Raw genomic sequence first — 57,671 nt, forward strand, 5'->3', positions numbered from 1 at the left:
CTTATGAGGAAAGGAACTGGTTACAAGATAAAATTGAGAATCAGAATGTGACGCTTAATATACAAGACAAAAAGGAAATACTAAGACACTTAATTGAATCTGAAGTATTTGAGCAATTTTTGCATATAAAATTTCCAGGATATAAACGTTTTTCCATAGAAGGAGGAGAAGCAACAATAGTTGCTATAGAAAAAATTATTAATGATTCGTGTAATTTGGGTATTGAAGAAATAATTTTTGGTATGGCACATCGTGGTCGTTTGAATATATTAACCAAAGTAATAGGGAAAGAATACGCTGCAGTGCTATCTGAATTCCATGGTAATACTATATACGATGACCCAAGTATTTCTGGAGATGTAAAATACCACCTTGGTTATTCTTCTGACAGAATAATCTCACAAGACAAGAAAATACACTTAAGTTTATGTTACAACCCATCACATCTAGAGGCAATAAATCCGGTACTTGCTGGAAGAGTAAGAGCAAGACAAGAAACAAAGCCAGTACTAGGGATATTAATTCATGGTGATGCAGCTTTTACGGGTCAAGGTGTAGTTGCTGAAACCTTATCTCTTAGCAATATTAAAAATTATAGAGTAGAAGGAATAGTACATATCATAATTAATAATCAAATTGGTTTTACTACTCATCCTAGTTATACACGTTCATCATTTTATTGTACTGATATAGCCAAATTTATTGAAGCACCAATATTTCATGTTAATGGTGATGATCCAGAAGCTGTAAACTTTGTTGCAGCTATTGCTATGGAATATAGACAAAAATTCAAGAAAGATGTAGTAATTGATATAGTATGTTACCGTAAGTATGGCCATAATGAAGGAGATGAACCATATTTTACTCAACCGTTAATGTATAAGCTAATATCAGAGCATAAGAGCAGTGGAAAATTATATGAAGAAAAATTAGTTACTAACGGAATAATTAGTAGTGAGAAAGCAAGTGAGTTACGTAATAAATTCAGAATAAAGTTAGATAAAGAATTAAACTCTCAGCAAAAAGTTAATCTATTGAATGAGAGAGCTAGATTAAATGATCTGTATAAAGATTCTGTTGTGACGAAAGATAGGTTAAAGAAACTAGGAATACGTATCAATAGTAATATTCCTGATAATTTTAATGTTAATAATAAAATTAAAAAAATAATTGATAATAGATTAGATAGCGTTAATTCTGAAAGCAACATTGATTGGACAACTGCTGAGAGTTTTGCTTTTGGCTCACTATTAATTGAAGGTATCAAAGTACGTTTATCTGGACAAGATTCTTGTAGGGGAACTTTTTCTCAGCGACACGCTAAATTAATTGATCAAGCCACAGAAGAAGAATTCGTTCCATTAAATAATATAGATACAGGACAAGCGTTTTTTGAAGTAACAGATAGTCCTTTATCTGAATATGCGGTCATGGGGTTTGAGTATGGTTATAGCTTAGATTCCCCATATACGCTGGTACTGTGGGAAGCGCAATTTGGTGATTTTGTAAATGGTGCTCAAATTATCATTGATCAGTTTATTGCATCTGCATGGGCAAAATGGTTATGTTCAAGTGGCTTAGTTTTATTGCTTCCTCATGGATATGAAGGGCAAGGTCCTGAGCATAGCTCAGCACGTATAGAAAGATTTTTACAGTTATGTGTAGAAGATAATATACAAGTAGTCAACTGCTCTACGCCTGCAAACTATTTTCACGTTTTACGTCGACAGATACATAGGGATTTTCGTAAACCTTTAATAATATTTACACCAAAATCTTTATTGCGACATAAAAAAGCAGTTTCTAATTTGCCTGATTTTGAAGGCAAATTCCTTACGATAATTCCGGAATATAGGAAAAGTTTAGTGCCAGATGATAATATGTGTAGAGTGATAATATGTAGTGGCAAAATCTACTATGAGATAATTGAAATGTGTGAATCTAAAAAAATAAACAATATAGCTATTATACGGCTTGAGCAATTTTATCCATTTCCAGCAGATACATTAGCGTATGAACTGAATAAATATAAAATTGCACAAGTAGTATGGTGTCAGGAAGAACCTAAAAATATGGGAGGATGGTGTTTTGTTAGCACATTAATAGAAGAAGTATTATTGGGCCTAAACGTGCAATCCAAAAGGCCTATCTGTATTGCAAGGCCTGCATCTGCATCTACTGCATGTGGTTGCCTTAATATGCATAATAAGCAACAACTGAAAATCTTGACTCAGGTTTGTGATCTGGGCTAGCAATTTCAGATTTAGCTAATTATCTGAATTCAGTACATATAAATTTTGATCTTTTTGATTTATTAGATTAAATGTCGGAATAATTGTTGCTTTTAAGAATATAACAGTTTCTGTGGTTTTAAGATTATTTGTAAGTTTTTGCCGTTTATTCCTCCTGTCTTTTCTATGTTCTATTAATCCACCAATTACCATTACTTCCCCGCTCTTAATTTTTAGTGTAGAATGCATTTCTTTCACTTCTACAATTGGTATGTTGCTATTTAATTTCGTTTTACTACGCTGTGCAATATGTTCTATGCCTGGATCTTGAGTATAACCATTAATTCTCGACAACGTTGGATGTACATCCATAAATATTTCGCCAGTATCAGCATTAATACTTGGATGGATTATTAATATTATACCTACAGGCACACTGTTTGCTTTAGTGACAAGCATCTTGTTATTACTTTTTTCTATATTCAGAGTGAAATAAATATGGTTTTCAGTAAATGAGACTATAGCTTGCTGGTTATTTACAGCATGTAGTCTAGTACTTGAAATTATTGTTGATTTACCAAATTCTTTTAAGCTTTTTACTGGATCACTGATATCTGTACTACTCTGGAGTTTATTTAAATTAATACCCGAAAGGTATTTATCATTTAGAGTGATTTCTACAATCTTTGTTTCTACCATTATTTGTGAATGTGCTGATTTTTTTACTTTACTAATGTATTCTTTAATAGCTTTATGTATATCTTTTCTAGCGTTTAAAATGATCAAGCCAGTTTCTCTATTAGAAGAAAAAAATTCACCATCATTAACTCCATTAACCTCCATTATTGCACTTAAGCCTTTTTCTAATGAATCCCATAAATTACTATTATATTGAGATTTTATAACGTTATTAAAGCCCTCTTTAACGTCATTATTAGAAAGATCGTTATTAATAATAAAATTGCTTTTAGCAGAATGTTTTATGTTAATAAAATCAACATGGTAATTTTGTATATAAGGTAAATCTTGTTCTATTCGAATTACATCGTTACTTATTGAATAACGCAGCTTAGCGCTTTGTGCTATGCTTTGAATTGCTTCATTTATGCTTTTATCTTTTAATTTTAAAATAATATTACCTGATATGTGCGGATCTATATCCAAGCTTATATCAGCAAGCTTTCCTATTTCAATTAGTAGTTCTTTTATAGGTGTCTCTTCATTGACATTGATAGAAATAAGCTGACCATTGTTTGTAATATCAGGAAATTTTATAGGTAATGGTATAACTTCTGGACTATCGTCTTTTACAATTAAGTTATTATCTTGTTTCCTTATATTGACATCATGCTGTTTCACAGTAAGATATGAACAAGAGGTAATGAAGAAAAGCATTAATAATTTCAGAATAATCATAGCTAGAGCTTTTCTCTATAGTTTTCATAAAAATATTAAAAATTTATTTAATTTTATTTTGCAATATAATCTGCTGAGTAACGTGTTTTTATGGTAACTGATATAATAAATGCAATACGTAGTAATCTACTGGTATGTTTTCCAACGGAAACAGTGTATGCTCTTGCTTGTAACGCAATGAATTATAATGCTGTAGAGAAGATATATCATGTAAAAAAGCGTGATCATGATAAACCTTTATCTATCCTTGTAAATAGTATTGATAGAATCATGGAAATAGCAAACGTTCAAGAGCAATACATCGATTTAATAAATCGTTTTTCTCCAGGGCCAGTAACTTATGTTCTGTCATTAAATAATGAAACTGGATTACCAAGTAAATTTTTTAAAAAAAACGTTGGTATTAGAATTCCTGATCATCCAATAGCAATTTCTATTCTAGATAAATTAGATTTTCCCATAGTTGCAACTAGTATAAACATCTCAGGCAAAAAGAGTGCATGTACAATTAATGAAATACCACAAACTATAAAACAGCATCTATCTGTGATAATTGAAGATGATAAACTAGTACATGGCATGGAATCAGCTGTGATTGATTTAACAACTGATCAAGTTAGAATCTTAAGAAAGGGATATGTCTTCCAAAGCTAGCATAAAGCAAATAATAGGCCACGATAAGGCTATAAAGAAATTAATAGATAATATGCAGGTTCAATCCTGGATTATTTGTGGCAAAAAGGGTATAGGGAAAGCTACGTTAACAAAAAACTATCAGTTCCAAGAAGAATTTGACCTATATGTGGCTTCTGGTAATACGATAGGAATAGAACAGATTAGAGAAATGAAAGATTTTCTATATTTAAGCCCTATTCACTCAGAATATAAAGTGGCTATAGTGGATAGTTTGGAAGAAATGAATAACAATTCCAAGAATGCTATATTAAAGATATTAGAAGAGCCACCAAAGAATGCTAAAATATTTATAATTAGCCATAGACCATATGATATACAGGCTACTATTAAGTGCAGATGTTTTCAATTAAACTTATCACCATTAACATATGAAGAAACAAAATATATTGTCTATTCAAAATATCAAATTAATGACCAGGTATTTAATACAATGTTCAATTTATTTTCTGGAGCTCCTGGAATGATAATGAATGCAATAAATAGTAATTTAGATAAGATGGGTAATTTTAACGAAATTATTAATAATAATGACGTTGACTTAGGACTTATATCTCGCATTATTCAAGTTTCTATTTTAAGAGATATTAAAGCAAATCCAGAAAGTACTGAGATCTTAATTGATCAATGGAGCAAAATAAATAAGCTTTTTACTTATGCAAAGCAATTCCATTTAGATAAAAAGCATGTTTTAGCTAATATAATAAATATACTACCTAATCTGTAGCCTTATATAATATAGAAATTAATTCATTCCATTCTCTTTGACTAAGGCCACTTTCTTCTCTACTGATTTTCTCCCCTTGAATTAACTTACGTACTATCCCCAAACCTTTTTTTGATATGCATGCAGAGTCCAAACAATATTCAAAAAAAGCTTTATAAGTCACTGGCACCCATTTTTGCACTAGTTCTAGAATTTTCTCAGCATAAGCTCTGATCTCATATTGTGCATGCTTATCAGCTCTTAATTTTAAAAAGTGAAGAAGATTGTGTAGATCTATCTTCCAGTAGAATTGTGTATAATAATTAAGAGTAAGATTAGCTCTTGCAGTTTCTCTTGCAAGTTCTTGCTCAATTAATTTTTTATAATTTGAATATACTAATTGAGAATCTCTCTTTAAAGAATTTATTATTTCTTCTGCTGTTACATTATCAAAAACTTCTCCGCTACCCTGTTTGTTGGTACTGGATTGTTTTGCAATATGTTCGGGTTGAGGTATATAAAATTCATTATCAAGTATTGAATATCTAGCTGAGTATTCATTTATATTTGCAGTTCTATGTCTTACCCACTGTCTAGCAACAAAAATGGGAAGTTTCACGTGAAACTTAATTTCACACATTTCAAATGGAGTGGTATGAGAATGTCGCATTAAATAATTTATGAGTGCTTCATCTTGATTTATTTGCTGTGTTCCTTTGCCATAAGAAACACGGGCAGCCTGTACTATGCTACTATCTGAACCCATATAATCCATTATTCGAATAAACCCATGATCTAATACCTTGTATTCTTTGTATAGCAGATCATCTATCTCTTTTACTGTAGTACGCTTGGTACTATAGAATTCATCGACCATAAAGTTACGTTAAAAGAGAAATATTAGCACCACACATATTAAGTTTTTCGTGCATTACTTCATACCCTCTATACAAATGAGAGCAATTATTTATTACTGTTGCTCCTTCAGCCACTAACGATGCAAGAACTAAAGCTGCTGCTGATCTTAGATCATTTGCATATAAATTAGAACTGCATAATTTTTTTGTACCAGTAATAATAGCTCTATTCTCTTCTATGCTAATATTAGCCCCTGCTTTTTTTAGTTCATGTACATGTGTAAATCTATTGTTATAAAGATTTTCTTCAATTGTTGACACACCATTAGCAATGCATAGTACTGATGTTAATTGAGGTTGCATATCACTTGGAAAACAAGGATAAGGATTTGTTGAAACATTAACTGGCTCAACATGACAATTTTCCCTAGAAATTATAATACTATTTTTAGATGGTTTTATTTTGGCACCTATAGCTTTTAATTGATCTACTACACATTTCATGTCTGGTAGGCTTACCTCTTCTAATGTTAGCTCTCCATCAGTTATAATAGCTGCCAGTGAATATGTACCTGCTTCTATACGATCTGGAATAATTTTATGGCTGCAACCATTTAATTTTTCTACTCCCGTTATTATTATCTTATTTTCTTGAATAGTAATATTTGCACCCATTTTTATTAAAAATTCTATCAAATTACAGATCTCTGGTTCAATTGCAGGATTGTATATTACCGTTACCCCTTCCGCAAGAATTGCAGCCATTATTATATTTTGTGTAGCTCCTACGCTAACCCTCTCAAATGATATTCCTTTCCCTTGTAGTTTTCCTTCAACTGTAGCAGTAATATTATTTTCATCTACTACAATCTTAGCTCCCATTTCTTCTAATGCTTTAATATGCATATCTATTAGACGTGTTCCTATATTACATCCTCCAGGAAATGAAGTGTTTATTTTACCGAATCTACTAAGCATTGGACCGAGTAACAAGATGGAAGTTCTTACTTTACTTGCGGTTTCGCTTGATATGATGTGGTTGTTTATTTTACTGCAATCAATTTCTAAAGTGTGATTTGCTTTATAATTTCTATTACGTATAAAATTTACCTCTGCACCAAGACTTGTGAGCAGCATAGACATTGAATGTACATCAGTTATGTCTGGAACATTAAATAAAATAACAGGAGAGCTACATAATATACTTGCTGCAATTATAGGTAAAATAGCATTTTTTGCACCATTAATACGGACATTTCCCACTAAAGGCTTATAATTATTCTTTATTATTATTTTATGCATCTTATAAAACTCCAAAACTACGATATAGGATAGATAAAACTGCTCTAATTGACAATAGAACATTTATAGAGAAGTTAATTATTTTTCTTTTGTTTCTCTATTAATTTACAGATAAAAATAGATAATTCATATAAAATAAGCATTGGTATTGCAAGTCCTATCTGGCTTAATACATCTGGCGGAGTTAAAATTGCTGCTATAATAAAAATTATTACTATTGCAATTCTGCGTTTATCAGATAAGCTCTGCGCAGTCAATAACCCTATCCTAACCATTAGTGTAAGTATAACTGGCATCTGGAATGCAGTACCAAATGCAAACATAAATTGGATGACAAGATCTAGATATTCACTTACAGATGGCATAAATTCTATAGGTATGCCCAAAGATTTACCACTATGTTCAAATGTAATAAAGAACTTCCATGCTAATGGAAATATGTAGTAATATGCTGCTGCTGCCCCAGTAACAAATAAAACTGGCGTTGCAATAAGATATGGTAATAAAACTGCTTTCTCATCTTTGTATAAACCAGGTGCTAGAAACATATAAAATTGCCATATGAACACAGGAGTAGCAAACAAGAGAGCGCTCATAATTGCGACTCTTAAATAAACAAAAAATGCTTCTGTCAAATCTGTATATATTAAAGAAAAGTCAGTATCATCTTTTGTTACTTCTATAAGCGGAGAAAGTAAAAAACGATATATATTCTCTTTAAAATAATAACACAAGCCAAAAATAACACAGAAAAACAAGAAGCAAAAGAGTACCCTTTTCCTTAATTCTGCAAAATGCTCATAAAGTGATATCTTACTCTGCTTCATTTGCACATAATAATGCTATATCTAACATTCTAAGTGAGAAAGCCCACTCATTATCGTACCATGCAGCAACCCTATAAATATTATTAGTAACATATGTGGCTGTTAAATCTACTATTGCACTATAAGGATTATGTATAAAATCTATAGATACTAATGGTTGTTCGCATACAGATAACACATCGCAGGTTGCATTTTTAAAGATTTCATTTATTTTTTCAATAGTAAGAAGCTTTTTATCCGTTGTGAATTTAAAATCAACCAGAGAAACATTAGCAACAGGCACTCTGATTGCAGTACCATCCAATTTTCCCTTCAATTCTGGAATAACAGAATCTATGGTTTTTGCTGCTCCAGTAGTAGTTGGAATCATAGATAATCCACAAGCTCTTGCTCTGCGCAAGTCTTTATGATTACCATCAAGAATGTTTTGGTCATTAGTATAAGCATGTATTGTCGTCATAAAACCACTTGTGATTCTTATATTGGAATGTAAAATCTGTACAACAGGAGCAAGGCAGTTTGTAGTGCATGATCCTGCTGATATGATTCTATGTCCTTTACAAAGCATGTTGTTGTTTACTCCATAAACTATGGTCACATCAGCATCTGGCATTGGGTGTGAAACAACTATTTTTTTTGCATTATGTTTTTCTATTTCTGCACGTGTTTTAAATGCACCTGTACATTCTAATACTATATCAACATCCCACTTAATGTTTCCAGGATTACGCTCTCTGTATAAGGAGAATTTTCTGTCATTAATGCATAACCAGTTTTCTATGTCATTAAACTTAATATCATGGTTAAATCTACCATGGACAGAGTCATACTTAATCAAGTGTGCGTGATGGCTAGCTTCAAGTGAACCATTCACAGCTATAACTTCTATTTTATTATTATATTTTTCTACTTCAAAAATGGCACGCAACACATTCCTACCTATTCTTCCCAAACCATTGATTCCTACACGTATTGTCATTATTTCACTTAAAACAGTAATTATAGCAAATATTCTTTCTGTTTCACTTGCTTATTTAAATGATAAAGAATGCTTCTATAGAGATAATCTAACACGATTAAATAGAAAACTAAAAAGTATTCTAACGTTAATGTTAAAACTTTCTCTTTACATTTTATTGCTTTTTGAGTCTTTTGGATGCCTTATCTAGGCAACACCTATACTTCAGGCTATGCATACTAAATCACAATTATATAATATTTCTAATATAGTTTCTTATGAGGCAAGCAATGAGTAGATACACCGCTGATATAAGTATAATAGTTGGCCCTGTGAAAAGATCAAAATTTAATGACAACATAAGCCCCGATATTCCAGAAATCACAGAAAAAAATGTTGCCATAATAACCATCTGCATAGGTGTTCTTGACACAAGTCTTGCTGAAGCAGCAGGTATAAGTAAAAATGCAGATATAAGTAATATTCCTATTAATTGAGCGGAAATTGCTATAAATACAGCAAGAGTAATCAAGAATTCTAATCTCACTAAATTAACATTCACTTTCTCTACTACAGCTAAATCTTGATTAATTGAAATCATCAGCCAGTGACGCCACCTTAATACCAATATTAAAACAACTGCTATAAATGTGAAAAAAATTAATATTATGTTATCACTATCTAGCATTAATATATCACCAAACAATGAAGTAATGATGTGCCTATTATTAAACGGTAGAAAAGACATAAATATTAAACTTAATGAAAGTATAACATTTGTAATAATATTTAATATAGTATCGACCGAATATAGCTTATGAAAATTAATAGAGAGCAGTATCGCAAATGTCAATGCTATAAGCATTATACTTATTGATGGACTTATTTTAAAAATTAAAGAAAGTGCAATACCAAGTAATGCAGAATGAGACAGGCTATCACCTAAATACGAAAGCCTTTGCCATAGCATAAAGGAACCTAAAACACCAGTTACTAAACTGATCATTACTACTGCCAATAAGCTATTAATGAAAAATTCTTGTGTAAATATCTCAAGCATCAGACAATTAACCGTGTGTCGCATACCCACCAATCTGGATGATGCTCTTTAATATTACTTGCCGCAACTTTTGCATCTTCCATGCTGTTAAACATTCCAAAGCATACAGTGCCACTACCAGACATACGTGCTATTAAACACCCTTTTTGTAATTCCAATGTTAATATTATGTCCTTTATTTCAGGAATTAAGCTAATTGCGATTTCTTGAAGATCATTTGTTGCATTTTTAACGATATCTAACAGTTTGTCCTCATTCCACTCAATTGGTTTTGTAAATCCTCCTTGATGTCTAGAATATACTTCTGGCGTGCTCAGAAATTTCTTTTTTGGTTTCACAAGAACTATATTCATTGGTAATGATAATTTTTCTATTGGATGTAATTCTTCTCCTACACCTTGAACAAAGACAGGGTTACTATCTATGCTTGCTGGAATATCAGCACCAATATTTAATGCTATTTCATCTAAAATTGGTCTATCAACATTCCATAATTTCCCTAAAGTACGCACTACCGCTCCAGCATCTGATGAACCACTTCCTAAACCTGCTGCTATTGGTATATTCTTTATAACTTTAACAAATACTTTAGTATGACTTGGAGCATATCTAAGCAACAGTTTAACAGCTCTAATCACAGTATTATATCGACTGTTTATTCTAGATGACGAATTTACAAATTCAACGTTGGAATAATCATGTTTAAATTTCTTATGATCTACTTTTATTTCTAACATATTTGAAAGAGTGGCAAAAACAAACACACTCTCGATTAAGTGATATCCATTCTCCTTTTTACCTACAATATGTAAAAAGAGGTTGACCTTTGCATATGCATTTACACAGAAGCTTTGCATTGTATATTCTTCACTAGAAAATATATATTCATACTATACTTATAGTAATGTTTTGGTCAACTTTTATAGGCTACCAATGAAAAACTATCTTAACTTTTCCATGTGGGTCAATGCATCTGCTGGTACAGGTAAAACAAAAATTTTAATAGATAGGGTGCTTAACCTTTTGCTTCATGGTAAAAAGAATATACTCTGTTTAACATTCACAAATACTGCAGCAACTGAAATGGAAGATCGAATTTTTGAGACATTGAGTAGGTGGGCAACATGTAGAGGATTAGATCTACATGTTGACGATATTACTAAAAAGAATATAGATAAAGCAAGAAGATTATTTTCTGAATTAGAAGATTTAAATCTTACTATACAAACTATACATGCTTTTTGCTATAAATTAATTTCCAATTTTCCTACAGAAGCTGGCATCGCACCAAATTGTACATTGAGTGAATGCAAGGAGTTGCACAATGTGGCATTCAAACATATATTGAATTATGGACCTTTACAGAACAGTATTAACACTGTTGCAGAAGAAATTGATGAAGATGAACTATGCAGCTTACTTTATACCTTATATACAAAAAAGCCAACAGATGATTTACAATATATTAAAAGTAAGTTGAATATTTCAGATAAAATTCCTGATTTACCACTACAAAATATAAAAAGGTTAGCTGATATACTTAGTGAAGGCAGCAAAAGAGACCAGAACTACAGCAAAGTTCTCTACAAGTGGATAGATACAGATAATATAGAGCATCTAACTAAAGTATTTATCAAATCAGGTTCATGTGATAGAAAGGACATATCATCTATTGTGACAAAGGAAATTTTAGAAAAATTTTCTGATTTAGCAGAGCTGGTAGAAAGTTTACAAAATATAGTTATATCTTATATAAGGGAGGTAGATGCTCAGCAAATTTTTAAAGGAACTAGTAGCCTACTAAATATATTTAAAGAATATATTTCTTTTTATAAAAATGAAAAACTGAAAAATGCACTACTTGACTATGATGATGCAATAGATTTAGCAATAAAACTTATTTCAAGTCATGACTGGATTTTATTCAATTTAGATCAAAAAATAGATCACATACTTGTAGATGAAGCACAGGATAACAGTATAAATCAATGGAAAATTATAACGAATTTATGCGATGAATTTTTTGTCAATAGTAATGAACAAAGAACATTATTTGTTGTTGGCGATGTAAAACAATCAATCTACAGATTCCAAGGAGCAAATCCATTACTCTTTACTTATATGGAAAAATATTTTCATGAAAAAACTGAGGGTAGAAATTGGCTTTCAGATCAACTTGAAATATCATTCCGTTCGGTCCCAGAAATTTTAATGTTTATAGATAGATTGTTTAATCATTTCCGTAAGGAAATATCTTTTAGTGATAATGAAATAAAGCATATTCCAAATCGAAAAAATGAAGAAGGATATATTGAGATCTGGCCATTATTGCCAAAATCAAATACACAGCAAACATTCAGTATATATCGTGAAAACGAAGATCAGTATATAACTGACAGATTATTTGCACGCACAATGGTAGATCATATCTATAAGTGGTTAAATGATGGACGTATATTGGTATCTAAAAATCGCCACATAGAACCAAAAGATATAATGATCTTGGTGCGACAACGAAATATATTAGTAGAATATATAATAAGTGAACTTAAAAGGGCAAATCTACCAGTTATAGGCAGGGATCATTTTAGAATAATGGACCATATGGTTTCACAGGATTTAATAGCTCTAGCTGAATTCTTACTATTACCATCAAATGATCTTGCACTTGCAGGTATTTTAAAATCACCATTATTCAATTTTACCGAAGAAGAGCTCTTTAACATAGCATATAACCGAGGAGAATTATCACTTTGGGCAAGCTTACAGCATTATTCTCAAAGTACTTATAATGAATTGAATTATCTGATAAAATTATCTCAAATTGAACTCCCACTTACATTATTTACATATGTGCTTACCCAGTATAAAGAAAAATTTGTTTCACGATTAGGAATTGAGTGCCTTGAAATTATTGATGAATTTATGGGTTTATTGTTACGTTTTTGGTTTTTCTCTTTACAAGCATTTGTACAATGGATAAAGGAAAACAACCCAGAAATTAAAAAGGATATATATCAAAACTGTAATGCTGTGAAAATCACAACAATTCATAAGTCAAAAGGTCTACAGGCCCCTATAGTGTTTTTGATTGACACGAATACAGTACCAAAAAGCAGTGAACATATAATTTTTGATCAGTCAGGAACACCATTTTGGTGCAGAAAGAACAATAATATTTACTGCTCCCAAATTAACAAAGAGAAAAAAATAGAGGACTATAACGAATATTTGCGTCTATTATATGTAGCACTGACACGTGCTGAAGATGAACTATATATTTTAGGTAAGGAACCCATGCAAAAAAATTCTTGGTACGATCTCATTACAACATATGGAGGTCCATATGAAAGAAAACGAAAAGTCTTATTTAAAGATGAATCAGAAGTATTGTGTGTAAATTCAAATTACCCATATTTATACAGGAAACATAGTATGTAAACATCTCCTTATTAATGGTAAGATTTATACCAAAATATTAGAGTTTAAGTGGATATTTACTTGATTTGAAAGGTAATACAGCAGTACTTCTTACTCGAATCTAATGATCCCTTAACATTTCATTTATAGATACTTTAGATCTTGTTTTTTCATCTACTTTTTTAATTATAAGTGCACAATAAGTTGAAATATTGTCTTCAAGATGAATAGATCCTGGTATTACTACGGAATAAGGAGGAACCTCACCATACAATATCTTTTTGTTTTCTCTATCTACAATTTTTGTTGATGCACTAATAAATGTTCCCATACCTAACACAGATCCTTCTCTTATTATGACGCCTTCTGCTATTTCGCTACGTGCTCCGATAAAACAATTATCTTCTATAATAATTGGTGAAGTATGAATAGGTTCAAGCACTCCACCTATGCCTACTCCTCCAGATATGTGGCAATTTTTTCCTATCTGTGCACAGCTCCCAACTGTTGACCAAGTGTCTATCATAGTACCTGAGTCAACATATGCACCAACGTTAACAAAGCTTGGCATTAATATTACATTTGGACCTATATATGCAGATTTACGTACAAAGCATCTAGGCACCACTCTAATTTTTGATTTACGAAACTTTTCTTCATTCCAGTCATCAAATTTATTCGTGATTTTATCAAACCATCTACAACCCATTCTATTTTCTTCTGTTAGAAAATAAAGCAAAATAGCCTGTCTAACCCATTGATGCACTACCCAATTTCCATCTGATGATTTTTCTGCAACTCTAATTTTACCATGATCTAAGAGCTCAATTACTGCTTGTACTACTTTTTTTGCAGCAATTTTAAAATTAAAATCGCTAAATTTATCTCTGTTTTTCCATATATTTTCTATATCATGTTGCATTTATTTTTGATATTGATGTTAATTTATAAGTCTATATAATTCTATTCTATCCATTTATTACACAAAATATGATAGAAATACAATGTCAAAATTGTACTAAAGTTTATTCAGTACCGGCAGATCAAATTGGTAAATCTGGTAGAACTGTTAAATGTACAAGCTGCGAATTCATCTGGCATGCAAATCCTTATAAAAAAAGAGGAAACTATCTTGTTCTTACAGTGCTAATTTGTATAGTGATTTGCTTCATTGCAGCCAATCCAAATAAAATAAAAAAACCTTATAAGCATTTTATGTATAAACTGATAGGCCACAAAAAAGAATACAATATAGAGACAAATGAGCTTTACCAAGATTACTTACTTTTACCTCATCTTAAGCCTTACAACTTTAAGAATGAGCAATTAAATTAAGTTAGTGGCAATCTAAATAGTTTAATAAAATTATCTGTGGTTATTTTGGCTACTTCACAATAAGGTTTGTTCCATAATTCTGCTAAACAATGTACTATATATTTCAGCATTGCAGGTTCATTTTTCTTTCCTCTATATGGCTCTGGCGCTAAATATGGTGAATCTGTTTCAACTAATACACGATTATTAGGTACATTTTTTGCAATCTCTTTGAGTAAATGAGCATTTTTAAAGGTAATAATACCAGAAAATGAAATATAGAGGCCTAGATCTATAGCTTGATAAGCAAGTTCTTTGGAAGAAGCAAAGCAATGCATTATTCCATTAAAACTACCTGAATACATTTCTGATTTTAGTATATCCATCATCTCATCATCAGCGTTTCTAGCGTGTATAACTAAAGGCAATCCTGTTTTTCTTGCAACCTCTATGTGTAAAGAAAAACTTTTTTCCTGGTTGATTTTCTTATCAGGCTTATAATAAAAATCTAGTCCAGTTTCACCAATACTAATTACTTTTTCACTATTAGTAAGTTCAATTAGTTCATCAATTTTTATAAAATTACCATTATCTATGCTATCATCTAATGGGTGTACGCCAACAGATGAATAAACGTTATCATACAGTGAAGAAATTGTTAATAATTTTGTGATGTCATCAATGCTTAAGCATATATTATGTAGAATTTCTACTTGATTCTGTTTTGCCCTTAAAATTATCTCAGGTATTTCATCGTCTGTAAAATAATTTAGATGGCAATGAGAATCTACTATCATGACTTATTTAACGTAATATCGTATTACATGAGAAAATTCCTTTATTATTAGAGTATAGAGTTCTTTTTTAAATGATATCACGTTAGATAAGACATTATCTGCACTTTGCCAACACCATTCTTTAAATTCTGCATTATCAATATAGTTAATATTAACATCTTCATCTGTTCCAAGGAACTTCATTAAAAACCACTTCTGCTGTTGTCCCAAGTATGCATTATTCCAAGATAATGGTACCATTGTTTTTGGTATATCATAGTATAACCAATTTTTACTTTGTGTTATAATTTCCACTTTACCAATACCAGTTTCTTCTAATAACTCACGCAATGCAGCCTGTTCTAAACTTTCATTTTCATCAATTCCGCCCTGAGGCATTTGCCAGTATAAATCTGCATCAAAGCGTTTCCCGGTAAAAATATTCCCTTGATTATTAAATAACACTATACCAACACCTGTACGATAATTTTTTTTAATTTTTATGCTCATTGTATTGAGTTACAAAAAACTGTTTTTCTTTTACCTTTCCTAGGTTCTGTGTTGCAATCATAATTTCACTGTAAAAAAGCCTATTAGTTTTCTTTAAAGAAATATTGTAATATAATATATAAATATAAAACATTTTTACAAAGTGATGGAATTTATAAAAGATAGAATAAAAAGCATAATAGATCAGAACAAAGGCCATAATATAATTACTTTTGATGTTGGTGATAGGACTATTATTGCAAAGCATATAGTTATTGCTTCTGGTGACTCAAATCGTCATGTAAAAGCTTTAGCTGAGCATATAGTAAAGGACCTTAAACGGTATTATAAAATAGAAATTGAAGGAATGCATGATGGTAATTGGGTAGTTTTAAGTTTTCAAGATATAATGGTTCATATATTTAAGCCAGAAGTCAGAGAATATTACAAAATAGAGGCACTATGGCAGTAAAACAGTTATATGAATAAATCTGATTTTTTAAATTTTCTTGAAGAAAGGGGATCTCTATACCAATGTACAAATATTACAGGGTTAGACCAATTATTAATTCAGGATAATCATATAGTAGCATATATTGGTTTTGATTGTACTGCTCCAAGTTTGCATATCGGTAGTATGATTCAAATTATGGTGCTGCGTAGTTTGCAAAAGTTTGGGTATAAACCAATAGTACTACTTGGTGGCACTACAACTAAGGTTGGTGACCCTACTGGTAAAGATAAAGCAAGAATCGTTCTGCCAACAGAAGAAGTCAATAGAAACATTAATGGTATCAGGGAAGCCCTGGAAAGAATTATATTCTTTGGTGACGGGATATCAGATGCAGTAATAGTGAATAACGAGGAATGGCTTGATGAATTAGGATATATAGATTTTTTATGCAATATAGGCACACATGTTTCTGTAAATAATATGCTAACTTTTGATAGCGTAAGGACCAGATTAGAAAGAGAACAAAATCTTAGCTTTCTAGAGTTTAACTATATGTTACTTCAGGCCTATGATTTTACTGAGTTAAGTAAGAGATATGGATGCCGCTTGCAAATTGGTGGATCAGATCAATGGGGGAATATAGTAAACGGGATTGATTTAGGGAGAAGGCTTGGGTTAGCTGAGCTTTTTGGTTTAACTACTCCACTTATATTAAATCATAAAGGAAAAAAAATGGGTAAAACTGAGAGTGGTGCTATATGGATAAATAGCAGACCTTATGACTACTGGCAATATTTCCGCAATATAGATGATCAAGATGTAGGACGATTTTTAAGACTGTTGACAGATTTACCTATTGATGAAATAAAAAAATTAGAATTATTACAGGATCAAGAAATAAACGAAGCAAAAAAGATCTTAGCGACAGAAGCAACAAAAATATGTCACGGTAAAGAAGAAGCAGAATATGCAAGATCTGCAGCAGTTGCAGCATTTGAGAATAAGGATAGCTCATTATTGCATGACTATACCTTGAAAAAAGAGCAGCTTATTAGAGGAATCCCTTTAATAGATCTATTATGTTTAACCGGACTAGAGTCATCTAAAAATACTGCGAAACGTTTAATACAAGCTAGTGGATGTAGAATTAATGATCAGATTATTCAAAATATTGATTATGTGATAAGCACTAAAAATTTTGAAGATAAGTCATTTATAAAGCTTTCTTCAGGTAAAAAACGTCACATAAAGGTTGTGATTATTTAAGTAATTTTAGATTTTCTAAATTTGTATATTGAGATTTTTAAATTTTTGTCTAAGAACCTGTTCATAATCTTTTGAGAAGTAAAACAGCAAAAGCTAAAACAACCATTTGCAGGCTAGTGTTGAGCTATTTCTCGCAGTTTTTCCACAATCGTCTACATTAGACCTTTTGCGAAACAGAAAATTATTGCAAAAGCGTAAAAAATGTATCTTTTGATAAAGTTTTTCCTGTTTTATAGCCCTTTCTTCGATAACCCGAAGACGATAAAATGTATATTAGGAGGGTTAGATGCTAGCAGCATATAGCAAGGAAAAAGGCAATGGAAGCTTTATATGAAGGAGAAAGTAGAGAAATGGTAGTACAGAAGTTTAAAATAGGAAAAACTACTTTTTGATCTATTCGAACTATTATGAAATACGCTATAAAGGCTATCCAACTCAATAGTTTTTGGATCCCAGAGAATCTTCTCTGAGCATTAATTTCGCAAAAGGTCTTGTAAAAACAAACCTTTAAAGATATTTAATTGACACGTATATTTTTTTTATATATACATACTCAATACATTCAGGATGTATACATGGCAGATTTTAAAAAAGCATATTTTATAGATTTTGTGGTATGGAGTGCACTTGTAGGGTGTGCTGTAAATTCCAGCCTAAAGCTAGGGTATTTTGCAGCTTTATCGCCTTTAGCAATTAACTTCATTATCGCTGCTTCAGTCACTACAGTATTGGGAGTTTACTTATTATATAAGGAAAGAAAAGGTTTTGAGCACAAAGATTACTTTAAATTATTAGGTATACTGATTGCTAATCTGGTAGCTTCAACAATTATTGGTAAGATTATAAATTCTTTATTTTCTGGAATAACTGCTACAAGTTTAATTACAGGATTGATTATAGGACCTGCAGCACTATTCTCTACAGTTGTGTGTATTTCACACTTAAGTTTCCTATGGAAAAATGAAGATGCTGTAGTTCTAAGCGATAGCCTTGTATTTGCAGCATTATCTGCATTATCTGGTTGTGTAGTAGGGTTACTTCTAAGCTCTGCATCTTTCTCTCCATTAATAGTTGGCACTTTTGCTGGTGCTACTTTCTGCACTATCTGCACATTGAAATTACTAGGAAGTGATTGCTGCAATAAAGACAAAGCAGCAACTATTTCGCTGTGTATAGCAGTTGCTGCTGGTATGACTACCGTTATAAATTCTGTATTTCCTTATGTAATATTAGGGCCATTGTGGCAAGCAGCTTTAGCATGTGCAGCAATAGGGGGAGTGACACCAGATGTGACTTCTGCTTTGTGTCGTGTAGTAATACATAGGGGAATAAATTCTTCTTATGTACGAGATCAAGATGTGTATGATGGTGTATAAAGCACAGGTGTCACAGAAGGATTGTATGTTGTAACATACAGTTTGATGAAATTATCCTCTTTATTTTTGCTTTTATGCTATCTACCTTGGGTTAGCAATCCCAGAAAATTAACATACAAATAATATCAATAGCTACTTAGTTTTACTTTACCACTAAAATTGGTTAATGCATTCCACTGTACTTCATTTAAAATTTTTGTACCAAGCTCTAGTGCTTTATTGCTTCTAAAGACTTAGAACCTGTTCATAATCTTTTGAGAAGTAAAACAGCAAAAGCCAAAACAACCATTTGCAGGCTAGTGTTGAGCTGTTTCTCGCAAGTTTTTCCACAATCTCAAGCAAAGGAGCGTTCCACAACCCATCTTGTTGGCAGCACAAAAAAGAGTGCAGGCTCAACAGTTGCACCAATCATCTCTTTTATCTTAGTTGCAAAATTCTCTCCCTGAGTCAACTCTTGATCTCCAAAAGGTTTTCTCTTACATCATTTCTATAGCACCGCTCTCCGATCAGTCTGTTGTCACGTAAATTGCATGCCTTACGTATCTACTGCAATATGGCGTTTACCTTTTCCATACCCTTTCTCTTTAGCAGTATCTCTGTGTTTGACACTTTGTGCATCAATTATGCAGAAGCTGGTTTTTTCTTTCCGACCATTGTTTCGTCGGACCTCGCCAACTATTTTTCTAGCGCTAGAATACTTTCTTTATTTGTGTCCTGTCCACTTCTTGAAGTAATCATAACAGCTTTGGAAATTCTTTCGGTAACATTCCCCATTGGCAACCACTTTTCAAAACATACAACACTCCACAAAATACATCCCACCTTCCTTGGTTTTGTCTTCTTTCGACAAGATTCAAGCTCTGGCAATATGATTGCGAGCTGCTCTTTACTTACATCGCTTGGACTTATATTCTTTTCTTACCTTTTCTTTTAGATCGCGTACAGGTTCTAATACATTTTAGGTCTGCTTAAATATAAAGCTTTAGCATCATTTAATTTCTGCCGGTTTTTCAACCTATAAAGTACTAATAATCCTGCATGTCTTGCATCTAATGCAGATAGTGCTAAATAGTCTTCATTAATTACTTCGGGCTCTGATAATTGTAACAAGCTACTATCAAACAATTGTGTATAAATTTCTTTAGAACTTTTTATTGTGCTTCTAATATTCTCTTTGCTACCTTTCTTTAGTGAAGATATAGCATATGCTTGAGCTTCTAGAGCACTAATACCATATAATGGTTTGTTTGTTGCAATACTGATCCCTGTAGCAGCTGAGAGTCCAACTCTAATACCAGTAAAACTTCCAGGGCCAGTTACTACTACCAAATGATCTATTTTATCATAGTTGTAACCATATTTATCAAATAGGGTATCCAGAACACTAAAAAATGATTCTGCATGATTATTAGCAACAATATTATGTTCTATAAAATAGTTACCATTATAATCAATAATTGCTATTGAACTATAGCTGCCTATAGTATCAATTGCTAAGATGGACATAGTCTTTTATAGAGTTTTGTAAATACCATAGCAAAAGCACCATTACCCATTACATTTGCAGAGGTAATAATTGGATCAAAAATCATGTATAATGCAACAATCAATGAGAGCATTTCCGGAGAAAATTGCAGATATTGCTTAAGTATAGGAAGCATTACTATAATACCTCCTCCAGGAACAGCTGCTATAGCAAACATATATAACAGAAAATAGGAAATAAATGCTATATGATCTGCTGCGTAACTTGAGGTCATCATAGTAGCAAGAATTATGATAAAAAAGCAGTCTCCTACTAAATGAAAGTTGACTGTTATTGGAATAACAGATGAGACTATGTCATCTTGTTTAACATTTTTTTTGCTTGCTTTTAAAGTAAATGGCATGGTTACACTACTAGACATCGTACTTATTGCAGTAATAAAGGCAGGTGCCATATTGCCCATGCTTACTATCCAGCCTTTAATTCGGAACGAACTTGCTAATCCGTATAAGAGAAAAATATAACAATACATTGCAGATATTATAATAATAAAAACTATTGAATAATCTTTAAACAATGTAGTTAAGACTTGATCGTGCTGCATTTTTAATGTAAATCCAAGCACAAATATTGGAATTATTGGTGTTAAAAATGCTTTAAGAATAAAGAGTGTTAAGTCTAGCATTTTATATGAAAGCTCTTTGCTTTTTTTAGGAAAAAATGTAGAGATTATCATGCTAGTAAATAGCCCACAAATTAAAGCCTGAAGACTAGAAATTGGTGGTTTTAATTTAAGTGGCCATAATGGAATGATAGTTTCTATATGCTGTGCAACATTGTATTCTAAATACATATTGTGTGCTACAAAATGTCCAATACAGTATGCTGTTATACTCGAAATTAAGTTTGATAAGAAGATTGCCATTATAATGAATATTATAAATTTTATAGCTAACTTTTTAAGATTATTAATACTACTAAAAATTAGTACAAAAACAATAAGCGGCATTACATAGAGTAAGATTTCCTTTATGATGAAACTAACTGAATAGAGCAAGGTCGTTATATTAACCGGTACTAAATGTCCTAAAAATATAACGGAGGTAATTATTGTTAATAAAACTATCATTGCAGTCTAGTACAGTAAATCATCTGTTTAGTAAAGTAAAATTGCTGGCCATAGGCAGTCTTTAACTATATAATTAAATATTATAAATCAAATGAAATATGTATAAAATACTAGTTTTGCTGCTTGTAATATTGCCTTTTAACTTATCCTCAACTGCAATTGAGATTATTGCAGATGTAAACGGTAACCCAATTTCAAATTTAGACATTGATAAGCGCATCAAGTTGATTTCTTCATTATTTGGTAATTATCAAAAAGAGCAAATTCTAGAAGACTTAATCAATGAAATTATTATTGCAGATGAAACTGAAAAATTAAAGATACAGATTAAAGATGAAGAGTTAAATAACACTGTCAGGCTATTTTTTGTCTACAGCTTCGGGCTCAAGAATGAGGAAGTAGATAAGTATATAAATGAGCATAACATAGATTTTAATGCCCTAGCTAAGAAAATAAAATATGATTTGTTATTGCACAAAATGAACGCAATGATGCATCCTACTAGTAAAGTGAGTGACGAAGAATTGGAGAATGTTAGAAAACAAATGGAGCAACCAGATTATTTGATTTCTTTACAAGAAATAGTTATGCCGGAAGAAAAGAAAAATATTATGTATAATTTAGTAAAAAAATGGCGTGATGATAGCAATTTTATACCAGATCCTCCAGTAAAAATACACAAAACTATATTAAATTTGAATAAATTAATAGATAAAATGAGAAATATTTTGGTAAAATTAGAAATAGGAGATATTACTGATCCAATTTGTATAAATAAGGACCATTGTTCTATAATAAAAATAGTTGACAAAGTAAGAGTTGATTATGGATTGTTAAATAGTACATTAAGTTTAAAGCAAGTTACAGTACAAGATTCAGCAATAAATTTAAACAAAATTACTTGCGCAAACTTTGATGACATAGCAAAGCCAGAAGAAATAAAAGAATTTAAAATTAAGATGAAAGATTTAAATGCCGATTTACAAGTCGTATTCAGTAAAGGCAATATAAATGAAATAGCACGAATCCAAAATGGCAATATAGTAAAATTAATCATGTTATGTCATATTGAAAGCAATCCAACTAATATAGAAACATTAAAATCACTTATATATGGCCAAAATCTTATAGCACAGAGTAGTATATTGCTTGATAATATGCGTAAACATGCTGTAATTAACTACCGTAATAAGAAAAGCGTTAGAGTGTAAAAATTTGAGGATTCAAGATATCAGAATAGCTTAAAAAATAATAAAATGTAAAAAGAAGGAAGTTCTAATTAGTTCTTCATTGTTTCATAAGTCAGAGAAGATTGTCAAGTTTGCCAAGCAAGAACTCTGGTGCAGAGCCTCCCTCTATTCTCCTGACTTAATGAAATTGAGCACTACTGGTTTTGCTATCAAAAACAGAGCAAGGAAAAACATATCCCTGTGCAAATCTATTGATTCTACTTTTTTATTATCTATTCGAACTATTACGAAATATGCTATAATGTTACATAAAACTGAATTATATAGTTTAGTAATTATTTGTCTAGTAAGAAGTCACAAATTTTCTTGTCTGTGGCACTTTCAATGGTATGTAGTAAGGCAAGTGGTCCCTCACCATTAGTTATGATGGTTGTATTACCACCCCGTTCTTATGGAAATATTATTTAGGACTATATATGTCGCCACCTATCGCGTTTGCTATTCCTTCATATACAGGACTAATTACCATGTCATCCAACAAAGAAGCTACAACTGGCGTTACTGCCCCTATTGCTGTAAGTGCTAAAGCTGTCTGCAACAATGGCCATAACGTCGTTACACCATGCAGCACAAAAACACTACTAGGCAGTATATAACAACTTGCAACGGCAATCACACAAGCTGCTGCTGCTGCATTAATCAATATAGGGCATTTTGGACATTCTTCAAGAATGTTGGTTCTATTATCATACATTCTCTTTACAGAGAAAATACCAGAAACAGCTAAAGCACCAATAAAAGCGCCACCCATTGTTAAAGATGTAAATTTGCAAACTAATAAACCTATTACACAACAAGATACTGCACCTATCAATACATTAAGTCCCAGTTCCGAAGACTTACCACTGTTAAGATAATGACGGCTGATGAATGCAATACACAGACCTGTAGATAATGGTACTACAGATCCTATAATGAATCCTTTAGCTAAAACACACAACAAAGAGCTTATAGCCATACCAATAATTGTTGCAACTAATATATTTAGAATCATTATACCGATAAACTTATCCCACTCTTCTCTATTAAGGCCTTTTATCTTTGCTATACTATCTCCCATCTTTGCTACACTAAATAATAAGTACAAACCAAATGCTATAGTTACTAAAGCAGCGATAATTAAGTTAACCGCAATTAAGTTAACCGTTACAGGTGATAAAGGTAAAGCCGCAAAATAGCTTAGTTTTAACTTTAAAGATAAAGCCATAAAATAGCTTGATTTTAACTTTAAAATGTAACTTGCAGCACACCCTACAAGTGTACCATACGGCATAAACTCCATAAAATGTTTTATATTTGTAAAAGACTGTGTCATGTAAACCTCCTATTATAATAAATTAATACTGACATTATGTGTAAAGAAAATATACGTGTCAATTTTTATTATTATCATTTAGCATTGCTTTAAATAATAATCCTACACATATTAAACTTGTCGATGTTATACTTCCTCCATATGATAAAAATGGCAAAGGGTCACCTATAATCGGTAATAGACCGATAACCATGCCTATATTTATGAAAAAATGAATACCAAAAAAGGCAAAAACTCCTATTGATACTAACTTAAAAAAATAATTTTTTAATTTTAACGCGACATAAAGTATTATTGCTAAGAATGAAGTATAGAGCAAAATTAAAGTTATGCTTACTAAGAACCCCCATTCTTCACTTAATACAGCAAAAGCAAAATCTGTATATTTTTCAGGTAAAAATCCTAGTTGGGTTTGGCTACCGCTGACAAATCCTTTGCCAAAGAAACCACCTGATCCAATAGCTATCTTTGCTTGTTGCGTATTATAACCTATACCAGTTGGATCTGCTGAAGGATTTAAAAATGACAAAATCCTGCGTTTATGATAACTCTTTAAAAAAGGCCAAATAGTGGGTACTAGTACAACACTTAACATTCCACAAATAAATAGATGAGATTTTTTTGCTGTTGCAGTAAATACTATCGATCCTCCTATGTATAACATTATTACAGCAGTACCTAAATTAGGTTGTTTTAGCACCAAAATTACAGGTAAAGCAATTATAACAAATGGCTTGAATAAATTTTTGAATTCTGTTGTTCTGTATAGATTTTGCCTAGAAAAATGATAAGCAAGTGCAAGTATTATTCCTATTTTTGCATATTCTGAGGGCTGTAAACTGATTTTCCCTATTCTTATCCAACGTGTTGTACCAGCTATAGGTACACTGAAATAATTTGATATTAGCAGCAAAACAATTGCTGCCATGTAAATGAAATAAGCACAAGGTTCTATATCTGTCAATAATATTGCAATAATTACTGGAAAAAATGTACAAAATACGATCATTTGATGAGTTGCAAGTGGTGACCACTTTCCTCCAGCAGAAGAGTACTGTATAGCTATGCCCATAACAGAAAGAATAATCACATTAATGGATAACAACCAATAGATTTGCCTTACATTCATGATCATATAAAGTTACAATATAATTACAAAAGTTATAATATAAATTACAATAAAGCATTATATGTCAAAAATTGAGAAATTCCGGTCTTTTATGCATGTAATAAATGTTGATGCATTCATGTTGTATAGCAAAGATGAATTCTTACGTGAATATTCGGAAGGCTTAAAGAATATATGTAGTTTTACAGGCACAAATGGACTGTTAATTATTACAAAAAATGGTAAATGTCCATTTTTCACTGATGGACGTTATATTACGCAAGCTCATAATCAACTTGATCATAATACTTTTAAAATCTATACTATAGAAGCATATGACTGGATTAAAGAGAACCTTTCATCAACTACAAAACTAGGTTATTATTCAAATTATTTTACCATAAGTAACATTAGGAAATATAATGGTATATGTGAGTTAGTACCATGTTTAGATGAATCATATAAACAAGACAACAACCAGCAAATAGTCCTACACCCACTTAAGTATTCAGGTGAAAGCAGTCAACATAAATGTGCTAGAATAGCTGAGACTATAAACAAGGAAGAAGCAATATTTTTGACTAATGTGGATTCAATTTCTTGGTTATTAAATATAAGGAGTGAGAAGACACTATATACTCCACATGTGTTATGTCGTGCTATATTATATCAGGATGGTCAAGTCGATTTATTCATTTATGGAAAAGAACAAGATTCAAAGTTAGGAGATCATGTTAATGTTTTAAGTATTGATAAATTAGAAAGCGTGTTACATGGACTAAATGCAGTCATTGTAGATCCAGAAACAACTCCAGTAAATATAATAAACTTGGTTCAGAATAAGCGGATAATTGAAAGAGTTGATCCATGTTTACTCAATAAAGCAATAAAAAATGAGGCTGAAATAGCAGGGATGGTTGATGCACATGTACAGGATGCGGTTGCAGTCACAAATTTTCTATATTGGCTTGATAATAATGTAGATAATAAAATATCAGAACTTGATGCAGAAATAGAGCTTTTAAAACAGAGGAAGAGACAAAATTTATTTAAACAACCAAGTTTTCCAACAATTTCAGCCTTTAACGAAAATGCTGCAATCATTCATTATAGAGCAAGTAATAATACAAATAAAACAATAGAGAAAAACGGTCTGTACTTAATTGATTCTGGAGGTCAATATCTTAATGGTACAACTGATATCACAAGAACAGTTGCTATTGGCATTCCTAATAAAGAACAGATCACTTACTATACAATGGTATTAAAAGCTCACATTGCTTTAGCAAACGCAATTTTTCCTTCTGGTACTACTGGTGGAGAACTGGATATATTTGCACGTCAGCACCTATGGAAATTTGGTATGAACTACATGCACGGTACTGGACATGGTGTGGGTAGTTATTTATCTGTGCATGAAGGTCCACAAGCAATATCACAAGGAAACAAAATAAAATTAGTACCAGGTATGGTAGTTTCTAATGAGCCTGGTTATTACATTCCCCATAACTATGGAATTAGAATAGAAAATCTCATGTATGTCGATAAGAAAGCAAATAACTTTTTATGCTTTAAACAATTGACTTGTGTACCATATGATAAACGCTTAATAGATATGTCAATGCTGACTAAGGATGAAATAAATTGGTTAAACGACTATAATAAATTTGTTTATGAGAATTTAAAAAATCATATGGAAAATAAAGAATGGTTATATGAGTTATGTACACTGGACAGTATTTAATCTGACGATACAATAAAAGAGGAAGAAGGAAAGAATGTTTAGAACAGAAACAGATAGCTTTGGTGAAATAAAAGTACCGAATAAGTGCTATTGGGGAGCACAGACTCAACGTTCTCTAGAAAATTTTAAAATTGGTACTGAAAAAATGCCTGTAGTTTTAATCAAAGCTTTGGCAATAGTAAAGCTTGCAGCTGCCAGGGTAAATATGCAATATAAAGTTCTAGACAACCAAATTGGAAATGCAATCTGTCAAGCTGCAAATGAAATAATAAATGGCCAGTTTAACAATGAGTTTCCGCTTGTTGTATGGCAAACTGGATCTGGCACACAGACTAATATGAACATCAATGAGGTTATCAGTAATCGCGCAATAGAAATTCTGGGTAGTAAATTAGGAAGTAAGTTTCCTGTGCATCCAAATGATCATGTTAATTATGGACAATCTTCCAATGATACTTTTCCAACTGCAATGCATATTGCAGTAGTACAGCAAATAAGTAAACTTTTAATTCCAAATCTTGCAGAGTTGTATAAGGCATTGGAGAGTAAAGTAGAGGAATTTAAGAAGATAATAAAGGTTGGGCGTACACATCTCCAAGATGCTATACCATTGACTCTAGGTCAAGAATTTTCTGGTTATGCAATACAAATCAAGAAGGGAATAGAAAGAGTGAAATTAGCATTGAATGATGTTTATGAACTTGCACAGGGTGGTACTGCTGTTGGTACTGGGTTGAACGCTAAAAAAGGCTTTGCTACGGATTTTGTTAAAGAGGTTGTAGAGATTACTGGTATGCCCTTTACTTCTGCAAATAACAAATTTGAAGCACTTGCAGCAAATGATGCACTAGTTGAATTGAGTGGCACGCTTAATACCATTGCTGTAAGCTTAATGAAGATCGCAAATGATATCAGACTTCTCGGTTCAGGACCAAGGTGTGGGATTAATGAAATAATATTACCAGAAAACGAACCTGGATCTTCAATCATGCCAGGTAAAGTGAATCCAACGCAATGTGAAGCGGTAACCATGGTATGTGCGCAAGTAATGGGTAATCATGTTACTATTACAATTGCTGGTTCAAATGGTCATCTCGAGTTGAATGTATTTAAACCAGTAATTATCTACAACGTACTACAATCCATACAGCTTTTAGCTGATTCTAGCTTAAATTTTGCAAAAAAGTGTATTATTGATATCAAGGCAAACAGAGAGAGAATAAATAATTTGCTAGATCAATCTTTAATGTTAGTAACGATTTTAAATACACATATAGGTTATGATAATGCAGCAAAGATAGCAAAACTTGCTTATGATAAAGGTATTACGCTTAAAGAAGCAGCTATCAAGCTCTCATTGGTCAGTGCAGAAGAATTTGATAAAATAGTAAAACCAGAAAAAATGGTAAATCTATGATTTGTTTTTATTTAGTATCTTTTTTATCCTTTTATTTGCTAATATTTTCAACTCGTTGCTGTATCTATGGTAATTATGCTTTATGGTATATAATTCATAAGCAGAATTATAATCCATACCTGGATAATATGAATAATCAAATTTACAATCTACCGTATTGACTGTAGAGTTTTCCACATGGCCTTTGTTTTCTACAGAGAATGTTAAAAACGGAAAAAAAACTAACAGTAAAATACTTATTATGTGCATAGCTTATTTGTACCATAATAAAAGTTTCATGTAAAAGACATTTATGTACGGCTTGTGGTTGCAGTTACGGAAAATTTATGAAAATCAAGATTGGAATTATAGGATGTTTAGGAAAAATGGGAAAAGCAATAATTCAGGAAGTAGTGGCGCATGATAAAACTGAAATTGTAGCTGCAGTTGCGCGTTCAAATATAGGTGAAGATTATAGAGGAGTGAAAATTACGGATTCTATCAGTGATGCATTTAAAATATCTGATATTGTGATAGATTTTACAGTAAGGGAGAGTATGATAGAATGTTTAGACGCAGCTGTAGAATTTAAGAAACCATTAGTTAGTGGTACAACTGGCATAGAAGATATGGATTTATATAAGTATTCTAGTAAAGTGCCGATATTATGGTCTGCTAACATGAGTGTTGGTGTAAATATATTATTAAAATTGGTAAAAGAGGCAGCTGAACTTTTAGGTGGTGAATATGACGTTGAAATCTGGGAAATGCATCATAATTTAAAAAAAGATTCTCCATCAGGTACAGCAATAGAACTTGGTAAAACAATAGCAGAGACTTTAAAAATAGACTTTTGTATTAATAGGCAGTTTCCCACTATCAGACAAAAAGGAAATATAGGTTTTGCTGTGTCACGTGGTGGTGGAGTGATTGGAGATCATAATGTAATGTTTGTTAATTCTGATGAACGAGTAGAATTAAGTCACAAGGTAATTAACAGAGAAGTTTTTGCTAAAGGTGCTGTTAAAGCAGCAATATGGTTATATGAAAATAAGAGAAATAGCCCAGGACTTTATTCAATGCAAGAGGTAATATGATACATGCTTCTGTGAAAGAGCTAAATCTCTGGTATGGTGTTAAACAAGTCTTATTTGAAATAAGTTTAGATATTTATAAGAAAACAATTACTACCCTTATCGGACCTTCTGGATGTGGAAAATCGACGTTTTTACGTTGTTTTAATCGTATGAATGATTATGTTCCTGGATGTAAAGTTACTGGTGAATTGAATATAGATGGATTAGGTAATATATATTTGCGTGATATGGATGTTGTATTACTTAGGTCAAAAGTTGGCATGGTATTTCAGAAACCTAATCCTTTCCCTAAATCTATATACGACAATGTTGCTTATGGACCTAAATTACATGGTATCATAAAAAATAAACAGAAGTTAGATGAAGTAGTGGAAAATAGTCTCACTAAGGTAGGCTTATGGGATGAGTTAAAAGACAGGTTAAGGGAAAGTGCGCTGGAGCTCTCTGGTGGACAACAACAAAGGCTATGCATAGCACGTGCAATTGCAGTTAAGCCTGCCATGTTATTAATGGATGAGCCATGTTCAGCTCTCGACCCAATGGCAACAAATGCAATAGAGAATCTTATACAAGAATTGAAAACGAAATTTACTATACTTATGGTAACTCACTCTATGAAGCAAGCTAAAAAACTGTCTGATAGTGTGGTATTTTTCTATAATGGAAGGATTATCGAATCTGGCAGTACTAACAAAATATTTGAAAACGCTCAATCTCCTTTAACACGAGAGTATATTGCTGATCACTAAAAGAGTTATTTTACTTTGAGAGCAAAAATAGAGAGAGTAAATTTTTCTATCATACGTTAGACCTTTTGCAATAATTTTCTATTTCGCAAAAGGTCTATTTAAAGTACTGCAAGGCATTCTCAAATATCTTCATACCGTCACCATATTTGCGCATATTTATTTCTAAACGTTTACATTTTTCTTTTTCCAATGTCCAATTATCTTGTTGATTAAAAAATATTGCACGCTCTGGATGAGGCATTAAAGCTAGTACTCTACCACTCTTATCAGATAATCCTGCTAAATCATATGTTGACCCATTGGGGTTATGAGGAAACTTCAGATTAGTATATTCACCATCATCATTAATATAACGTAGTGCAACACCACTGTTTGCTATTAATTTATCTAATGTTTTATGATCCATAAAAAATCTACCTTCTCCATGAGCAATTGGAAGATACAATTCATCTAAACCTGATAACCAAAACGAGTTACTGGCTTTAACCCTTATCCAGCGGCAATAATAATTACCTATTTCATTATTGATTAGTGCTACATTAGAAAACTCTGGAATAAGCCTGACTAATATTTGACATCCATTACATATCCCTATTACTAGTTTATCCTTGGATAAGAATTCTTGAAATTCATCCAATAAATTATTTTTTATACGTAAAGCAAATGCATTGCCAGCACCGACATCATCACCATAAGAAAAGCCGCCAGGAATAGCAAGTATATTACTTGACATTAGTTCATCTGGATTATCGATAATTTCATTTATATGAATTATTTTTATATTAATATTGTCTATACCAAGTAATTTACTACATTCTATAAATGCAAATGCTGTCTCCTTTTCACAATTTAACCCGTAACCATATAAAACTATCACTTTCATGATTAAAAGTTGAAAAATTCAAATCTTCTTTTTATAAAGTTAGCAATTAAATTTAACGCAAACAATATCAATAATAAAGCTATGATTGCAACTGCAGCAAGTGCTATAAATGCAGACTCAGGACTACTTGACCACATATATATTTGTACAGGTAGGACAGTTGCTGGATCAAAAAATGACTGTGGTATACTTGTAATAAATGCCACCATACCTATCATTAGTAAAGGTGAAGATTCACCTAAAATTCTTGCAGTTGCTAGAAGTGTACCATGTATTATCCTTGGTAAAGCAATAGGCAAAGAATGATCTAATACCACTTTAACATGAGAAACACCTAGAGCAAAAGCTGCATCTTTTATTGCAATAGGCACACTAGCAAAAGCATCTTTTGTTGCAATAACAATATTCGGTAACATCATAAGTGATAGTGTCATGCCGCCAACAAGTGGTGAGGAACGCGGTAACCCTAAAATACTAAGATAAAGAGTTAATCCTACTATACCAAATATTATAGATGGCACTGCTGCAAGATTATTGATACTAATTTCAATAATATTAGTTATGAATTTATTTTTAGGCATAAACTCATAAAGACAAATACCAGACATAACACCTATTGGTAATGCAATCGCTAGACAGATTATAATAGTCATCAATGAACCAATCATCGCACCTAAAATTCCAGCATTTTCAGGTTCACGTGAATCAGATTTTATAAATAAAGCCTTATTAAAAAATTTTTTTACTTTGCATTTTTTTTTCAACCAATCAAGTAGCCTAATGTAGTAGTCATTGGTATATTTAGCTTTATTAATTGCATTTATTACACTAGATGCAGTAACCCATATTTCATACTTACCACTATGCTTTATTTTTTTTTTCCTAATAAAATTCTCCAATTCTTTATAAGAATTACGGCTCAAAATTTCATCACTGCTATTAAAATCACTATCTTGCAACACTTCATATAAAGCATTATCAAGTAAATTTATCGACTGTGTACGCAAATCATAACTATTATTTACTGAAAACAAACTATCACTTACCTCAACAGGCAGTAAAATTTTAGTAACTGTTAACGCATTATAAGAATTTACCAATATACCTAATAAAATGCATATAGGACAGCCAAACGATATCACTAATGCTAAAAAAGAACAAAAATGCACTATATAATTTTTCCTATTTTTCTTTCTTATACGAACATGCATACGTTTAGATTGAAGCAGTTTGAGAAACTTTTTCTTTAACATTCATCTATGCTGCTATTTAAAATCTCTTCGTTCTTTTATTCTTGCAGCTTTACCAAAAAGTCTACACAGATAGTATAATTTTGCCCTACGCACTTTACCTTTCCTTACAACTTCCACTGACACTAATGCAGGGGAATAGACAAAAAATTGAGAAACTATACTTTCTCCATGGCTTACCTTTCTGACTGCAAAAGAAGAGTGTAAACCACGATTCTTTTTTGATATACATATACCTTCAAATATCTGTACACGTCCATCTGACACCTGAAAAGTAATCTTCAGATTATCCCCAGGACGAAACTCTGGCATCTTTTTTTCCAGCGCATTCATTTGTTGTTTATTAAATTCTTCAAGTAAATTCACCATTTTTATCTCCATTTAATAATTCAGGTCGGTATTTTTTTGTCCTTAAGTAAGACTGTTGCTGCCTCCAATCACTTATTTTTTTATGATTACCAGATAACAGAACTTCAGGCACCTCACGTCCCCTCCAATTTTGAGGTCTAGTATACTGTGGATATTCAAGTATACCTCCATTATAACTAAAGCTTTCTTCATCAAGGCTAGCAGTGTTACTTATTACACCAGGAAGAAGCCTGATACAAGCATCAAGTATCACCATAGCAGCAGGTTCACCTCCTGAAAGAATATAATCTCCAACGCTTAATTCATAAGGAGTATACATTTCAATTATTCTTTGGTCAATACCTTCAAATCTTCCGCACAATATCATTATGTGCGACAGAGAAACCAATTCTCTCGCAATATTCTGATTAAACTGCGTACCAGATGGAGTCATATAAAGTAATCGTGCATTAGGAAAGGCAATACTATCTATTGCATCACTAATTATATCAGGGCGCATAATCATACCTGGCCCACCTCCATATGGTATGTCATCAATAGTAAAATACTTATCTTTAGCAAAAGCACGTATATCTACTACATTTAAATTCCAGATTTGTTTTTGCAATGCTCTGCCTGCAAGAGAATACCCTAATAACCCTGGAAACATCTCTGGAAATATAGTAAATATAGAAACATTAAATGTCATAAACTAGATCTAAAAATCTCGTAAAAATCATATCTTATATGTTGTACAATAAATCTATTTCAAATTTTCAATTTCCTCAATAGTTAAACCTGTACTTTGAACTATTATTTCAATAAGAACTTTTTCTTTAAGCAGATTTTTGACCACTTCAATTTTTTCTAATTTTCTGCCCTCCAAAATCCCTTCAGCCCTTCCTTTCTCTTTACCAAATTTAATCCCTTTCTTAGTGGCATTATCAAGCTTGTACTCTAAGATAGCTTCCTCTTTACGTAAATCCATTATTCTTTCCTCATAGGCCACTAAATCTTTCATGTTCCAACGATCCGTATTTAATTCATCATATGCTAATTTGATCGCTTCTGATTCTTTTGTTATCTCCTTTAAATCTTCATCTGTAGTTTCATCCGCATATTTAAAGAAAAAACACCAACGTTCTACTACGTCTTTTAACTCATCCGCACGACTCTTTGAAAACTTAGGTAATTCAATAAAAATTGATTGAAAACCTTTCAGATAATGTCCATTCGTTTTTATATCTCTTACAGTATGCGTTGAAATATAATCCACTTCATTAGGAAATAAATTACAATTGGAAATTGCTATAAAAAATACTTTCTTTAGATCGATGTACTTTCCTGATTTATCCAATTGCCTTGAATAAGCTTTAGCTGCATGGAGTTGAGCACGTTTCTCAAAGCCTTTATCTCTAGTTAACTGCATTTCAATGACAAATCTATTGCCTACAGAATCTCTACAGAGGACGTTAACTATACTTTGTTTATAAGATGCTATCTCAGGATCCATAATTGTACTCAAAATTCTATATCTTTTATAATAATAGACTCAGTAAACCCTAAAATGTCATTGAGAAAATCTATAAGGATTTTCTTGTTTTTTTCTGTTCCAAATATTCTTTTAAAAGATAGATCATTTTTTGGATCAAGAAATTTAGTAAGAACCATGATAGTATTGAGAGAACATCAACACCTGATTATATTGTCTTAATAGAAAATGTGCAACTATAAAAAATCTGAGTAAGAAGTTTTACAAGCCGCTCTATTTTAAATTACTAAAAATTCTGTATAATTATATTTATAAATTATTTTATTAAAAAATATGAAAATAATATGCGAAGGTAAAGTAAAAATAATCATTGCCACTGATGATCCATATGTAATAATACAACGCTTTAAAGATGATGTTACAGCCTTTAACAAACAAAAACATGATATCGTGCAAGGTAAGGGCATAATTTGTAACCACATCAGTGCATTTATAATGGAAAAGCTCGAAGAAAAAGGTATCAATACACATTTCATAAGATTGAAAGGTGAGAGAGAACAATTAGTCAAAAAACTTGAGATGATTCCTCTCGAAGTAGTAGTAAGAAATATTGCTGCAGGAAGCTTTTGCAAGCGTATCGGCCTACTAAAGCGTGGAGAAAAACTTAGGTATCCTATAATTGAATTTACTTACAAAAACGCCACTGATCCATTAGTAAGCGAAAGCGAGATACTTTACTTCAATTGGTTGTCTAGTACTCAAGAGATAGAAGAGATAAAGTCTATAGCACTAAAAATAAACAAGCTATTAATTGATCTATTTTTAAGTGTTGGAACAAACCTAGTCGATCTTAAATTAGAATTTGGCAGGCTTAATAATAATCTTATTTTAGGTGACGAAATCAGCCCTGATACTTGGAGGCTTTGGACAACTGATTCTAATAAAATATTAGACAAGGATACGTATCGTTTAGATTTAGGTGACTTAAAAAGTGCATATTTGGAGGTGGCAAGTAAATTAGGAATAAAAATTGACTAAAGCATTAGGTTTATAGACATATGAAATATGCTGTAAAACTACGTGCACTATAAAACGCACTCTACCCCAACCACCTCATAACTTAGCTACCGATAGCACTCTCACCTATATTTCTCTCACCCCCTCGATGGTGACGGTGTGCAAATATAGCCGTCCTTAACGTCCTTAAATTTATCAGGCACAAACTTTGTAACGATAGTTGAAGCGCCGAAAAATACACCCATAAATACTACCAACGCAACTAACGCTGCCCATTGCATTCTACCAAATATTGAAAGTATAGCTGCACCTATCACTACTACCGTCATAACAGGAATACCAATTTTCCATATATACTCAACAATATTACATATTACCTCTTTTGTTGCATCATTTTTTTGTAGATCATTCTCCCCAGTAGATATAAAAGGGATAACACATAACAACAATATAAAAAAAACATTTAAAAACTTTCTCACCATACAATTCATTTTAACCAAATTACAATAGAAACTATATATTTACATTTTATAGAAGATTTTAAATTTGTCTATAGGCATAATCGTGTTTGTACTACATAATTAACCCTCCGTTAATGCTTAATACATGCCCTGTAATATACTGTGCACTATCACTTAGTAAAAATACTATTCCAGCCGCTACTTCTTCTGGAGTGCCCATTCTTTTCATAGGAATATTTTCTAATATTTTCTCTTTTTGCTCATTACCTAAAACTTCAGTCATTTTAGTGTCAATAAATCCCGGGGCAATGCAGTTAACTGTAATATTGCGATTTGCAACCTCTTTGGCTATAGATTTACTCATAGCAATTATTCCAGCTTTAGATGCTGCATAGTTTGCTTGTCCTGCATTGCCAGCAAGTCCTATTACAGAAGAAATATTCACTATTCTTCCCCATCTATTTTTAAGCAATATTTTACACGCATTTCTATTAAGCCAAAAAGTAGAAGTTAAATTTATATCTATTACTTCTTGCCACGCTTTATCACTCATACGCAATAGTAAACTATCTCTCGTTATACCAGCATTACATATTAACCCGTCAAAACCTTCCATAACTTCATTTGCTTTATCCACAAGTTGGTTCACTTCTTCAGCATCTAATAGGTTACAAGGCAAAACATGTACATTATTTCTATACTTGCAGGATATTTCTTCGAGAATCTGCTTTCTCGTCCCTGAAATAGATAAAATTGCACCAGATTCATGCATAGCCGCTACAATTGCCTGTCCTATTCCACCTGATGCACCTGTAATTAAAAACTTTTTATGATCTAGTCTAAACATAAAATCACTCCATTTGAAAAAACTCGATTGACTATTTTTATCAATATGTTAAGTATTTTTATATTTTGGCGGGCGTAGCTCAGTTGGCAGAGCGTCAGTTTGTGGTACTGAATGTCGCCAGTTCGATCCTGGTCGCTCGCCCTTAGGAAGTAGATATTGCAGGAGGCAAGCATGAGTTTTACTTTATCTGAATTACCATATAAACAAGAAGCCTTAGAACCTTATATATCCGCAAAAACTTTAGATTTTCATTACAACAAACATCATAAAGGATATTTAGATAAACTCAATACATTAGTAAAAGACAAGGATTATGAACATATGGGTCTTGAAGAGCTTATTAAAAAAGTACACAATAATGGTGAAAAGGTTGCTATCTTTAATAATGCAGCACAAGTGTGGAACCATACATTTTATTGGCATTCAATGAAAAATAATGGGGGCGGCAAACCAACAGAAGGTAGCGAAATCATAAAAAAAATCAAGGATGATCTAGGTGGTTTTGAAAAATTCATTGAGACATTTTCTGAATATGGAGTGAATCAATTTGGTAGTGGATGGGTGTGGTTAGTACTAGAAAACAACAAACTAAAAATTACTAAAACTCCCAATGCAGATTTACCGTTAACACATAATCAAATACCCCTTGTCACTATGGATGTATGGGAACATGCTTATTATTTAGACTGCCAAAACCGTAGAATTGATTATATTAAGGTATTTCTCGACCATTTAATTAATTGGGACTTTGCTGAAAAAAATCTAAAGCAGGCGATATAATGCATATTACAACATTAAATAATGGTCTACGCATAATTACTGAACAACTGCGTGATGTGGATTCTGTAGCTTTGAATATAAGAATTGGGGTTGGTAGCAGGGCTGAAGATATGAGTCAAAATGGTATCTCACATTTTCTAGAACATATGGCCTTTAAGGGCACTAAAACCCGCACTACTCTTGATATTGCTAAAACATTTGATGATATGGGAGGAGTTTTTAATGCAAGTACAGGTAGAGAAAGTACTGCTTACTATGCAAAGGTTTTAAAAAAAGATGTGCCTATCGGTATTGAAATATTAATAGATATATTAATGAATTCAATATTTCCAGAAGACGAATTAGAGCGTGAGAAAGGTGTAGTAATACAGGAGATTTTTCAAACCAATGACTCACCAAGTGATATAATTTTCGATAAATATATGGAAACGGCTTATAAAGGTCAGCCATTTGGTAGATCAATTTTAGGCACACAAGAAACAGTGAAGTCTTTTACAAGAGAAAATCTAAAAGATTATATAAGTAATCATTACTTTGGAGAAAATATGTTGCTTGCCATTGCAGGTAACATTGATCATGAAACAGTTGTAACATTAGCTCAAAAATCATTATCAATGATTCAATCCAAAGAATTAAAAAAGAGTAATAGAGCAGTATATACTGGTAGTGAATATTTAGAAGATCGTAAGTTAGATCAAGTGCATTTGTTAATCGGCTTTCCAACTGTTTCTTGTTACGATGAAAAATATTATGTATTTCAAGTGCTTGATTCAATATTAGGCGGAGGAATGTCATCACGCCTATTTCAAGAAATAAGGGAAAAGCAAGGCTTAGCTTATTCTATTTATTCATTTAACTCCAGCTATACTGATACAGGTATGCTTTCTATTTTTGCAGGCACAGATAGTAGCAATCTTAACAAACTTATACAGTCCATAACCGTAGAATTAAAAAAATTATGCACGTATGATCTTAAAGAGGAGGAGGTAGAAAGAGTAAAAGGTAGAATAAAATCTCAAGTTTTAATGTCTAGGGAAAGTACCAGCGCACGTGCTGAAATATTAGGGTACTATTATAGCATGTATGGTAGATATATCAGTAAAGAGGAATTAATAGAAAAGATTAACGCTGTAACTATCGAAGACATCAAGAAAGTAGCGGAAGAGTTATTACTTCAACATAGTAAAATTACTATAGCTGCAATTGGAGAAATCAATTTAATGCCCAGTTATGACAAGATAGTTGCTATGCTGAAGTAGCATAAACATTTTATGCTTTAGTTCCTTGAAATAAAACTTTAATGATTATTAGTCTTAGGAGTATCATGTGGTAATATCTATTTTAGGCGCAGGTGCCTGGGGTACTGCACTTGCAATTTCATTAAGTAATAAACACAATGTAGTTCTATGGACACACAATAAAGTCACATTTGATTCAATAAAGAACAAACAAGAAAGTAATAAGTTACCAGGTTGTTTAATTCCCAATAATGTATCAGTCACATTAGAAATTGAAGAGACATTAAATAGTGAATTGATAATATTAGCTACGCCGACACAATCTATACGCGCAATATGTCAACAGCTCCTTAATAATAATATAAAACCAGATATTCCTGTCATTGCAGTTTGCAAAGGTATAGAACAATCTACATTAATGTTACCAAGCGAAATAATAAAGGAAAAATTACATAATAATTCTATAGTTATCTTTTCAGGTCCAAGTTTTGCTATAGAAGTTGCAAACAAATTACCCTATTCAATGGTCCTTGCGTGTTATAATACTGAACTAGGATTAAAGCTAATGTCAAAATTACAGCAAAAAAATCTTACTTTAAACTTCAGCAATGACATCATTGGGACACAAATTTGCGCAGCATTAAAAAATGTCTTTGCAATAGCATGTGGCATAATCTTAGGTAGAAACTTAGGATGTAATACTCACGCAATACTAATTACAAAAAGCATGCATGAAATTAGAACTCTATATAAAGCAAAAACTGGGAATGACAATATAGACACTTTACTAGGACCAGCTTGTTTAGGAGATCTAGTAATGACATGTACATCTTTACACTCAAGAAATATGTCTTTTGGGTTTAAAATAGGTAGCAGTGGTAATTTTCAAAAAAGTGCAGCTGTAGTTGAGGGTATAACTACTACAAAATCTCTATTTAATCTTGCAAAGAAACTACAAATTAATCTACCTATATGCAACGCAATTTATAGGTTGTTATATGAAAATGCTACCATAGATGAAACTATTCTTACAATGCTAAAATGAAATTTTTATATAAACTAATATCAACCTGGTTTTTATCTGGTACAACCAAAAAAATGCCTGGTACTTTAGGAAGTTTAGCATCTTTCCCATTAATCCCTATTATATTGAGCAATCAAATTTTAGGTGCAATGATTATATTTGTATTATTTATAATCGGTTTATGGTCCACAGATAATTACATAAAATATTACAATACTTCACATGATCCAAAAGAAGTAGTTATTGATGAAGTAGTGGGACAACTATTAACAATTCTATTAGCTTCAATGTATCAAGAGATTAACTGCTTTTCACTACTGTTGTGCTTTTTTTCTTTTAGGTTCTTTGATATAATAAAAATATGGCCAGTAAGTTTTATTGATAAAAATATCAAAAATTCTCTGGGTATTATGTTGGATGATATAGCAGCTGCAGTATTAGCTTATATTACAGTATGGCTGTTTTGTTATTTATTTTTAGTGTATGCAGAACAAAACACAATTAATTACTCAGAACCTAAAAGACTATATATTATATACAGCAGCTCTATCTCAATGGGAAATACATGATACATTTGATGGGATTGTTTTCACAATCAACGATTCCAGGGAATCTTTATTTAATTTTGTTTTTTGTAAAACTGAGCTATCAATACCACAAACCCTAGATTATCTGAAAACAAGAAATAGAGAAGCAACATGGGTAATGGAGTCAACCATAAAAAGTAATGTTTTAGAAAAATATAATATAAAGCATGCCAGCACACCAAAAAAAATGCTGCTTAAAATCAGAAATTATCTTTTACCAGCTGATACAATTCCAAATTTAAAATTAATAACAGTAAATAGTAATCAGCTTTTGGAACAGCTAGATCTATACACTTCTCGCATTTTTTATCATAGATCTGGTATTGTTAGCACATTTTTTCGTGGTCTACCAAACTGTAGCACACAATTAAAATTTTTTCTTGTAAGCTTAGATGATAAAATTGTTGGCACATGCGGTATTTACATACAAGATAATGTGGTAGGCTTTTATAGTGATGGGGTTTTACCAATATATAGGAATCAAGGAATCGGGACACAAATGGTATTAGAAAGAATAAAAATAGCTCAGGAGTCTAAATGTCAATATGCAGTAGCACATTGTATGAAACCTTCCGTAAATCTTTACAAAAGATTAGGATTTCAGGTATTAGGTAACCTCTACTTATACACTTCTACAGTATAACTAAAACTTTTATGCTTATTTAGTTATGTTTTTTCAGTATGACATATATTTAATATTAGTTTTGATGCTGTTTTTTCTTTCCTATTCTAAACTCAAGATTAGTAATATAATTAAAAACTTAGAACATCAAAATATCATCACTAATAATCTAATCGATACAGTAGATGATGGCTTTTATATATGGGATGCAAAAAAACGTACAGAAAAATTTTCTCCAAATTTATTAGTACTATTTAATACAATTTTTAACTCATTTAATGAATTTGTCAATTTTTTTGAACAGTCAGAAGAATTAATGAAAAATTTCGTTGAGGCAAAAAAAGTAAGTAAGTTTTTCACTATGGATTTAAAAGCAAAAGATAGCGAGGTCTACTGTACATGTTACGGGAGGAGTATAGTTGATCACTATAATAACGTTATAGGAGTGTTATTATGGATTAGAAATACTTCAGGATATAAGTTAAAAGTTAGTGAGCTTGAACTAGAAAATAAAAAACTCATGCAAGAAATAGAAAATTACAAGAATATCTTTAATGCTTTACCTTATCCGATATTGACATATAATATACATAAGAAAGTAAAATTTTATAATCTATTTTATAATAAATATACAAATAATTCTCAAAAATTATCCATTACTAATAGTATTCATAGTAACAAATTACTAAAACATGTGATGATCTACAAAAATGAACGTAGGATTTTTAATCTCATCAAACTTCCAATATATAATTCCAACGAAGTAGTAGTATATGGACAAGATATAAGTGAGGTGGAAAAATTACAGACTGTATTAGACAATCACCTAGCCACACAAAAAAACCTTCTTGAAGAGTTACCAGTTGCTATAGCAATATATAATAAAAATCAAAAGCTTAAATTTTATAATAATGCATTTGTAAGGATTTTCCAATTTGATCCAAGCTTTCTGTCATCTTACCCAACTTATCACGAAGTGATGCTACATCTATTTGAAACTAAAAAGCTTTTAAACGAAGAAGATTTTCAAGCCAGTAGTCAGCAAACAAGCATTTTATTTAAAGAATTAATAGGATCTTATAACAACATGCTGTATTTAATAAATGGGAAAATAATTAGAGTATTAATCATACCTTATGCTTCTGAAGGGTTATTATTTTCTTATGAAGAATGTAAAAATTATGATAAAAAGCTTACGTAAAAACTTCAGATTTCATAATATCTTTCAACGAATCTATTAAGCAATCTTACACCAAAACCAACTGCTCCTTTTGGACAAATATCATTACCTTTTTCATGCCATGCAGTACCCGCAATATCCAGGTGTGCCCAGCAAGTATTATTTACAAAACGTTGTAAAAACTGAGCAGCTATTATACTATCACCTCCAGAACCTACAGGAGCAATGTTTTGCACATCTGCAATTTGTGAATCAATAACCTTATCATATGCTTTGCTCATAGGAAAACGCCACAATTTTTCGTTTACTTCCTCTCCTGCATTCACCAGATGAGAAGCCAATTCATCATTATTTGAAAATAACCCAGCATACTCGTTATGCCCCAATGCAACCACAATTGCACCTGTTAACGTTGCAAGATCTATTATACACTTCGGTAAAAATCTATCCTGAGTGTACCATAATGCGTCTGCAAGTATTAGCCTTCCTTCTGCATCAGTATTCAACACTTCTATTGTCTGTCCAGATAGTGAGGTCACTATATCGCTTGGCCGTTGAGCATTACCATCAACTGCATTCTCTGCAAGTGCAACTACACCTACAGCATTAACTTTTGCCTTGCGCGCTGCTAAAGTACGCATTATACCAACCACAGTAGCAGAACCAGCCATATCATATTTCATAGACTCCATCCCGCGAGAAGGCTTCAGCGATATCCCACCAGTATCAAATGTTATACCCTTACCAACAAAAGCTATAGGTTTATCTTCTTTATCTTTAGAAGATCCATTCCACCTCATTATTACTAATCTTGGTTCTTTACTACTTCCTTGAGATACTCCTAGCAAAGCACCCATATCCTTCATATCTTTTTTTTCTAGAATCTCAATTTCAACTCCTAACTTACTGAGTTCATTTTTGATGCAATCAGCATAAGACTCAGGATACAGAACATTTGGAGGTTCACTTACAAGAGAGCGTACAAGAAATACTCCTTCACCTTCTTGTTTAAAATCTTCAAATATCTTTGTATTCTCTGCTACTATTGTAATTTCCATATCTACAGGATCTTTTGTGGTTTTATATTTATCAAAACTAAAACTACGTAAAAGTGCCCCATATGCAATACTTGCTATAATTCTTTCATTATCTTTAATAGAAACCGATGCTTGTTTAATCTTTAATCTGTTCAATTCATGATATATTTTACCACCAATATTTAACGCTTGATTTTCATTCCATTCATTTCTGTTACCAAGACCTATAACCATAACGTTTTTGCCAGTAGATATAGTCACAGAAAAACATTCACCGAATTTACCATTGAAATCACTAAATTGTTTTATATACTCTATAACTTGTTCGTCTTGCAATATCCCGCTACTCTCTACAATAGCCTGTTCTCCTTCAAATAAACCAGTTACTACTGTTTTAAAACTAGGTGATAAAACTTTAGAAATTGTTATTTTCACTTGATTACACTCCATACTTACATGCAGAAGTATCTACAAAATTATCAAAAAAGACAAGCTCTTTTTATAACCCACTTAACGACTTTAGTAGTTTTGCTAGATGAGTTCTTCTGTGAACCTTAAGCCTTTCCGCATCTAATATGATTAGAATATCCTTGATACTTTTATCAATATCGTCGTTTACTATCACATAATCATATTGATAGCATTTACTGATTTCTTCTTTAGCTTGAATCAATCTATGTTCTATTATGCTATTGCTCTCACTATTACGTTTATTTAAACGTAACCTTAATTCCTGCATTGAAGGCGGTAATATAAAAACACTGACAATTTTTTCTGTCATTATTTTAAATAAATGAAATGCTCCTTGCCAATCTATATTTAATAACACACTTATTCCATTTTCGAGACTTCTTTCGATAAAATCCTTTGGTACACCATAAAAATTACCAAAAACTTCTGCATACTCAAGCATTTGTCCTGCTAGACATAATGTATTAAACTGCTCCTTTGTCACAAAAAAATAATCTTTCCCGTCTATTTCTTTAACACGTGGTTTGCGTGTAGTAAAAGAAATAGATCCTACAAGATTAGTTGATTCCTGCAGCAACCTTTTTGATATAGTCGTTTTTCCAGCACCAGATGGAGAAGATAAAATGAGCAATATACCTTCACTTTCCACGTCCATTTTCCTTTTTTGTTTTACCTTTCAACTTTTACATCTTCTAATGTAGCACTTGATTTATTGAAACTAGATTTTACAAGACTATTATTATGTAAAACAGCATCTGATAGATCTGTATTAGTTAAAGAAGAGTTATCAAAAGTAGCACCACGCAGGTCAGCATTTTTAAAGTTTGCCTTTTCTAAACTAGTATTACTGAATTTTGCGCCACATAGTATTGAATTTGCAAAATTAGCACCCTTTAAATCCATATTATCAAAATTAAAATAGGAATAATTAACATCAAGTTCCTCCCCAGATGATATTTTCTCCTGTAAGCCTTGCATTGAAGCAATAGCATTACTTAAATTGAGCAGTTTTTCTTGTCCTATATTTTCAATAAATATTGAATCATCAAACTTACAATTTATAAATTCAGTTTCCATCACTGAGCATTTATAAACACTTGAAGATAGAAGATGTACATTATCAGCTATTAAATTAGCCATATCGCTGAGAAAAAAGCTAACTTTTTTCAACATATTATCATATAATACAGTAGATTTAAAATTACTTTTAACAAAATTTGAATTTAATACTTTTAATTTGGACCAATACGCATTATCAATTATTGAATCAAAAAATATTGAATTTTCCATGCTACTGAAATCCATATTGCTGTAAGACAGTATACTATTATATACATGAGAACCTAGAATTTTAACTTTATACATTGAAGAAAAAGAAAGGTTTGTATTGTCAAATCCTGTATAAGCAAATAACGCATAATCAAAAAACGCATTATTCATGTTGGAATTCTTTATTCCAGTATTGCTAAATTTGCCATGCCTAATATCTGCATTTGTAGTATTCACTTTATCTAATTCACTAAAGCTAAGGTCTACATTAATAAGGCTTGCATCACGCAAAGTAGTTTCAAAAACATGCGAATGTTTCATTTGTGCATCATCTAATACTGAATCAGAAAAATTTGAGTAAGTGCTATTTATATAGGAAATCTTTGCTTTACTTAAATTAACACGGTTTAAATTGCTATTAATAATTATAGCAGTATCAAGATAGGCGTTAGTAAGATCACTTCCTGTAAAATCTGAATCTTTAATATATGCACTGTACATATTTACGTCATTTAACAAAGAAAAGTGTAGTTTTAACTTGTATGCATCAACATTAACAAAACTTGAGTTATTAAGCGTGCTTTTCTGTATTATAACATTTTCCAGATCACAGCCATTAAAATTTGTATAACTCATATCTGAGTCTGCAAAGTAAGATAAATACATTTTTACATTTGGAAAATTAATATGCAAACCTATCACATCATGCATGACCAATCTTTTGATCTCAGCACGAGTAAAATCAGTATAACTAACATTGGAGTTACTAAATCTAACATTAGTTAAAATCGCATCAGAGAAATTTGCTCCACGTAAATCTACATCAACAAATAATACATCAGATAAAGTAGAACCTGAAAAATTAGTGCCAATTAAACTTATTCCTTTAAAGATAGAACCCTTAAAAAACAAGTGGCTAAAATCTGCACCGTTTAAATTAGAACCAAAACCTCCTTTCAAATCTTCTTGCATACCTTCTTTGCGACATTTTGTCAAAAATTCAACGAAATCTTTTTTAGTATAAGATAGTTGTTTTATATTATGCAGTGTGCTTAAAAAATTACCGACTGAATCTTTACTAAAACATGAATGACAAGTAAAAATTAAAAGACATATCAAAAAGCTGATTATACGTCTATTTTTTACCACACCATGACTCATTATTTTCTTTTGCACTTATGGCCCAATTATATAAATCCGAGTCTTTTTTATTACTTACTTTTTTAACTTCTATTTTACCAGATTTCATTTCATTAATAGCATTTATTATGTCCTTTTTATTTGTTATATCCAACGCAGATTCAAATTTAGTATTAACTGCATTAACATCTGCACCTTGTAATAAAAGAAAGCGTACTACATTTAACACACCTCGCCTAGCTGCATAAATCAAAGGAGTATCTCCCATACTATTTCTCAAATCTAATATCTCTTTAATCGAGAACCCTATATTTTCGAATTTATTAATTATACCTCTCATACATAGAATATCATCTTTTCCAACACAGTAAAATAGTTGTTTGCTGTAATCATGAACATACGCAGTTGTTGGAAGATGCATATTCATATCATCATACTGCCTCTTATGTATGGGCTTGTCTTGTGTTTCTTGATAAGGCCATTTTCTTACTGGTTCTTTCTTTAAGTCTACCCAGCTTTTTAATTTTTTATTTTCTTTATTTGTAATTCTTGCTTCCTTATTTGTAGGTTTCTCTCTATCAACTACAGGCTTTTGCCCTTCCACTTTTCTGGTTTGCTCATTAGGGTTAATATTTTCATCCGAAATGTCATGTTGTACAGTAATAGTTTTATCTAGCTTTTCATCTAAAATCTTCAGATCATTATCTATTTTGTTATCTTCTTTGTTATCTTCATTATTTGCTTTATATATTTTTTTGTCTTCTTTCTGAACATTATTTTCAGTCCAAGTATCTTTATCTTTAATTTCCTTACCTTGGTCTTCAGCTTCTTTAACTTGAGCAATAACTTCTTTATTTTTATTTTTTCCGTCTTTAGCTTCTATAGTAGTATAAGGTAGGTAACTACTGGGCTCAGCAATTTCTTGCTTGCCTGATGACTGCTCCTCCGCAGTAGACACATTATATGATATAGACATAGTTAAAAATAATATAAGGTATAAATTTTTCATAACACGTACCTCAAGAAAATCATAAAGACAATTATATAACTAAACGGTTAAAAATAGATTTACACAAAAAATCAATAACGCAAAATTTGAATATGTATTGCTGTATATAAGCAATAGCAATCCCAAAATATTAGTAGCATTTTATAAATTTTATTAATTCACTAATATTTTCAACTGGAGTTTCTGGAAGAACACCATGTCCTAAGTTAAAAATAAACGGTAAATCTTTAAAAAAATCCATTATACGTTTTGCTTCTTTTATTGCTTCTTCTATATTATAGGCTAAAAGGTTAGGGTGAAGATTTCCTTGTATTGGAATATTTAAATTTGCTTTTGCCCATTCTATTGGAACATTATAGTCTATACTTACTGCAGATATACCAGTCTGTTCACAGTAATCTTTATAAAGATTACCAGCACATCGTGGAAATCCTATAATTGGAAAATTACCAAAATTACCTCTTATAGCTGAGACAATTTTTTTTGTCGGTTCTATAATATATTTCTTAAATAATTCTTTTGGAAGCATACCAGCATTACTATCAAATAACTGTACTATATCCACACCAGATTCTATTTGCTTAATTAAATAAACTATAGTTGCTTTTGTGATTTTTTCTATTATTTTTTCCAAATCTAAAGTAGAAAAATTTTTTATTCTTGAAAGTCTTTTATGACTTCCACCTTCTACAATATATGAAGTTACCGTCCATGGGCCACCAGCAAATCCTATAAGAGATTTATCTTCTGATAATTTGCTTCTTATCATACTTACAGCATTTAAGATAGGTAGGACTTTACTTTTAACTTCTTCTATATCTTTTAAGCTTTTGGATGTTTCTATAGGTGTAATTTTCGCACCTATACCTTTTTCAAAACTCACATCACATCCTAAAATATGAGCAATTACTAAAATATCAGAAAAAATTATTGCTGCATCCATATCAAACCTTCTTACTGGTTGTAAAGTTAGTTCGGTTACTAGATCTGAATTATAGCATCTATCCATAAAATTAATGGTACTTCTTATAGCCTTATGATATTCTGGAAGAGATCTTCCTGCTTGACGCATCAACCAAATTGGCACTTTTTCACTTGGCTCATTGCTAGTGATAATTTTTGCTATTAATGGTTTATCCTTTACCAATTTACTTGATCCTATATTATTTATATATATATATTTATATATTATAGTAGTAGTTATAGTTGTAACAATAACTTTTAAAATTAGATGTAATTTGTGTTATTTAATTTGTGAATAAATATGTTAATAACTTAGCTATACTACTGATTTTCTGGTGTAATTTATGTGTATAAATAAATTGTTAGTTATGTTAGCAACTTGTCTTTATGGAAAGAAAAATACTGTTATATAGTGGTGTATATGTATGTGGAAAAACTGTTAACTTATTGTTAGTATCTTTTATCAACAAATAATTCACAAGTTAATTAAGTATTATTCACATACTTATTAACCAGTTATGAGGAGTAAATTGAATAAAAAAAAGAAGCATACGTCTTTAGTTGAAAAAGTAGTATATAGAGTTCTTTTGTTCTTTTTTAAAAAAACTTCTATTTTGAGGAAATCTGCAATAAAGGCTTTAATGGAAGGTTCATCAGATCTTAATATTGTATTTATAGATAGTCTGTTAAAATTTCATGATTGTAACATAATCGATATAATGACTCCGCGTACTGAAATATATGCAATAGATATTGATTCAAGCAATGATGAAGTAATGGAAAAGGTACGTAATACTCATCATACTAAAATATTAGTTTATAAAAATAGCTTCGACAATATAATAGGGTTTTTTTATGTGAAAGATATCATTTTGAATGATTGTCAAAGTTTTAACTTGAAATATATTATACAGAATATCATATTTGTCCCGCCTTCCATGAAAACAACAAATCTTTTTATTAAAATGCAGTCTTCTAAGTCATGTTTAGCTGTGGTACTAGACGAATATGGTGGAACTTATGGTATAATTTCAATCTCTGATCTTATATGGGAAATGTTGCCAAGTTTTGATGAAGCAAGTTCAGAGTATACAATAATTAAATTATCAGATAATATATTTGAAGTTCCAGCAAGGGTTCTTCTAAAAGATATAGAAAAAGAGTTGAATATAATGCTACGTGATCCTGATGATGATTATGTTACGCTTGGTGGATTAGTACTTTCAATTGCAGGTAAGGTTCCTTTTAATGATGAAGTAATTAAATATAAAAATAATATAAAATTTATCGTTAAAGATGCTAATGAGCGCTATATCAATAGGATAATATTAGATTTGAGCAATTACACAGAACATTTTTAATCTTCTGTAATCTTTCTTATCATACTTTCAATCATATGTTTGATTCCTCTATATATAGAGTATATACTTTCATCTTTTCTCATATATGCGGAACAGGAAAATACGTTATATTCTTCATCTTCTATTGATAATTCTGTGTCACATTTTATATGTTCACCACCAAGTCTTTCTATTAACTGTTCTTTGTCATCCCCTATTGTTACTTTTACTTTAGCTTTTTTGCTTAAAATAGAAACAACAACGGCTGGGGATATACATATTGCTCCTATAGGTTTTCTTGATTGGAAGAAATTTAGAACGAGCTTTTCAAATTCTGGTAATACATTTTTATTTTTATATAAGCTTGACAAATTTTTCATGGATCCTTGCCCACCAGGTATAACCAGCATGTCAAAATCTTCAACATTGGCTTCTTTTATATCATATATTTCACCTCTTGATATCCTTGCTGATTCTATTAGAACATTTCTTTTTTCTTTTGTTGCTTCATTTGTAACATGATTAACAATTTGTGTAACATCGATATTTGGTGCTAGACATTTAACTTCTACTTCTTGTTGATCAAGTACTAGTAAACTTAAAACAGCTTCTCTTATTTCTGTCCCGTCAAGATGACCACAACCTGACAAGATTACGGCAGCTTTTAATTTTTGTTCACTCATAAATACCTTAATTCATTAATTTAAGTATTTTAATATATATTTTATATTTAGAGAAGAGATAATTGTATTAAATATTTTACTCTTATTATTACAAAGTTAATTATTATTATTTATAATTTTAGTTATTTTATGGAGTAAATATGTCGTATTCTGGTGCAGTAAATGGAGTTAATAGTTCTATTCAAGAGTATGGAGGACCTAATCTCTAGAACAAGCAAGAACTTATTAATCTTTTAGTTAAAAATCCACGATTAATGCAATTTGTGATGGAAGATTTTATAAAAAATCCAGAAGAATCAGCAAAATTTTTACAACAAATAAGTAAAGACCCAGCTGTTGTAAAAAAGGTTAGTGATTTGGGTAAACAAATTCTTATAGAAACTGCTAAAGTAGTTGTCAATGGGGTAATAACATTGGGACCAAAATTGGCAGCAATAAGTGCAGGGTTAGCAACATTGGGACCTGTAGGTTTTGTTGCTATGGCAGCAATAGCATTAGTAGGAGTAGCTGCTGTAGGCTTTTCTGTATTTAAAAATGTTCGTAATAAGACTAGCAGTATGGAAGGTAATGGTGGAAGTATTAAGGAATATACAAATGAAAAGGTAACGCAATTACTATCTAATTTGGTTGAAACTTCTCAAGTAAGAAGTGAACCTTATAAAGAAGGTAAATTTGGAACGTTGAGAGAATCATTACAAGATGAAATTAGAGTATTAATGGAACCATTAAAAGAGTTTAAATCGAGTTTTATGGAAAATTCAGTGAAAGAAGAACCAGTAGTAGCACAAGAAGTATTTAGTAAAAATAGGTACCTTGATGAATTTTTATCTCAAATCAGTGAAGAAAAACGTGATGGTGTAAGGAATTTGTTCAAAAAAGTTATTGAACTTAATAATGACTTTAGGAGAGATTTCTATAAAACCACTGATATAGAGAAAAAATCAGCTACTGAAATAAATAACATGAAAAGCGAAGAAATTGAGAAACTTATTAAAGAAGTTGATAATTTAAAGAAAGAACAGGATAAGGGGCCAAGTACAAATCTGAAATCAGTTACACGAGAACCTATAAATACAGCATTATCATTGTCTATTTAAATTAATGCCCTCTGAAATTTTGAATACTTTGCAGAGGGCAATTTATTCACTGCTTTTATTGCTATTACTAACTACAGTAATAGCATATGCACATAACTCTGAAAAAGAAATTCCATTTTCTTGAGATAGTAAATGTAGCTTTTGTAAACTGTCTTTGACTTTAATAGGGATATTTCCACCTCGTTCTTTTGCAAGCCATGAATCTTGATGATGAATTGGATGTACATCACTTTTTGGATTTCCTACATATATTGCAAAAGGTGAACTTTGCCCCTTAAAATCACATTGTACAGTAAACTTTTTGATAAGTTCTGTCATTTTTAAGCACCTCTACTTTTCTTTGCAGTGGTAGTTTTTACGTTAGGTAAAATAGGTAGACTTTTCGTAAAATTATATGTAATTTTATTTTCTTTGCCTTGTAAAATACGACGCACATCTGCTCGAGTTAATTGCGATTCTTTTGGTATTTTCATACCATTTTTAACCATAATGTTTGCATACATTAATACTTTTTCAACCAACTCTAAATCTCCACTTAGCATTTGAACTAATGCTTGGAATACTTCATCTAGAGTTAATCCATCTATATTTATAATCTTATTTTTTATAAAGCTATTGTTCCCTAAAAGATCAATAAGCTCATCCTGATTCTGTATGGCATTATTGCTCTGTACAATGTTATTTTTTGAATTCATAGCTAGAATATTATTGCTCATAAATTTATAACATATATATACAAATCCTTCTACTATTATAGTGTTGCATATTCTAATTAACTATCTACTAATAATATGCTTAGTTATATACATAAATTAATTGATAAAAATCAAGGATCAATATCTATAAGTGATTTCATGTGTGCTGCTTTGTACCATAAAAAATATGGATACTACATGAAATTTGATAGTAAAGGTGATTTTATAGGTGATTTTGTTACTTCTCCAGAAATCAGCCAGTTATTTGGTGAGATAATAGCGATTTGGATAATGCATACGTACGAAAAGCTAGGAAAACCAGAAAAATTCTTACTTGTTGAGCTTGGTCCAGGTAGAGGAACACTTATAAAAGACGTGATAAGAGTAACTCAAAAATATGATAGTTTTTTTTGTTCGATGTCTATTCACTTGATAGAGATCAGCCCTGTTTTACAAAATATGCAAAAGCATATTCTTAAAGGTTTCGATATTAAATGGCATAAAGATATTGATGATTTACCGGAGCAGCCAGCTATATTTATAGCAAATGAATTTTTTGATGCTTTACCAATAGATCAATTTATATATTATAATGACCAATGGTATGAAAATAGAATAGCAAAGTATAATAATAGCTTTCAAGTTGTACAGGTCGTTTTAGATAATTTTAAAGATTTAAACAACCTAAAAGTAGCTAAATTTAATGGTGCAGTAGTAGAAATATGTTTATCTGGAATTGGAATATTGAATAAAATTGAAAAAAAAATACATAGGGACTATGGTTCTGCATTAATTATAGATTATGGTTACATATATCCAACGTATAAGAGTACTTTACAAGCTATCAGGCAACATAATTATGTTAGTTTTCTTAATGCTGTAGGTGATAGTGATATTACTGCACATGTAAATTTTCATGCACTTAGAAATGCATTAAAATATACGAATTATGAAATTTTAACTCAACGAGAGTTCCTATACTCTTTTGGTATAAAAGAAAGAGTAGATATTCTGATTAGAAATACACAGCAAAAAGAAAGGATTATAAGTGAATTTTTAAGGTTAACTGAGAATATGGGTACTCTGTTCAAGGTTATACTTATAGAAAAAGAAGCGCTTCTTTAGATAATATTGTTACAAGATAAAAGCAGTTGTATATCCATTCAAGAGACTTAACGTATTTACCTACCTATCGCTAAAAGACAAATCTTGTGCTTTCTCATATCTCATTTCTTTTCCATTTTAATCCCCGCTTTATCATGGTTTTGAAAGAAGCCCATTACCCTAGGCATAGTATTTGGCTCTAAAGAAAAAGGATTACACAGATTAGTAAAAGAAAATTGTGATCAACTTTTAAAAATACAGATATCAAATTATCTCCTTTTAAAAAGTTTCTCAATGTCACTCAGCTTTATCTCAACATAAGTAGGTCTACCGTGATTACATTGTCCAGAATATGGAGTTTTTTCCATTTGCCGCAATAGTTCATTCATTTCTTCTAAATTTATTTCTCTTCCTGCTCTTATTGATCCATGGCAGGCTATTGTAGATAAAATTCTATTTATTCTATCTTCTATAGGCAAAGTATCTTCTATTTCCATTAATCTCTCTACTATCTCAATTACCATTTCCTCTATGTTTGCACTACTTAAAACTGCTGGAATTTCTCTTACTACTACTGTAGAATCCCGTATAATTTCAATTTCAAAGCCCATTTCAGCTAGTTTTTCTTTATAATTTTCAATTGTCTCAATTTCTTCTTGATTTTGAATATTTACTAATTCAGGGATTAACAATTTCTGCCTTTTAATTGTATTACTTTCCATTACTTCTTTCATATATTCATAGATCAATCTTTCATGAGCAGCATGTTGGTCAACTATGATCAAATTATTTTTTGTTTGTGCAATTATGTAAGTATTATACACCTGACAACGTGCAAGTCCTAATGGATAGTCCTCTATAACTTTGAGTTGCTCTTTAAAAATTGTGAAATCAGTAGGAACACATGAAGGAAGGGGATAGTTATAAGGTTGTGGTGCAGTTAATGCAGAGTAGTCGTAAAGTTTTGACTGTTCCGATAAGTGTTCTTGTCTTTCATCAGAATTCTCTTCACTTTTGTGAAATTCTGTGTTCTGCTTTATGTTTTCTCCTATTCTAGCTGATAATGCCTTTATTAAACCTCTAGTTACTATTTCATATATAAGCTTTTTATTCTGAAACCTTACCTCAGATTTATTTGGGTGCACATTTACATCTACTTGATCGTAAGGAATTTCTAAGTTCAATACTACAAGAGGATATCTATTGTTTGGTATAAGGTCGTTATATGCGTATCGGACTGCAGCTATAAGTAAACTATCTTTTATTGGTCTCTTATTAACAAATGTATAAATCATGCTAGATCTGCCAAAGTTAGTTGTTGGTTTGCAGATATATCCGGTTAATATAGTATCATCCTCTTCTTCATTGACTATAAGAGCATTATTATGAAACTCATTGTGAATTGCACACAACCTATCAAATAGAGATGAGTGTTTAAAGTACTTTAAAAGTTTTTTATTTTCTGAAATAAGAGTAAATCCTATATTATGGTTAATTATTGCCAAGTTATTTATAATGTTAATTATATTCTGAGTCTCTGCTCTTTCAGTTTTTAAAAACTTTAACCTATTAGGTGTAGCAAAAAAAAGATCGTAAATTTCAATACATGTACCGTATGCTAAAGGACATGGAGAAAGTTCCTTTATTTTATTCCCGCCTTCATAGCTTATTGACCAAGCTTCATTAGCTTCACTTAACTTAGATGACAACTTAACTCTGCTAACTGCAGAAATTGATGGCAAAGCTTCCCCCCTAAAGCCTAAATGTTTTATCTCTATTAAATTGTTTAATTTAGAAGTGGCGTGTCGCATAAATGCTAATTCTATTTCATCTTTATTAATACCAATACCGTTATCTATTACAGAAATCAAATTACGTCCACCACTCTCTATTTGTATCTCTATTTCTTCACTTTTTGCATCGATAGAGTTTTCTACTAGCTCTTTTACTACGCTTGCAGGCCTTTCAATTACTTCGCCTGCTGCTATACGATTAATTGTTTGTGTATCTAAAAGAATTATAGCCATCGTATATTTCCTAAATTACAAAAAGAATTTATAACAGAATTTTAATAAAAACGTAAAAATTTGCAAAATCTATATAAAAATATTACACTAACTTAGTTAAATAGGAAAATAGTATGCCATCTGTTATATTTATTCTACCAGACGGAAGTAAGAAAAGCTATGAAGCTGTAGAAGGTGAAACTTTGCTTAACTTAGCGCATAGAACTGACCCTGATTTATTAGAAGGTGCATGCGAAGGTTCACTTGCATGCTCTACATGCCATGTTATTGTTGATCCAAAATTTTTTAATATGTTAGGCCCTATTTCTGATGAAGAAAATGACATGTTAGATCTAGCTTTTGGTCTGACAGAAACTTCTCGGTTAGGATGCCAAATTAAGATTACTGAAGATATTGACGGTATATGTGTAACTATACCAAGATGTACACGTAATATATCGTTGGATAAATAAAGCTAGTGCGTAAATTTTACCTTTATACTATTATTTTCTTGTTTATATTTATTCCGACAGTATATATTAGTTTTTGGTATTTTGTTATGTGGAAGACAAAAAACTTCATAACAAATGTTGTTGCCAATGCTACTGATAAAGAATTTCAAGTTATATACGACATAGCAGGATTTCCATCTAGTCTCACTTTTTATATTTTAAATCCTAAATTTGCTAACGAAGAGTTGACTGTTTCAATGGATGAATTGATGATAAAAAATAGGCTGTTAGATAAGTCTCTATATGTATATATACCAAGTAATAGGGTTACTATTCAAAAAAACGCTTTATATGATACAAGACGTGATGATAATATAATTTGTAATATGCACGATAAAAATTATCTCGTTATTAAACTAAATACATTACCATTTCTATCAAAACTAAGTATATCTGATATAAACATGATACGATATGAAGATCATGGATTGCAGTGTGATATTTCATCTCGAGGTATACAACAAAGCATTGTTACTGAAATAGATAATAATAAAAGTAATTATGTTCAACTTAATATTCAACATAAATCTGATGAAAATATAAAATTATGGTTGGATTTTTATACATATAGATTTAAAGGTGTTACAAACCCTGAAAATTGTTTCAATATTGACGTAAGACTTGGTCTTGAATCTATAAAAAATAGTGCAAGTACTAATATTAATTTCAATATAGATAGGTTTTTATTTTACTCTAACAATTTCTCCATTTCAGCAAGTGGTAGAATAACTAATTATAATATTGTGACTGGTTTTTTTAGAGAAGAAGTTAATGTGGAAATATCAAATTATACAAAATTAATACAATCTCTTGTTGAACAAGAGAAAAATTTTGATTCATTTAATGAATTAATGTTGTCCTTATCAGAAAAAACAGCTAATGATAATATACAATTTACAATAAGGCATGAGAAAAATGGATTAAGTTTTATTGGCAAATTGTCTTTTGACGATTTTATAAAACGGTTATCAAATTTATCTGCAAATGAGAGTAATCATTAATCTGTTTATTATGCTCATATTTTGTCTAAATGCGTATGCTTTTGTTTTAGATAATAAACTGCCAGATAAGAATATGGAGAGGCGTGCAACAGATTTATTTAAAGTGATAAAGTGTCCGTTCTGTTCTGGTGAAGTATTATCTGAATCTCCTGCATATGATATGCGTGAAGCAATAAGAAAGAAAATTAGTGATGGATATACTGATCAAGACATTATTACAGAGTTAAAAGCTCTTTATGGTGATTCAATCATAATGATACCATCTTTAAAAGATAGCACTTATATCTTATGGTGTTTACCATTTATAGTACTATTTATCGGGTCTTACTTTATATATTCAGTAATACACCGTGAAATCAATTAATCTTTCTATATTTTTTATATGCTATCTAGTCTTTTCCGCATTACCATCATTATCAATAGAACAAGTGCAAATTATTGAGACACAAGATGATAATGAGGATGTACCTACACCTAAAAGGAAGCCGTCTGCACTTAAAAATAATATTGAAATACAGGAAAATGATGATGGCATCCCCATTCCTAAAAGGAAACCATTAAGACTTATTAAAATGCAAGAAGGTGATAATACGCTATTACCACAAAGAAAAAATGGGCCTCAATTACAAAAAAGTAAGATTGAAGCTATAGCGCATTCTATAGAAAAAAAATTAGCGAAATGTTGGAGTATTCCTAATGGTATAAATTATAAAAAAAATTTCAGCATAAAAATTCATGTTCTTTTGTCTGCTCAGGGCGAAGTAGTAATAGCCAATATAGTAGATAATAATACATATCAAAAGAATGCTCTTTTCAGGGCAGTAGCAGATAATGCAATGCGAGCAGTATATAAATGTAGTCCATTTACTGATTTACCTAGTGAGCATTACTATGTTTGGCGTGAAATAACATTAAATTTTATTTTAAATGATTAGTTACCTAAAGCATGTTCTTATAAGAAGATTTATGTATGACTCATCTGAATACCAGTAGATATTCAAAAACGTATTGACTGATCATTACTTAAATATTATTATATAGGTAACCTTAATTTTATTATAGACATGAAAGTCAAAGCATCATTGAAATCTCATCGTAACAGGGATAAAAATTGCAAAGTTGTAAAAAGATGGGGTAAGATTTATATTATAAATAAAGTAAAACCAAGATGCAAAGCACGTCAGGGTTCTTAACTT

56 protein-coding genes, 1 tRNA gene and 4 pseudogenes (1 of these 61 only partly in view) are annotated in these 57,671 nt (G+C 31.2%); 29 read left to right on the plus strand and 32 right to left on the minus strand.

Annotated features, from left to right (window positions below):
- On the plus strand, nucleotides 1-2,252 hold the 3' portion of the coding sequence (locus tag BIY23_RS00335; RefSeq protein ID WP_261722477.1) for a 2-oxoglutarate dehydrogenase E1 component. It extends 343 nt beyond the left edge of the window; the window shows 2,252 of its 2,595 coding nt (coding positions 344-2,595); its start codon lies beyond the left edge, outside the window; the stop codon is at nucleotides 2,250-2,252.
- 15 nt (nucleotides 2,253-2,267) lie between these two features.
- On the opposite strand, the gene BIY23_RS00340 is transcribed toward BIY23_RS00335, so the two are convergent.
- Complete coding sequence (locus BIY23_RS00340; RefSeq protein WP_070064591.1) at nucleotides 2,268-3,647, minus strand: secretion system protein; 1,380 nt, start codon at nucleotides 3,645-3,647, stop codon at nucleotides 2,268-2,270.
- A 90-nt stretch (nucleotides 3,648-3,737) separates the two neighbouring features.
- Between BIY23_RS00340 and BIY23_RS00345 the strand changes: the two genes are divergently transcribed.
- Together BIY23_RS00345 and BIY23_RS00350 are read left to right on the plus strand one after the other, a co-directional pair.
- Nucleotides 3,738-4,301, plus strand: a complete 564-nt coding sequence (locus BIY23_RS00345; protein ID WP_070064592.1) for an L-threonylcarbamoyladenylate synthase — start codon at nucleotides 3,738-3,740, stop codon at nucleotides 4,299-4,301.
- A 1-nt stretch (nucleotide 4,302) separates the two neighbouring features.
- Entirely contained in the window at nucleotides 4,303-5,067 is a 765-nt protein-coding gene (locus BIY23_RS00350) for a hypothetical protein (RefSeq protein WP_070064836.1), read from the plus strand.
- Here the strand turns inward: BIY23_RS00350 and thyX are convergent.
- The 6 genes from thyX to BIY23_RS00380 form a co-directional block, all read right to left on the minus strand.
- The gene (gene thyX, locus BIY23_RS00355; RefSeq protein WP_070064593.1) at nucleotides 5,057-5,923 is read right to left on the minus strand and encodes an FAD-dependent thymidylate synthase; all 867 of its coding nucleotides are present in this window, start codon (nucleotides 5,921-5,923) and stop codon (nucleotides 5,057-5,059) included. The genes BIY23_RS00350 and thyX overlap by 11 nt on opposite strands.
- A gap of 4 nt (nucleotides 5,924-5,927) precedes the next feature.
- Nucleotides 5,928-7,205: a UDP-N-acetylglucosamine 1-carboxyvinyltransferase gene (murA, locus tag BIY23_RS00360; protein ID WP_070064594.1), complete on the minus strand. Its 1,278-nt coding sequence runs from the start codon at nucleotides 7,203-7,205 to the stop codon at nucleotides 5,928-5,930.
- 74 nt (nucleotides 7,206-7,279) lie between these two features.
- Nucleotides 7,280-8,032 (minus strand): twin-arginine translocase subunit TatC, encoded by a 753-nt coding sequence (tatC, locus tag BIY23_RS00365; RefSeq protein ID WP_070064595.1) that lies wholly within the window; start codon nucleotides 8,030-8,032, stop codon nucleotides 7,280-7,282.
- Nucleotides 8,019-9,011 carry a type I glyceraldehyde-3-phosphate dehydrogenase gene (gap, locus tag BIY23_RS00370; protein WP_070064596.1) on the minus strand — a complete coding sequence of 331 codons (993 nt, stop codon included), beginning with the start codon at nucleotides 9,009-9,011 and terminating at the stop codon, nucleotides 8,019-8,021. Before gap ends, tatC begins: the two co-directional genes overlap by 14 nt.
- Nucleotides 9,012-9,240: 229 nt before the next feature.
- Complete coding sequence (locus BIY23_RS00375) at nucleotides 9,241-10,050, minus strand: metal ABC transporter permease (protein WP_070064597.1); 810 nt, start codon at nucleotides 10,048-10,050, stop codon at nucleotides 9,241-9,243.
- Nucleotides 10,050-10,907 carry a 4-(cytidine 5'-diphospho)-2-C-methyl-D-erythritol kinase gene (locus BIY23_RS00380; RefSeq protein ID WP_070064598.1) on the minus strand — a complete coding sequence of 286 codons (858 nt, stop codon included), beginning with the start codon at nucleotides 10,905-10,907 and terminating at the stop codon, nucleotides 10,050-10,052. Before BIY23_RS00380 ends, BIY23_RS00375 begins: the two co-directional genes overlap by 1 nt.
- A gap of 76 nt (nucleotides 10,908-10,983) precedes the next feature.
- Between BIY23_RS00380 and BIY23_RS00385 the strand changes: the two are divergent.
- Nucleotides 10,984-13,479 (plus strand): annotated as a pseudogene (locus BIY23_RS00385) (UvrD-helicase domain-containing protein); the annotation flags it as partial.
- Nucleotides 13,480-13,591: 112 nt separating this feature from the next.
- On the opposite strand, the gene dapD reads toward BIY23_RS00385, so the two are convergent.
- The gene (dapD, locus tag BIY23_RS00390) at nucleotides 13,592-14,392 is read right to left on the minus strand and encodes a 2,3,4,5-tetrahydropyridine-2,6-dicarboxylate N-succinyltransferase (RefSeq protein ID WP_070064600.1); all 801 of its coding nucleotides are present in this window, start codon (nucleotides 14,390-14,392) and stop codon (nucleotides 13,592-13,594) included.
- Between the two features lie 68 nt (nucleotides 14,393-14,460).
- On the opposite strand from dapD, the gene BIY23_RS00395 reads away from it, so the two are divergent.
- The gene (locus tag BIY23_RS00395) at nucleotides 14,461-14,805 is read left to right on the plus strand and encodes a zinc-ribbon domain-containing protein (protein WP_070064601.1); all 345 of its coding nucleotides are present in this window, start codon (nucleotides 14,461-14,463) and stop codon (nucleotides 14,803-14,805) included.
- On the opposite strand, the gene BIY23_RS00400 is transcribed toward BIY23_RS00395, so the two are convergent.
- Both BIY23_RS00400 and BIY23_RS00405 read right to left on the minus strand, forming a co-directional pair.
- Nucleotides 14,802-15,581: a TatD family hydrolase gene (locus BIY23_RS00400; RefSeq protein WP_070064602.1), complete on the minus strand. Its 780-nt coding sequence runs from the start codon at nucleotides 15,579-15,581 to the stop codon at nucleotides 14,802-14,804. The two genes, BIY23_RS00395 and BIY23_RS00400, sit on opposite strands and share 4 nt — an antisense overlap.
- Nucleotides 15,582-15,584: 3 nt before the next feature.
- The gene (locus BIY23_RS00405; protein ID WP_070064603.1) at nucleotides 15,585-16,070 is read right to left on the minus strand and encodes an RNA pyrophosphohydrolase; all 486 of its coding nucleotides are present in this window, start codon (nucleotides 16,068-16,070) and stop codon (nucleotides 15,585-15,587) included.
- A gap of 145 nt (nucleotides 16,071-16,215) precedes the next feature.
- Here BIY23_RS00405 and rsfS point away from each other — a divergent pair, with 145 nt between their 5' ends.
- From rsfS to BIY23_RS00420, 3 genes are all read left to right on the plus strand, one after another.
- Nucleotides 16,216-16,521, plus strand: coding sequence for a ribosome silencing factor (gene rsfS, locus BIY23_RS00410; protein WP_070064604.1), 306 nt, complete (start codon nucleotides 16,216-16,218; stop codon nucleotides 16,519-16,521).
- 9 nt (nucleotides 16,522-16,530) lie between these two features.
- Nucleotides 16,531-17,769 carry a tyrosine--tRNA ligase gene (tyrS, locus tag BIY23_RS00415; protein WP_070064605.1) on the plus strand — a complete coding sequence of 413 codons (1,239 nt, stop codon included), beginning with the start codon at nucleotides 16,531-16,533 and terminating at the stop codon, nucleotides 17,767-17,769.
- A gap of 575 nt (nucleotides 17,770-18,344) precedes the next feature.
- On the plus strand, nucleotides 18,345-19,145 hold the full coding sequence (locus BIY23_RS00420) for a hypothetical protein (RefSeq protein ID WP_070064606.1): 801 nt from the start codon (nucleotides 18,345-18,347) through the stop codon (nucleotides 19,143-19,145).
- A 244-nt stretch (nucleotides 19,146-19,389) separates the two neighbouring features.
- On the opposite strand, the pseudogene BIY23_RS04805 reads toward BIY23_RS00420, so the two are convergent.
- The 3 genes and pseudogenes from BIY23_RS04805 to BIY23_RS00440 form a co-directional block, all read right to left on the minus strand.
- Nucleotides 19,390-20,054: pseudogene (locus tag BIY23_RS04805) on the minus strand (transposase).
- A gap of 39 nt (nucleotides 20,055-20,093) precedes the next feature.
- Nucleotides 20,094-20,651: a tRNA (adenosine(37)-N6)-threonylcarbamoyltransferase complex dimerization subunit type 1 TsaB gene (gene tsaB / locus BIY23_RS00435; RefSeq protein ID WP_070064608.1), complete on the minus strand. Its 558-nt coding sequence runs from the start codon at nucleotides 20,649-20,651 to the stop codon at nucleotides 20,094-20,096.
- Nucleotides 20,639-21,760, minus strand: a complete 1,122-nt coding sequence (locus BIY23_RS00440; RefSeq protein ID WP_070064609.1) for a cation:dicarboxylate symporter family transporter — start codon at nucleotides 21,758-21,760, stop codon at nucleotides 20,639-20,641. Before BIY23_RS00440 ends, tsaB begins: the two co-directional genes overlap by 13 nt.
- A 98-nt stretch (nucleotides 21,761-21,858) precedes the next feature.
- Here BIY23_RS00440 and BIY23_RS00445 point away from each other — a divergent pair, with 98 nt between their 5' ends.
- Nucleotides 21,859-22,971, plus strand: coding sequence for a SurA N-terminal domain-containing protein (locus BIY23_RS00445; protein ID WP_070064610.1), 1,113 nt, complete (start codon nucleotides 21,859-21,861; stop codon nucleotides 22,969-22,971).
- A gap of 439 nt (nucleotides 22,972-23,410) precedes the next feature.
- Here BIY23_RS00445 and BIY23_RS00450 read toward each other — a convergent pair whose 3' ends face one another.
- Both BIY23_RS00450 and rodA read right to left on the minus strand, forming a co-directional pair.
- Nucleotides 23,411-24,325, minus strand: coding sequence for a hypothetical protein (locus BIY23_RS00450; RefSeq protein WP_070064611.1), 915 nt, complete (start codon nucleotides 24,323-24,325; stop codon nucleotides 23,411-23,413).
- 58 nt (nucleotides 24,326-24,383) lie between these two features.
- Entirely contained in the window at nucleotides 24,384-25,457 is a 1,074-nt protein-coding gene (gene rodA, locus BIY23_RS00455) for a rod shape-determining protein RodA (protein ID WP_148115203.1), read from the minus strand.
- Between the two features lie 58 nt (nucleotides 25,458-25,515).
- Between rodA and BIY23_RS00460 the strand changes: the two genes are divergently transcribed.
- Both BIY23_RS00460 and fumC read left to right on the plus strand, forming a co-directional pair.
- A complete protein-coding gene (locus BIY23_RS00460) occupies nucleotides 25,516-27,177 on the plus strand; it encodes an aminopeptidase P family protein (protein WP_070064612.1) in 1,662 nt (553 codons plus the stop codon).
- A 34-nt stretch (nucleotides 27,178-27,211) separates the two neighbouring features.
- Complete coding sequence (gene fumC / locus BIY23_RS00465) at nucleotides 27,212-28,594, plus strand: class II fumarate hydratase (protein WP_070064613.1); 1,383 nt, start codon at nucleotides 27,212-27,214, stop codon at nucleotides 28,592-28,594.
- Here the strand turns inward: fumC and BIY23_RS00470 are convergent.
- A complete protein-coding gene (locus BIY23_RS00470) occupies nucleotides 28,589-28,843 on the minus strand; it encodes a hypothetical protein (RefSeq protein WP_070064614.1) in 255 nt (84 codons plus the stop codon). The two genes, fumC and BIY23_RS00470, sit on opposite strands and share 6 nt — an antisense overlap.
- Before the next feature lie 77 nt (nucleotides 28,844-28,920).
- Between BIY23_RS00470 and dapB the strand changes: the two genes are divergently transcribed.
- Nucleotides 28,921-29,670, plus strand: a complete 750-nt coding sequence (gene dapB / locus BIY23_RS00475; protein ID WP_070064615.1) for a 4-hydroxy-tetrahydrodipicolinate reductase — start codon at nucleotides 28,921-28,923, stop codon at nucleotides 29,668-29,670.
- A complete protein-coding gene (gene pstB / locus BIY23_RS00480) occupies nucleotides 29,667-30,419 on the plus strand; it encodes a phosphate ABC transporter ATP-binding protein PstB (protein ID WP_070064616.1) in 753 nt (250 codons plus the stop codon). Before dapB ends, pstB begins: the two co-directional genes overlap by 4 nt.
- A 94-nt stretch (nucleotides 30,420-30,513) precedes the next feature.
- On the opposite strand, the gene BIY23_RS00485 is transcribed toward pstB, so the two are convergent.
- The 5 genes and pseudogenes from BIY23_RS00485 to BIY23_RS00505 all read right to left on the minus strand — a co-directional run bounded on the left by BIY23_RS00485 (nucleotide 30,514) and on the right by BIY23_RS00505 (nucleotide 34,571).
- Entirely contained in the window at nucleotides 30,514-31,302 is a 789-nt protein-coding gene (locus tag BIY23_RS00485) for a phosphoribosylformylglycinamidine synthase subunit PurQ (protein ID WP_070064617.1), read from the minus strand.
- A gap of 2 nt (nucleotides 31,303-31,304) precedes the next feature.
- Entirely contained in the window at nucleotides 31,305-32,555 is a 1,251-nt protein-coding gene (locus BIY23_RS00490; RefSeq protein ID WP_070064618.1) for a PstA family ABC transporter permease, read from the minus strand.
- 12 nt (nucleotides 32,556-32,567) lie between these two features.
- Nucleotides 32,568-32,921, minus strand: coding sequence for a 50S ribosomal protein L19 (gene rplS / locus BIY23_RS00495; protein ID WP_070064838.1), 354 nt, complete (start codon nucleotides 32,919-32,921; stop codon nucleotides 32,568-32,570).
- On the minus strand, nucleotides 32,905-33,609 hold the full coding sequence (trmD, locus tag BIY23_RS00500) for a tRNA (guanosine(37)-N1)-methyltransferase TrmD (RefSeq protein ID WP_070064619.1): 705 nt from the start codon (nucleotides 33,607-33,609) through the stop codon (nucleotides 32,905-32,907). The genes rplS and trmD overlap by 17 nt, the downstream gene beginning before the upstream one ends.
- Nucleotides 33,610-33,663: 54 nt before the next feature.
- Nucleotides 33,664-34,571 (minus strand): annotated as a pseudogene (locus BIY23_RS00505) (Rpn family recombination-promoting nuclease/putative transposase).
- Nucleotides 34,572-34,725: 154 nt separating this feature from the next.
- Here BIY23_RS00505 and purC point away from each other — a divergent pair.
- Nucleotides 34,726-35,430, plus strand: coding sequence for a phosphoribosylaminoimidazolesuccinocarboxamide synthase (gene purC / locus BIY23_RS00510; protein ID WP_070064620.1), 705 nt, complete (start codon nucleotides 34,726-34,728; stop codon nucleotides 35,428-35,430).
- Between the two features lie 116 nt (nucleotides 35,431-35,546).
- Here the strand turns inward: purC and BIY23_RS00515 are convergent, their stop codons facing one another.
- Both BIY23_RS00515 and fabG read right to left on the minus strand, forming a co-directional pair.
- Nucleotides 35,547-35,891, minus strand: coding sequence for a TrbC/VirB2 family protein (locus tag BIY23_RS00515; protein ID WP_261722479.1), 345 nt, complete (start codon nucleotides 35,889-35,891; stop codon nucleotides 35,547-35,549).
- A 91-nt stretch (nucleotides 35,892-35,982) separates the two neighbouring features.
- Entirely contained in the window at nucleotides 35,983-36,717 is a 735-nt protein-coding gene (gene fabG, locus BIY23_RS00520; RefSeq protein ID WP_070064622.1) for a 3-oxoacyl-[acyl-carrier-protein] reductase, read from the minus strand.
- A 68-nt stretch (nucleotides 36,718-36,785) separates the two neighbouring features.
- Between fabG and BIY23_RS00525 the strand changes: the two genes are divergently transcribed.
- The 7 genes and pseudogenes from BIY23_RS00525 to BIY23_RS00555 all read left to right on the plus strand — a co-directional run bounded on the left by BIY23_RS00525 (nucleotide 36,786) and on the right by BIY23_RS00555 (nucleotide 42,169).
- Nucleotides 36,786-36,858, plus strand: a tRNA-His gene (locus BIY23_RS00525).
- A 30-nt stretch (nucleotides 36,859-36,888) separates the two neighbouring features.
- Nucleotides 36,889-37,497: a superoxide dismutase gene (locus BIY23_RS00530; protein WP_070064623.1), complete on the plus strand. Its 609-nt coding sequence runs from the start codon at nucleotides 36,889-36,891 to the stop codon at nucleotides 37,495-37,497.
- Complete coding sequence (locus BIY23_RS00535) at nucleotides 37,497-38,756, plus strand: M16 family metallopeptidase (protein WP_070064624.1); 1,260 nt, start codon at nucleotides 37,497-37,499, stop codon at nucleotides 38,754-38,756. The genes BIY23_RS00530 and BIY23_RS00535 overlap by 1 nt, the downstream gene beginning before the upstream one ends.
- A 67-nt stretch (nucleotides 38,757-38,823) precedes the next feature.
- Nucleotides 38,824-39,780 (plus strand): NAD(P)H-dependent glycerol-3-phosphate dehydrogenase, encoded by a 957-nt coding sequence (locus BIY23_RS00540; protein ID WP_070064625.1) that lies wholly within the window; start codon nucleotides 38,824-38,826, stop codon nucleotides 39,778-39,780.
- A pseudogene (locus BIY23_RS00545) lies at nucleotides 39,777-40,247 on the plus strand (phosphatidylglycerophosphatase A family protein); the annotation flags it as partial. The gene BIY23_RS00540 and the pseudogene BIY23_RS00545, both read left to right, overlap by 4 nt.
- The gene (locus tag BIY23_RS00550; RefSeq protein WP_070064626.1) at nucleotides 40,243-40,989 is read left to right on the plus strand and encodes a GNAT family N-acetyltransferase; all 747 of its coding nucleotides are present in this window, start codon (nucleotides 40,243-40,245) and stop codon (nucleotides 40,987-40,989) included. The pseudogene BIY23_RS00545 and the gene BIY23_RS00550, both read left to right, overlap by 5 nt.
- A 25-nt stretch (nucleotides 40,990-41,014) precedes the next feature.
- A complete protein-coding gene (locus BIY23_RS00555; RefSeq protein WP_070064627.1) occupies nucleotides 41,015-42,169 on the plus strand; it encodes a PAS domain-containing protein in 1,155 nt (384 codons plus the stop codon).
- A gap of 5 nt (nucleotides 42,170-42,174) precedes the next feature.
- Here the strand turns inward: BIY23_RS00555 and BIY23_RS00560 are convergent, their stop codons facing one another.
- The 5 genes from BIY23_RS00560 to hemE form a co-directional block, all read right to left on the minus strand.
- Nucleotides 42,175-43,635 (minus strand): leucyl aminopeptidase, encoded by a 1,461-nt coding sequence (locus tag BIY23_RS00560; RefSeq protein ID WP_070064628.1) that lies wholly within the window; start codon nucleotides 43,633-43,635, stop codon nucleotides 42,175-42,177.
- Nucleotides 43,636-43,684: 49 nt separating this feature from the next.
- A complete protein-coding gene (gene gmk / locus BIY23_RS00565) occupies nucleotides 43,685-44,311 on the minus strand; it encodes a guanylate kinase (protein WP_070064629.1) in 627 nt (208 codons plus the stop codon).
- Between the two features lie 14 nt (nucleotides 44,312-44,325).
- Nucleotides 44,326-46,086: a pentapeptide repeat-containing protein gene (locus BIY23_RS00570; protein ID WP_070064630.1), complete on the minus strand. Its 1,761-nt coding sequence runs from the start codon at nucleotides 46,084-46,086 to the stop codon at nucleotides 44,326-44,328.
- Complete coding sequence (locus BIY23_RS00575; RefSeq protein ID WP_070064631.1) at nucleotides 46,061-47,074, minus strand: ankyrin repeat domain-containing protein; 1,014 nt, start codon at nucleotides 47,072-47,074, stop codon at nucleotides 46,061-46,063. Before BIY23_RS00575 ends, BIY23_RS00570 begins: the two co-directional genes overlap by 26 nt.
- A gap of 130 nt (nucleotides 47,075-47,204) precedes the next feature.
- Nucleotides 47,205-48,221, minus strand: a complete 1,017-nt coding sequence (hemE, locus tag BIY23_RS00580) for a uroporphyrinogen decarboxylase (RefSeq protein ID WP_081326497.1) — start codon at nucleotides 48,219-48,221, stop codon at nucleotides 47,205-47,207.
- A 346-nt stretch (nucleotides 48,222-48,567) separates the two neighbouring features.
- Between hemE and BIY23_RS00585 the strand changes: the two genes are divergently transcribed.
- Entirely contained in the window at nucleotides 48,568-49,398 is an 831-nt protein-coding gene (locus tag BIY23_RS00585) for a transporter associated domain-containing protein (RefSeq protein ID WP_070064839.1), read from the plus strand.
- Here the strand turns inward: BIY23_RS00585 and elbB are convergent.
- A complete protein-coding gene (gene elbB / locus BIY23_RS00590) occupies nucleotides 49,395-50,060 on the minus strand; it encodes an isoprenoid biosynthesis glyoxalase ElbB (protein WP_070064633.1) in 666 nt (221 codons plus the stop codon). The two genes, BIY23_RS00585 and elbB, sit on opposite strands and share 4 nt — an antisense overlap.
- A gap of 263 nt (nucleotides 50,061-50,323) precedes the next feature.
- Between elbB and BIY23_RS00595 the strand changes: the two genes are divergently transcribed.
- Nucleotides 50,324-51,157 carry a hypothetical protein gene (locus tag BIY23_RS00595; protein WP_148115191.1) on the plus strand — a complete coding sequence of 278 codons (834 nt, stop codon included), beginning with the start codon at nucleotides 50,324-50,326 and terminating at the stop codon, nucleotides 51,155-51,157.
- A 42-nt stretch (nucleotides 51,158-51,199) separates the two neighbouring features.
- Here BIY23_RS00595 and BIY23_RS00600 read toward each other — a convergent pair whose 3' ends face one another.
- Both BIY23_RS00600 and BIY23_RS00605 read right to left on the minus strand, forming a co-directional pair.
- Nucleotides 51,200-51,475 carry a DUF2610 domain-containing protein gene (locus tag BIY23_RS00600; protein ID WP_070064635.1) on the minus strand — a complete coding sequence of 92 codons (276 nt, stop codon included), beginning with the start codon at nucleotides 51,473-51,475 and terminating at the stop codon, nucleotides 51,200-51,202.
- Nucleotides 51,476-51,477: 2 nt separating this feature from the next.
- Entirely contained in the window at nucleotides 51,478-51,873 is a 396-nt protein-coding gene (locus BIY23_RS00605) for a hypothetical protein (protein ID WP_148115192.1), read from the minus strand.
- 75 nt (nucleotides 51,874-51,948) lie between these two features.
- Between BIY23_RS00605 and BIY23_RS00610 the strand changes: the two genes are divergently transcribed.
- A complete protein-coding gene (locus BIY23_RS00610; protein WP_070064636.1) occupies nucleotides 51,949-52,977 on the plus strand; it encodes a class I SAM-dependent methyltransferase in 1,029 nt (342 codons plus the stop codon).
- 248 nt (nucleotides 52,978-53,225) lie between these two features.
- Here the strand turns inward: BIY23_RS00610 and mutL are convergent, their stop codons facing one another.
- Nucleotides 53,226-54,983 (minus strand): DNA mismatch repair endonuclease MutL, encoded by a 1,758-nt coding sequence (gene mutL / locus BIY23_RS00615; RefSeq protein WP_070064637.1) that lies wholly within the window; start codon nucleotides 54,981-54,983, stop codon nucleotides 53,226-53,228.
- A gap of 113 nt (nucleotides 54,984-55,096) precedes the next feature.
- Between mutL and BIY23_RS00620 the strand changes: the two genes are divergently transcribed.
- From BIY23_RS00620 to ykgO, 5 genes are all read left to right on the plus strand, one after another.
- Nucleotides 55,097-55,435, plus strand: a complete 339-nt coding sequence (locus BIY23_RS00620; RefSeq protein ID WP_070064638.1) for a ferredoxin family 2Fe-2S iron-sulfur cluster binding protein — start codon at nucleotides 55,097-55,099, stop codon at nucleotides 55,433-55,435.
- Nucleotides 55,436-55,521: 86 nt separating this feature from the next.
- Nucleotides 55,522-56,475 carry a hypothetical protein gene (locus tag BIY23_RS00625; protein ID WP_261722480.1) on the plus strand — a complete coding sequence of 318 codons (954 nt, stop codon included), beginning with the start codon at nucleotides 55,522-55,524 and terminating at the stop codon, nucleotides 56,473-56,475.
- Between the two features lie 10 nt (nucleotides 56,476-56,485).
- Nucleotides 56,486-56,839, plus strand: coding sequence for a cytochrome c-type biogenesis protein (locus BIY23_RS00630; RefSeq protein WP_261722481.1), 354 nt, complete (start codon nucleotides 56,486-56,488; stop codon nucleotides 56,837-56,839).
- Nucleotides 56,826-57,410 (plus strand): hypothetical protein, encoded by a 585-nt coding sequence (locus BIY23_RS00635; RefSeq protein ID WP_261722482.1) that lies wholly within the window; start codon nucleotides 56,826-56,828, stop codon nucleotides 57,408-57,410. The genes BIY23_RS00630 and BIY23_RS00635 overlap by 14 nt, the downstream gene beginning before the upstream one ends.
- Before the next feature lie 129 nt (nucleotides 57,411-57,539).
- A complete protein-coding gene (gene ykgO, locus BIY23_RS00640) occupies nucleotides 57,540-57,668 on the plus strand; it encodes a type B 50S ribosomal protein L36 (RefSeq protein ID WP_070064641.1) in 129 nt (42 codons plus the stop codon).
- Nucleotides 57,669-57,671 lie beyond the last annotated feature (3 nt).

This window comes from Wolbachia pipientis (genome assembly GCF_001752665.1).
Taxonomy (GTDB): Bacteria; Pseudomonadota; Alphaproteobacteria; order Rickettsiales; family Anaplasmataceae; genus Wolbachia; species Wolbachia pipientis_A.

Coding starts and splice junctions, on each gene's coding strand:
- BIY23_RS00555 (WP_070064627.1), top strand. CDS start 41,015: ATGTTTTTTCAGTATGACATATATTTAATATTAGTTTTGATGCTGTTT.
- BIY23_RS00395 (WP_070064601.1), top strand. CDS start 14,461: ATGATAGAAATACAATGTCAAAATTGTACTAAAGTTTATTCAGTACCG.
- BIY23_RS00375 (WP_070064597.1), bottom strand. CDS start 10,050: ATGCTTGAGATATTTACACAAGAATTTTTCATTAATAGCTTATTGGCA.
- gap (WP_070064596.1), bottom strand. CDS start 9,011: ATGACAATACGTGTAGGAATCAATGGTTTGGGAAGAATAGGTAGGAAT.
- fumC (WP_070064613.1), top strand. CDS start 27,212: ATGTTTAGAACAGAAACAGATAGCTTTGGTGAAATAAAAGTACCGAAT.
- BIY23_RS00605 (WP_148115192.1), bottom strand. CDS start 51,873: ATGAGCAATAATATTCTAGCTATGAATTCAAAAAATAACATTGTACAG.
- gmk (WP_070064629.1), bottom strand. CDS start 44,311: ATGGACGTGGAAAGTGAAGGTATATTGCTCATTTTATCTTCTCCATCT.
- purC (WP_070064620.1), top strand. CDS start 34,726: ATGAAAATAATATGCGAAGGTAAAGTAAAAATAATCATTGCCACTGAT.
- BIY23_RS00460 (WP_070064612.1), top strand. CDS start 25,516: ATGTCAAAAATTGAGAAATTCCGGTCTTTTATGCATGTAATAAATGTT.
- murA (WP_070064594.1), bottom strand. CDS start 7,205: ATGCATAAAATAATAATAAAGAATAATTATAAGCCTTTAGTGGGAAAT.
- BIY23_RS00400 (WP_070064602.1), bottom strand. CDS start 15,581: ATGATAGTAGATTCTCATTGCCATCTAAATTATTTTACAGACGATGAA.
- BIY23_RS00470 (WP_070064614.1), bottom strand. CDS start 28,843: ATGCACATAATAAGTATTTTACTGTTAGTTTTTTTTCCGTTTTTAACA.
- BIY23_RS00485 (WP_070064617.1), bottom strand. CDS start 31,302: ATGAAAGTGATAGTTTTATATGGTTACGGGTTAAATTGTGAAAAGGAG.
- tatC (WP_070064595.1), bottom strand. CDS start 8,032: ATGAAGCAGAGTAAGATATCACTTTATGAGCATTTTGCAGAATTAAGG.
- BIY23_RS00610 (WP_070064636.1), top strand. CDS start 51,949: ATGCTTAGTTATATACATAAATTAATTGATAAAAATCAAGGATCAATA.
- BIY23_RS00420 (WP_070064606.1), top strand. CDS start 18,345: ATGGCAGATTTTAAAAAAGCATATTTTATAGATTTTGTGGTATGGAGT.
- dapD (WP_070064600.1), bottom strand. CDS start 14,392: ATGCAACATGATATAGAAAATATATGGAAAAACAGAGATAAATTTAGC.
- BIY23_RS00550 (WP_070064626.1), top strand. CDS start 40,243: ATGCAGAACAAAACACAATTAATTACTCAGAACCTAAAAGACTATATA.
- tsaB (WP_070064608.1), bottom strand. CDS start 20,651: ATGTCCATCTTAGCAATTGATACTATAGGCAGCTATAGTTCAATAGCA.
- fabG (WP_070064622.1), bottom strand. CDS start 36,717: ATGTTTAGACTAGATCATAAAAAGTTTTTAATTACAGGTGCATCAGGT.
- BIY23_RS00600 (WP_070064635.1), bottom strand. CDS start 51,475: ATGACAGAACTTATCAAAAAGTTTACTGTACAATGTGATTTTAAGGGG.
- elbB (WP_070064633.1), bottom strand. CDS start 50,060: ATGAGTGAACAAAAATTAAAAGCTGCCGTAATCTTGTCAGGTTGTGGT.
- BIY23_RS00490 (WP_070064618.1), bottom strand. CDS start 32,555: ATGTTAAAGAAAAAGTTTCTCAAACTGCTTCAATCTAAACGTATGCAT.
- BIY23_RS00515 (WP_261722479.1), bottom strand. CDS start 35,891: ATGGTGAGAAAGTTTTTAAATGTTTTTTTTATATTGTTGTTATGTGTT.
- BIY23_RS00440 (WP_070064609.1), bottom strand. CDS start 21,760: ATGATAGTTTTATTAACAATAATTACCTCCGTTATATTTTTAGGACAT.
- BIY23_RS00630 (WP_261722481.1), top strand. CDS start 56,486: ATGCTCATATTTTGTCTAAATGCGTATGCTTTTGTTTTAGATAATAAA.
- tyrS (WP_070064605.1), top strand. CDS start 16,531: ATGAATAAATCTGATTTTTTAAATTTTCTTGAAGAAAGGGGATCTCTA.
- BIY23_RS00450 (WP_070064611.1), bottom strand. CDS start 24,325: ATGACACAGTCTTTTACAAATATAAAACATTTTATGGAGTTTATGCCG.
- BIY23_RS00345 (WP_070064592.1), top strand. CDS start 3,738: ATGGTAACTGATATAATAAATGCAATACGTAGTAATCTACTGGTATGT.
- BIY23_RS00530 (WP_070064623.1), top strand. CDS start 36,889: ATGAGTTTTACTTTATCTGAATTACCATATAAACAAGAAGCCTTAGAA.
- trmD (WP_070064619.1), bottom strand. CDS start 33,609: ATGACATTTAATGTTTCTATATTTACTATATTTCCAGAGATGTTTCCA.
- BIY23_RS00405 (WP_070064603.1), bottom strand. CDS start 16,070: ATGAGCATAAAAATTAAAAAAAATTATCGTACAGGTGTTGGTATAGTG.
- BIY23_RS00445 (WP_070064610.1), top strand. CDS start 21,859: ATGTATAAAATACTAGTTTTGCTGCTTGTAATATTGCCTTTTAACTTA.
- ykgO (WP_070064641.1), top strand. CDS start 57,540: ATGAAAGTCAAAGCATCATTGAAATCTCATCGTAACAGGGATAAAAAT.
- rsfS (WP_070064604.1), top strand. CDS start 16,216: ATGGAATTTATAAAAGATAGAATAAAAAGCATAATAGATCAGAACAAA.
- mutL (WP_070064637.1), bottom strand. CDS start 54,983: ATGGCTATAATTCTTTTAGATACACAAACAATTAATCGTATAGCAGCA.
- BIY23_RS00625 (WP_261722480.1), top strand. CDS start 55,522: ATGTGGAAGACAAAAAACTTCATAACAAATGTTGTTGCCAATGCTACT.
- thyX (WP_070064593.1), bottom strand. CDS start 5,923: ATGGTCGATGAATTCTATAGTACCAAGCGTACTACAGTAAAAGAGATA.
- BIY23_RS00620 (WP_070064638.1), top strand. CDS start 55,097: ATGCCATCTGTTATATTTATTCTACCAGACGGAAGTAAGAAAAGCTAT.
- BIY23_RS00570 (WP_070064630.1), bottom strand. CDS start 46,086: ATGAGTCATGGTGTGGTAAAAAATAGACGTATAATCAGCTTTTTGATA.
- rplS (WP_070064838.1), bottom strand. CDS start 32,921: ATGGTGAATTTACTTGAAGAATTTAATAAACAACAAATGAATGCGCTG.
- dapB (WP_070064615.1), top strand. CDS start 28,921: ATGAAAATCAAGATTGGAATTATAGGATGTTTAGGAAAAATGGGAAAA.
- BIY23_RS00560 (WP_070064628.1), bottom strand. CDS start 43,635: ATGGAGTGTAATCAAGTGAAAATAACAATTTCTAAAGTTTTATCACCT.
- BIY23_RS00575 (WP_070064631.1), bottom strand. CDS start 47,074: ATGAAAAATTTATACCTTATATTATTTTTAACTATGTCTATATCATAT.
- BIY23_RS00535 (WP_070064624.1), top strand. CDS start 37,497: ATGCATATTACAACATTAAATAATGGTCTACGCATAATTACTGAACAA.
- pstB (WP_070064616.1), top strand. CDS start 29,667: ATGATACATGCTTCTGTGAAAGAGCTAAATCTCTGGTATGGTGTTAAA.
- BIY23_RS00380 (WP_070064598.1), bottom strand. CDS start 10,907: ATGCAAAGCTTCTGTGTAAATGCATATGCAAAGGTCAACCTCTTTTTA.
- BIY23_RS00340 (WP_070064591.1), bottom strand. CDS start 3,647: ATGATTATTCTGAAATTATTAATGCTTTTCTTCATTACCTCTTGTTCA.